This is a genomic window from Micromonospora sp. NPDC051925 (assembly GCF_044548625.1).
Lineage (GTDB): Bacteria > Actinomycetota > Actinomycetes > Mycobacteriales > Micromonosporaceae > Micromonospora.
In genome coordinates, this window is record NZ_JBIUCH010000022.1 from 57,672 (window position 1) to 115,171 (window position 57,500).

The 57,500-nt window shown below is 70.7% G+C and carries 57 protein-coding genes (1 of these 57 only partly in view); 36 read left to right on the top strand and 21 right to left on the bottom strand.

What is annotated here, in order from left to right:
• Positions 1-304, bottom strand: partial view of a hypothetical protein gene (locus tag ACIG87_RS26305; RefSeq protein ID WP_396854050.1) — the beginning only. Its footprint begins 638 nt before the window's first position; only the first 304 of its 942 coding nucleotides appear in the window; its start codon is at positions 302-304; the stop codon falls past the left edge of the window.
• An 826-nt stretch (positions 305-1,130) separates the two neighbouring features.
• On the opposite strand from ACIG87_RS26305, the gene ACIG87_RS26310 reads away from it, so the two are divergent.
• The 29 genes from ACIG87_RS26310 to ACIG87_RS26450 all read left to right on the top strand — a co-directional run bounded on the left by ACIG87_RS26310 (position 1,131) and on the right by ACIG87_RS26450 (position 28,408).
• Positions 1,131-2,018, top strand: a complete 888-nt coding sequence (locus ACIG87_RS26310) for a hypothetical protein (protein ID WP_396854052.1) — start codon at positions 1,131-1,133, stop codon at positions 2,016-2,018.
• Positions 2,019-2,585: 567 nt separating this feature from the next.
• On the top strand, positions 2,586-2,966 hold the full coding sequence (locus tag ACIG87_RS26315; protein ID WP_396854053.1) for a pilin: 381 nt from the start codon (positions 2,586-2,588) through the stop codon (positions 2,964-2,966).
• A gap of 6 nt (positions 2,967-2,972) precedes the next feature.
• The gene (locus ACIG87_RS26320) at positions 2,973-3,887 is read left to right on the top strand and encodes a hypothetical protein (protein WP_396854055.1); all 915 of its coding nucleotides are present in this window, start codon (positions 2,973-2,975) and stop codon (positions 3,885-3,887) included.
• Positions 3,888-3,925: 38 nt separating this feature from the next.
• Positions 3,926-4,861, top strand: a complete 936-nt coding sequence (locus ACIG87_RS26325; RefSeq protein ID WP_396854165.1) for a PrgI family protein — start codon at positions 3,926-3,928, stop codon at positions 4,859-4,861.
• On the top strand, positions 4,858-6,645 hold the full coding sequence (locus ACIG87_RS26330; RefSeq protein WP_396854056.1) for a VirB4 family type IV secretion system protein: 1,788 nt from the start codon (positions 4,858-4,860) through the stop codon (positions 6,643-6,645). Before ACIG87_RS26325 ends, ACIG87_RS26330 begins: the two co-directional genes overlap by 4 nt.
• Before the next feature lie 17 nt (positions 6,646-6,662).
• Complete coding sequence (locus ACIG87_RS26335; protein WP_396854058.1) at positions 6,663-9,161, top strand: type IV secretion system DNA-binding domain-containing protein; 2,499 nt, start codon at positions 6,663-6,665, stop codon at positions 9,159-9,161.
• Between the two features lie 208 nt (positions 9,162-9,369).
• Complete coding sequence (locus ACIG87_RS26340) at positions 9,370-10,245, top strand: replication-relaxation family protein (RefSeq protein WP_396854060.1); 876 nt, start codon at positions 9,370-9,372, stop codon at positions 10,243-10,245.
• Positions 10,246-10,709: 464 nt separating this feature from the next.
• Positions 10,710-11,423 (top strand): hypothetical protein, encoded by a 714-nt coding sequence (locus ACIG87_RS26345; RefSeq protein ID WP_396854061.1) that lies wholly within the window; start codon positions 10,710-10,712, stop codon positions 11,421-11,423.
• 40 nt (positions 11,424-11,463) lie between these two features.
• A complete protein-coding gene (locus tag ACIG87_RS26350) occupies positions 11,464-11,895 on the top strand; it encodes a hypothetical protein (protein WP_396854063.1) in 432 nt (143 codons plus the stop codon).
• A gap of 443 nt (positions 11,896-12,338) precedes the next feature.
• Entirely contained in the window at positions 12,339-13,430 is a 1,092-nt protein-coding gene (locus ACIG87_RS26355; protein ID WP_396854064.1) for a hypothetical protein, read from the top strand.
• Positions 13,427-13,774: a hypothetical protein gene (locus tag ACIG87_RS26360; protein WP_396854065.1), complete on the top strand. Its 348-nt coding sequence runs from the start codon at positions 13,427-13,429 to the stop codon at positions 13,772-13,774. Before ACIG87_RS26355 ends, ACIG87_RS26360 begins: the two co-directional genes overlap by 4 nt.
• A gap of 187 nt (positions 13,775-13,961) precedes the next feature.
• Positions 13,962-14,228 (top strand): hypothetical protein, encoded by a 267-nt coding sequence (locus ACIG87_RS26365; RefSeq protein WP_396854067.1) that lies wholly within the window; start codon positions 13,962-13,964, stop codon positions 14,226-14,228.
• 132 nt (positions 14,229-14,360) lie between these two features.
• Positions 14,361-14,702: an Lsr2 family protein gene (locus ACIG87_RS26370; protein WP_396854068.1), complete on the top strand. Its 342-nt coding sequence runs from the start codon at positions 14,361-14,363 to the stop codon at positions 14,700-14,702.
• Between the two features lie 27 nt (positions 14,703-14,729).
• A complete protein-coding gene (locus ACIG87_RS26375) occupies positions 14,730-15,128 on the top strand; it encodes a hypothetical protein (RefSeq protein WP_396854069.1) in 399 nt (132 codons plus the stop codon).
• A 48-nt stretch (positions 15,129-15,176) separates the two neighbouring features.
• Positions 15,177-15,569 (top strand): hypothetical protein, encoded by a 393-nt coding sequence (locus ACIG87_RS26380; protein ID WP_396854071.1) that lies wholly within the window; start codon positions 15,177-15,179, stop codon positions 15,567-15,569.
• A gap of 156 nt (positions 15,570-15,725) precedes the next feature.
• On the top strand, positions 15,726-16,607 hold the full coding sequence (locus tag ACIG87_RS26385) for a hypothetical protein (RefSeq protein ID WP_396854072.1): 882 nt from the start codon (positions 15,726-15,728) through the stop codon (positions 16,605-16,607).
• A gap of 89 nt (positions 16,608-16,696) precedes the next feature.
• Positions 16,697-17,374 (top strand): GGDEF domain-containing protein, encoded by a 678-nt coding sequence (locus ACIG87_RS26390; protein ID WP_396854074.1) that lies wholly within the window; start codon positions 16,697-16,699, stop codon positions 17,372-17,374.
• Between the two features lie 93 nt (positions 17,375-17,467).
• Positions 17,468-18,043 carry a hypothetical protein gene (locus ACIG87_RS26395; RefSeq protein ID WP_396854075.1) on the top strand — a complete coding sequence of 192 codons (576 nt, stop codon included), beginning with the start codon at positions 17,468-17,470 and terminating at the stop codon, positions 18,041-18,043.
• 216 nt (positions 18,044-18,259) lie between these two features.
• Positions 18,260-18,637 (top strand): hypothetical protein, encoded by a 378-nt coding sequence (locus ACIG87_RS26400; RefSeq protein ID WP_396854076.1) that lies wholly within the window; start codon positions 18,260-18,262, stop codon positions 18,635-18,637.
• A gap of 57 nt (positions 18,638-18,694) precedes the next feature.
• A complete protein-coding gene (locus ACIG87_RS26405; RefSeq protein ID WP_396854078.1) occupies positions 18,695-19,735 on the top strand; it encodes a hypothetical protein in 1,041 nt (346 codons plus the stop codon).
• 389 nt (positions 19,736-20,124) lie between these two features.
• Positions 20,125-21,213, top strand: coding sequence for a M23 family metallopeptidase (locus tag ACIG87_RS26410; RefSeq protein WP_396854080.1), 1,089 nt, complete (start codon positions 20,125-20,127; stop codon positions 21,211-21,213).
• Positions 21,214-21,273: 60 nt separating this feature from the next.
• On the top strand, positions 21,274-22,368 hold the full coding sequence (locus ACIG87_RS26415) for a hypothetical protein (RefSeq protein ID WP_396854082.1): 1,095 nt from the start codon (positions 21,274-21,276) through the stop codon (positions 22,366-22,368).
• A gap of 168 nt (positions 22,369-22,536) precedes the next feature.
• Complete coding sequence (locus ACIG87_RS26420) at positions 22,537-23,415, top strand: hypothetical protein (protein WP_396854084.1); 879 nt, start codon at positions 22,537-22,539, stop codon at positions 23,413-23,415.
• A 91-nt stretch (positions 23,416-23,506) separates the two neighbouring features.
• The gene (locus ACIG87_RS26425; protein ID WP_396854086.1) at positions 23,507-23,644 is read left to right on the top strand and encodes a hypothetical protein; all 138 of its coding nucleotides are present in this window, start codon (positions 23,507-23,509) and stop codon (positions 23,642-23,644) included.
• On the top strand, positions 23,641-24,051 hold the full coding sequence (locus tag ACIG87_RS26430; protein ID WP_396854088.1) for a hypothetical protein: 411 nt from the start codon (positions 23,641-23,643) through the stop codon (positions 24,049-24,051). The genes ACIG87_RS26425 and ACIG87_RS26430 overlap by 4 nt, the downstream gene beginning before the upstream one ends.
• A gap of 384 nt (positions 24,052-24,435) precedes the next feature.
• Positions 24,436-25,536 (top strand): AAA family ATPase, encoded by a 1,101-nt coding sequence (locus ACIG87_RS26435; RefSeq protein WP_396854089.1) that lies wholly within the window; start codon positions 24,436-24,438, stop codon positions 25,534-25,536.
• A gap of 13 nt (positions 25,537-25,549) precedes the next feature.
• Entirely contained in the window at positions 25,550-27,181 is a 1,632-nt protein-coding gene (locus tag ACIG87_RS26440) for a VWA domain-containing protein (protein WP_396854090.1), read from the top strand.
• Between the two features lie 103 nt (positions 27,182-27,284).
• Complete coding sequence (locus tag ACIG87_RS26445; RefSeq protein ID WP_396854092.1) at positions 27,285-27,458, top strand: hypothetical protein; 174 nt, start codon at positions 27,285-27,287, stop codon at positions 27,456-27,458.
• Positions 27,455-28,408 carry an HAD domain-containing protein gene (locus ACIG87_RS26450; RefSeq protein ID WP_396854093.1) on the top strand — a complete coding sequence of 318 codons (954 nt, stop codon included), beginning with the start codon at positions 27,455-27,457 and terminating at the stop codon, positions 28,406-28,408. The genes ACIG87_RS26445 and ACIG87_RS26450 overlap by 4 nt, the downstream gene beginning before the upstream one ends.
• Positions 28,409-28,512: 104 nt before the next feature.
• On the opposite strand, the gene ACIG87_RS26455 is transcribed toward ACIG87_RS26450, so the two are convergent.
• The gene (locus tag ACIG87_RS26455; RefSeq protein WP_396854095.1) at positions 28,513-29,334 is read right to left on the bottom strand and encodes an SAM-dependent methyltransferase; all 822 of its coding nucleotides are present in this window, start codon (positions 29,332-29,334) and stop codon (positions 28,513-28,515) included.
• Between the two features lie 753 nt (positions 29,335-30,087).
• Entirely contained in the window at positions 30,088-31,179 is a 1,092-nt protein-coding gene (locus ACIG87_RS26460; RefSeq protein ID WP_396854097.1) for an IS630 family transposase, read from the bottom strand.
• Between the two features lie 209 nt (positions 31,180-31,388).
• On the opposite strand from ACIG87_RS26460, the gene ACIG87_RS26465 reads away from it, so the two are divergent.
• The gene (locus tag ACIG87_RS26465; protein ID WP_396854098.1) at positions 31,389-33,317 is read left to right on the top strand and encodes a hypothetical protein; all 1,929 of its coding nucleotides are present in this window, start codon (positions 31,389-31,391) and stop codon (positions 33,315-33,317) included.
• A 269-nt stretch (positions 33,318-33,586) separates the two neighbouring features.
• Here the strand turns inward: ACIG87_RS26465 and ACIG87_RS26470 are convergent, their stop codons facing one another.
• The 11 genes from ACIG87_RS26470 to ACIG87_RS26520 form a co-directional block, all read right to left on the bottom strand.
• Positions 33,587-35,089 carry a hypothetical protein gene (locus tag ACIG87_RS26470; RefSeq protein WP_396854100.1) on the bottom strand — a complete coding sequence of 501 codons (1,503 nt, stop codon included), beginning with the start codon at positions 35,087-35,089 and terminating at the stop codon, positions 33,587-33,589.
• Positions 35,086-38,142, bottom strand: a complete 3,057-nt coding sequence (locus ACIG87_RS26475) for a BTAD domain-containing putative transcriptional regulator (protein ID WP_396854102.1) — start codon at positions 38,140-38,142, stop codon at positions 35,086-35,088. The genes ACIG87_RS26470 and ACIG87_RS26475 overlap by 4 nt, the downstream gene beginning before the upstream one ends.
• Before the next feature lie 31 nt (positions 38,143-38,173).
• On the bottom strand, positions 38,174-38,620 hold the full coding sequence (locus ACIG87_RS26480; protein ID WP_396854104.1) for a pilus assembly protein TadG-related protein: 447 nt from the start codon (positions 38,618-38,620) through the stop codon (positions 38,174-38,176).
• A complete protein-coding gene (locus ACIG87_RS26485) occupies positions 38,617-38,997 on the bottom strand; it encodes a hypothetical protein (RefSeq protein ID WP_396854167.1) in 381 nt (126 codons plus the stop codon). Before ACIG87_RS26485 ends, ACIG87_RS26480 begins: the two co-directional genes overlap by 4 nt.
• Positions 38,998-39,086: 89 nt before the next feature.
• Positions 39,087-39,536 (bottom strand): TadE/TadG family type IV pilus assembly protein, encoded by a 450-nt coding sequence (locus ACIG87_RS26490; protein WP_396854106.1) that lies wholly within the window; start codon positions 39,534-39,536, stop codon positions 39,087-39,089.
• A 2-nt stretch (positions 39,537-39,538) separates the two neighbouring features.
• Complete coding sequence (locus ACIG87_RS26495; RefSeq protein ID WP_189041393.1) at positions 39,539-39,739, bottom strand: hypothetical protein; 201 nt, start codon at positions 39,737-39,739, stop codon at positions 39,539-39,541.
• Positions 39,740-39,782: 43 nt separating this feature from the next.
• The gene (locus ACIG87_RS26500; RefSeq protein WP_396854108.1) at positions 39,783-40,655 is read right to left on the bottom strand and encodes a type II secretion system F family protein; all 873 of its coding nucleotides are present in this window, start codon (positions 40,653-40,655) and stop codon (positions 39,783-39,785) included.
• Complete coding sequence (locus ACIG87_RS26505) at positions 40,652-41,491, bottom strand: type II secretion system F family protein (RefSeq protein WP_396854109.1); 840 nt, start codon at positions 41,489-41,491, stop codon at positions 40,652-40,654. The genes ACIG87_RS26500 and ACIG87_RS26505 overlap by 4 nt, the downstream gene beginning before the upstream one ends.
• Before the next feature lie 2 nt (positions 41,492-41,493).
• Positions 41,494-42,801, bottom strand: a complete 1,308-nt coding sequence (locus ACIG87_RS26510) for a CpaF family protein (protein ID WP_396854111.1) — start codon at positions 42,799-42,801, stop codon at positions 41,494-41,496.
• Positions 42,798-43,541 (bottom strand): hypothetical protein, encoded by a 744-nt coding sequence (locus tag ACIG87_RS26515; RefSeq protein ID WP_396854168.1) that lies wholly within the window; start codon positions 43,539-43,541, stop codon positions 42,798-42,800. Before ACIG87_RS26515 ends, ACIG87_RS26510 begins: the two co-directional genes overlap by 4 nt.
• Before the next feature lie 5 nt (positions 43,542-43,546).
• Positions 43,547-44,146: an SAF domain-containing protein gene (locus ACIG87_RS26520; protein WP_396854113.1), complete on the bottom strand. Its 600-nt coding sequence runs from the start codon at positions 44,144-44,146 to the stop codon at positions 43,547-43,549.
• A gap of 60 nt (positions 44,147-44,206) precedes the next feature.
• Between ACIG87_RS26520 and ACIG87_RS26525 the strand changes: the two genes are divergently transcribed.
• Entirely contained in the window at positions 44,207-44,632 is a 426-nt protein-coding gene (locus tag ACIG87_RS26525; RefSeq protein WP_396854114.1) for a hypothetical protein, read from the top strand.
• Between the two features lie 469 nt (positions 44,633-45,101).
• On the opposite strand, the gene ACIG87_RS26530 is transcribed toward ACIG87_RS26525, so the two are convergent.
• Positions 45,102-45,812 (bottom strand): hypothetical protein, encoded by a 711-nt coding sequence (locus ACIG87_RS26530; RefSeq protein ID WP_396854115.1) that lies wholly within the window; start codon positions 45,810-45,812, stop codon positions 45,102-45,104.
• Positions 45,813-46,460: 648 nt separating this feature from the next.
• Between ACIG87_RS26530 and ACIG87_RS26535 the strand changes: the two genes are divergently transcribed.
• The 4 genes from ACIG87_RS26535 (at position 46,461) to ACIG87_RS26550 (ending at position 48,867) form a co-directional block, all read left to right on the top strand.
• On the top strand, positions 46,461-46,811 hold the full coding sequence (locus tag ACIG87_RS26535) for a winged helix-turn-helix transcriptional regulator (RefSeq protein ID WP_396854117.1): 351 nt from the start codon (positions 46,461-46,463) through the stop codon (positions 46,809-46,811).
• 34 nt (positions 46,812-46,845) lie between these two features.
• Positions 46,846-47,583, top strand: coding sequence for a prepilin peptidase (locus ACIG87_RS26540; protein ID WP_396854118.1), 738 nt, complete (start codon positions 46,846-46,848; stop codon positions 47,581-47,583).
• Positions 47,584-48,018: 435 nt separating this feature from the next.
• The gene (locus ACIG87_RS26545) at positions 48,019-48,567 is read left to right on the top strand and encodes an NUDIX hydrolase (protein ID WP_396854119.1); all 549 of its coding nucleotides are present in this window, start codon (positions 48,019-48,021) and stop codon (positions 48,565-48,567) included.
• Between the two features lie 99 nt (positions 48,568-48,666).
• Positions 48,667-48,867 carry a hypothetical protein gene (locus tag ACIG87_RS26550; RefSeq protein ID WP_396854120.1) on the top strand — a complete coding sequence of 67 codons (201 nt, stop codon included), beginning with the start codon at positions 48,667-48,669 and terminating at the stop codon, positions 48,865-48,867.
• A 63-nt stretch (positions 48,868-48,930) separates the two neighbouring features.
• Here the strand turns inward: ACIG87_RS26550 and ACIG87_RS26555 are convergent, their stop codons facing one another.
• A complete protein-coding gene (locus tag ACIG87_RS26555) occupies positions 48,931-49,164 on the bottom strand; it encodes an NUDIX domain-containing protein (RefSeq protein WP_396854169.1) in 234 nt (77 codons plus the stop codon).
• A gap of 195 nt (positions 49,165-49,359) precedes the next feature.
• Between ACIG87_RS26555 and ACIG87_RS26560 the strand changes: the two genes are divergently transcribed.
• Positions 49,360-50,391 (top strand): NAD-dependent epimerase/dehydratase family protein, encoded by a 1,032-nt coding sequence (locus tag ACIG87_RS26560; protein ID WP_396854121.1) that lies wholly within the window; start codon positions 49,360-49,362, stop codon positions 50,389-50,391.
• A gap of 8 nt (positions 50,392-50,399) precedes the next feature.
• Here ACIG87_RS26560 and ACIG87_RS26565 read toward each other — a convergent pair whose 3' ends face one another.
• The 5 genes from ACIG87_RS26565 to ACIG87_RS26585 form a co-directional block, all read right to left on the bottom strand.
• Complete coding sequence (locus tag ACIG87_RS26565) at positions 50,400-51,833, bottom strand: helix-turn-helix domain-containing protein (RefSeq protein WP_396854122.1); 1,434 nt, start codon at positions 51,831-51,833, stop codon at positions 50,400-50,402.
• Between the two features lie 228 nt (positions 51,834-52,061).
• A complete protein-coding gene (locus tag ACIG87_RS26570; RefSeq protein ID WP_396854123.1) occupies positions 52,062-53,384 on the bottom strand; it encodes a hypothetical protein in 1,323 nt (440 codons plus the stop codon).
• 280 nt (positions 53,385-53,664) lie between these two features.
• A complete protein-coding gene (locus ACIG87_RS26575; RefSeq protein ID WP_396854171.1) occupies positions 53,665-55,125 on the bottom strand; it encodes an NF041680 family putative transposase in 1,461 nt (486 codons plus the stop codon).
• A 129-nt stretch (positions 55,126-55,254) separates the two neighbouring features.
• Positions 55,255-55,794, bottom strand: coding sequence for a flavoprotein (locus ACIG87_RS26580; protein WP_396854124.1), 540 nt, complete (start codon positions 55,792-55,794; stop codon positions 55,255-55,257).
• A complete protein-coding gene (locus tag ACIG87_RS26585; protein ID WP_396854126.1) occupies positions 55,794-57,164 on the bottom strand; it encodes a helix-turn-helix domain-containing protein in 1,371 nt (456 codons plus the stop codon). Before ACIG87_RS26585 ends, ACIG87_RS26580 begins: the two co-directional genes overlap by 1 nt.
• Positions 57,165-57,500 lie beyond the last annotated feature (336 nt).

Here is a 57,500-nt window from a genome sequence, read left to right on the forward strand (position 1 = left end):
GCAGGCCGGAGCTGGTGTCGGTGAACCAGGCACGGTGGTGCGCGCGCTCGCCCTTTGCGCAGGTCGCGGTCAGGGCGTGGTCGGTGGTGAGGTCGACGACCGCCTCGCCGGGCCGGCTGTAGGCGGCGACGAGGCGGTAGGCCAGACGGGCGGGCAGGCTGGTGTGGTGTTCGGCGTCGGTGCGGGCCGTGCGCCAGACCGTGATCGGCACGGGCGGGTCGCCGGCGATCAGGTCGATGAGTGTGGGGTCGGCCGGCTCGGTGTGGTCGGCCTGGTTGTTCTGGTGCGGCGTGTGCTCGCTCATGTGCTGTCGGCTCCGCGCCGCGCCGTGAAGCGCTGACACCCCCAAACCGGGGTTTGTGATCCCTGGCGAACACTTGCCGCACTCACCGCCGCTCACAGGCGCTCACCGTGTGGCGGCTCGTCCCGGTTCGGTCGGCTTTTCCTAGCCGGCTTCGCGTGGCGACGACCAGCGGCAGCCACCAAGCTGCCACGGGCGGGCGTGAACTCCACCCCCCTCTGTCAGTTACCGTCCGTTACTGACAGAACAGGCAGGGGATGCCGGTCTCGGTCCGTGGGGACGCCGCGGCGTCGGCGTGGATCACCGCGTTGGCCAGCACTGTGAGAGTGGTGTGAGTGTCACCGGGCCGGCCCGGTTTCACCGGCTCGGTGCCCCTGTCACAGGTTGGCCGTGTCAACGGTGGCAGAGCTTCTGCCGCTGTCGGAGGTGCCGCCGACGAGCTGGCGCGGGCCGGCCGACGGCGACCGGTGACACCAGGACCGGACTGTCACAGGCTCCCGTTTCCGAGGCTGTGAGTGTCGTCGGCGTCGTGTCACGGGGCTGCGAGGTGAGCCGGTGACAGCGTCGTCGCACGCGTGCCTGACGGGCTCTGTCAACCTGTCACAGGGCAGGTCAGCCCGCCTTTGTCAGAAGTTCTATCAGCGATCACATCCAATAAACACCGGCAGGGGTGTGCCTGTGACAGGAGCCGGGCGCTGGGCGGTGATCGGGGGTATGAGCAGCTCTGTCAGAGGCTTGTGAGGCTCGTGTGGCGGAATCGGTGCCACCGGTCGCCGCGACAACGTCGGCGGCGGTCATCGAATCCCTTCGCTGTCACAGGAGTTTTGACATGAGCGTGTCCGACGCTACGGACTGGCCCACTTCCGCCCTTGACGCCGCGGCGACCGCCTTCGCCGCGCTGACGTGCGAACCCGCGCCGCTGGTGCTCGACTGCGCGGCGTTCGGCGCCGACACCGGTCTGCCGCAGCGGGTGATGCCGCTGCCCGCGTTGCGGGACTGGCTGCTGCGCCACCCCCGTGCCTACACGGCGCGTGACGAGGTGTGGCGGGAGCTGATCCGCCGCGCCCGCCTCGACGGGCCGCACTGGGTCGTCGCCGCGGCCGGCATGGCGATGCCGGCCCTGCAGCAGTACGCGGCCCGACTCTGCCAGGGGTACCACGGTGACCCGGCAGATGTGGACGCCGAGATCCTGACCGGCTTCCTGACCGCGCTACGCGATCGGGTGGACCTGACGAAACCGGCGCCGTACGCGGGTCTGTGCCGGGCGGCGTGGCGGGCCGGGCGGGACCTACGCCTGCAGCAGCAGGAGTACCTGCCGGTGGAGGACATCGAGCACGTCGCCGCCGGCCCCCGGACCCCACGGGTGCCGTACGGACATCCGGACCTCCTGGTCCGCCGGGCGGTGACCCTCGGGATCCTCGACCCAGAAGACGAGCAGGCCTACATCGACGTCCGGCTCGGGCACCGCGCTATCGAGCCCATCGCCGCCACCAACGGCATCAGCGTGGACGCCCTGCGCATGCGGCTGTCGCGCATCGACAGCCGCATCGCCGAAGCCCTCGCCGACGGCCTGCTGACCGGGGTCGCCTCGCCGGAAACCGTCGCGGAACTGCGGCGGCAAGCCGAACAACGCGGTCAGCGACGGGCAGGCCGTGCCACGGCTGCCCGCCGCGAATCCGGCCAGGCGCCGGCTGCAGCGGCTGCGGCGGCTGCCTGACAGTTTCCCGCACCACCGAGCGCAGCAGCTGTGGCCCGACGTGCACCACGTCGGGCCACAGCCGTTTCTGCCTCCGCCCTGACAGAAACCGTCGGGCAGCACCCACTGTCGGACAGCCGGAACGCGCGTCGACGGAGAAAAGCCCCCAGCCCGCAGCAGGAACACGGAGAAAGAGCAGTTCAGCAGCCCTGAACTGCGCTGTGAGTCTTCGCCCCGAGGGCTGTGAGCGGCGTGGGAGCGCGGCAAGTGTTCGCCACAGGTCACAAGACCCGGTTTGGGGGTGCGGGACTTCCCCGAGCGGCACCGCTGCTCGTTGGTCCCGCCCGCCGCCGGGCGACACGAGGAAACACGACCTGCGTGCCTCGGGTGCCGCGCCACGTTGATGCGCTGACACCACATTGATGACCGCAACCCACCCCTAAGGGAGGACGAGCTCCTCCCGAGGCTCGCGGTGTCGTTCGTTCCTTCACCTACGCCCGGCGGCGGCCCCTGTGGACCGTTTCGAGCAATCGCCGCGCCCCGGTCACACCGTTCGGCGTCCCGGGGCGCGGCGGGAGGTGAACCGCAATGTCCCGCACTCCCACTCACATCCGTACGACCCGACGGGCCGCTCGTGTCGCGCTTCGCGTGACCGTTGCGCTGTCCGGCACGGGACTGGCCATCACCATCCCGGCCGCCGCGTACGCCGATCCCGGTAGCGCCGTCTACCTGGCGGCGAACTCGCTGCCGGTGGTGATCGCCAACCTTCAGGCCTGGGTCATGGGGATCCTCGCCGCGATCGCCACCCTCTTCCTCGTCCTGGCCGGCGTGTACTGGGCCACCGCCGGTGGTGACCCGTCGCAGGTGGAGAAGGCCAAGCTCGCCCTGCGCAACGCGTTGATCGGCTACGGCTTGGCGGTCCTCGCGCCGATCCTGCTGCAGATCATCCAGGGCATCGTCGGCGGCTGAGACGTCATGGGATGGATCCTCGACCAGGCACTCGACTGGCTTACCACCGCGATCCTGGCCTGCCTCACCGCGATCTTCGACCTGATCACCGGCATCCTGCTCACCACCCCGAAGGTCACCGCGCTGCCGCAGGTGCAGGCCCTGACCGGCCGGTCGGTCTGGATCGTGGACACCGTCTTCGTCCTGGCGTTCGTCGCCGCCGGCGTGCTCGTCATGGTCGCCGGTGGCGGCGAACAATCCCGGTACACCGTCAAGGACCTCCTACCGAGGTTGGTCGTCGGGTTCACCGCCGCGCACTTCTCCCAACTGGCCTGCGCCCAGCTCATCGACGTGGCCAACGCCTTGACCGGGGCTTTCAGCGAGGGCGGCTCCGACAGCGACGGTGCGTTCACCGCCATCCAGACGCACCTCACGGCGGCGAAGGACCACGCCGTTCCGCTGTTGTTCCTGGTCCTGGTCCTTATCATCACCGCGCTGATCGTGACGACCGCGTTCCAGGTGATCGGCCGGTTCGTGGCGTTGCTGGTGATGACGAGCATCGCGCCGCTGGCGCTGGCCTGCCACGCGCTGCCGCAGACCGACGGCTTCGCCCGGCTGTGGTGGCGCGCCTACACCGGATGCCTGGCGATCCCGATCGCCCAGGCGTTCTTCCTCACCGCAGGCGAGCAGGCGCTCCTCGACCCGGCGGCCATGCTGCCGGTGTTCGGCCTGCCCGCCGACCCCGGCGGCACCCTGAATCTCCTGGTTGTTGTGGTTCTGCTCTGGACCACCGTCAAGATCCCCACCCTGATGGCCCGATGGGCGGGCCAGAGCGGACGCGGCACGGCGAACATGCTCGGCGCGGCCGTCCGCGTCGTCGTGGTCCAGCAACTCACCCGCGCCGTCCCCGGCCTGAACACCCTCCGGAGGACCATCCGATGACCCGATCCGAACCCGACAGTGACCTGGCCAGGGCACGGATGCCCGCCGACGTCGACGCCCCCGACAAGGTCGCCTACGGCCTGACGTTCCACCAACTGGCGATCGTCGCCACCGGCACCCTGCTCTTCTACGCCGCGTGGCGCACGCTGCACGATGTCGTGCCGGCACCGGTCCTCATCGGCGCGGGTGTGGTGCTCGGCGGGCTGGTCATCGGCTTGGCGCTCGGCCGCCGCGACGGCCTGTCCATGGACGTGTGGCTACTGCACGCGATCCGCCACACCCGCACCCCCCGCTCGCTGTCCAACGCCAGCGTCACGGCGGATACCGGGGCGCCGGACTGGGTCGACACGCCCACGAGCGGGCGGGTGCCGCTGCCGGCGCCGTTGCGGCTGCCCGCCGACGCCATCGACGACGACGGGCAGATCAGCCTCGGCACAAATGAGGCGGCGATCGTCGGCACCACCACGGTGAACCTCGCCCTGCGCACCGCCGCCGAGCAGGCGGCCCTGATCGAGGGCTGGGGCAGGTGGCTCAACAGCCTGTCGACGCCCACGCAGATCGTCGTGTCCGCGCAGCCGGTCGACCTGGCCTCCCACGGCCGGGCACTCGCCGCGGCCGCGGACGCCCAGCCGCACCCGCAGCTGCGGGCGGCGTGCGCCGACCACGCCGCGTTCCTCGCCGACCTCGCCTCCCGGCGGGATCCGCTGCGCCGCCAGGTTCTGATCGTCCACCGCACGGGCGCCGACGAGCGAACCGGCCACGCGGCCCTGCGCCGTGCCGATGACACGGCACGGGCGCTGTCCGGCCTCGGCGTCAGCCCGCGGGTGCTGGACGGACCGGCGGTCACCGCCGCTCTGGCATCCGCCGCCGACCCCTACCGGCCGCCGCGGCCGGGGGGCTTGGCCGCGCCCGACGCCGTCATCACCGCCGCCCCATCCCCTGCCGCCACGAAGAAGAAGAGGAAGACATCATGATCAGGAACAGAGGGGCCACTGGCGACGGGGTGCAGTCGCAGCCGGCCTCGTTGGCGTCGGCGGTCGCGCCGGCCACGGTCGAGGTCACCCCACGGTGGCTGCGCGTCGGCGACGGGTACGCCGCCACCCTCGTGGTGACCGGCTACCCGGCCGAGGTCGGCGGCGCCTGGCTGGAGCCGCTGCTGTCCTGGCCGGGCCGCCTGGACCTCGCCCTGCACATCGAGCCGCTGCCGGCGCCGATCGCCGCCGCCCGGCTGCGCACCCAGCGGGCCCGCCTGGAGTCGTCGAGGCGGGCCGACTCCGAACGGGGCAAGCTGGCCGACCCGTACGTCGACGCCGCCGCCGAGGACGCCGGTGACCTGGCCGAACGACTCGCCCGCGGTGCGGCGAAGCTGTTCCGGGTCGGCATCTACCTAACCGTGCACGCACGCTCCGAGGCCGAACTGGCGCAGGCATGCGCGCAGGTCCGGGCCGCCGCCGCGTCCACCCTGCTGGACGTGCAGCCGGCGACCTGGCGGCAACTGGCCGGCTGGACCACCACCCTGCCCCTGGCCACCGACGGGCTGCGGATGCTCCGCACCATGGACACGCAGGCCCTCGCCGCCGCGTTCCCGCTGTCGAGCCCGGACCTACCCGCGCCGCTGCCCGGCGACCCGCCGACGACCGGCGGTGTCCTCTACGGGGTCAACCCGGCCAGCGCCGGCATCGTCTGGTGGGACCGATGGGCGCAGGAGAACCACAACTCGATCGTCCTGGCCCGATCGGGGGCGGGGAAGTCGTACTTCGTGAAACTGGAGATCCTGCGCAACCTCTACCAGGGTGTACAGGTCGCCGTGGTGGACCCCGAGGACGAGTACCTGCGCCTGACCGACGCCGTCGGCGGCAGCGTCGTCCGGTTGGGCCTACCCGGCGTGAAGATCAACCCCCTCGACCTGCCCGTCGGCGACCGCCGCCCCGACACACTGACCCGCCGCGGGCTGTTCCTCCACACCCTCATCAGCGTCCTGCTCGGCCACCAGCCGCCACCGGCCGAACGGGCGGCCCTGGACCGGGCCATCCTCGCCGTCTACCGCGCCGCCGGCATCACTGCGGATCCGGCCACCCACCACCGGCCGGCGCCGCTCCTGCGCGACCTCGCGCAGACGCTGCGCGCCGACGACGACCCGGCCGCCGCGACGTTGGCCGCCCGGCTCGCCCCCTGGGTGCAGGGCAGCTTCGCCGACCTATTCGACGCCCCCACCACCCAGACGCCGACCGGACATTTGGTCGTATGGTCGCTGCGGCACCTACCCGATGAGCTGCGCACCGTCGGCACCCTGCTCGCTCTGGACTCGATCTGGCGCACCGTCGACACACCGCGACAGCCGTCGCAGCGGCGGCTCGTCGTGGTCGACGAAGCGTGGCTGCTGATGCGCGACGGCGAAGGCGCCCGCTTCCTCTTCCGCATGTCGAAGGCGGCACGCAAACGCAACGCCGGGCTGACCGTCATCACCCAGGACGCCGCCGACGTGCTCGGCACCGACCTCGGCCAGGCCGTCGTGTCCAACGCCGCCACCCAGGTGCTGCTACGGCAGGCCCCGCAGGCCATCGACGCGGTCGGAGAGGCGTTCGGGCTCACCGGCGGCGAACGGCGTCTGCTGTTGTCAGCCCGCCGGGGCCAGGGCTTGTTGATCTCCGGGGTGAACAGGACAAGTTTCGAGTCGATCTCCTCGGACGCGGAACACGCGCTGTGCACCACGAACCCGGTCGAGCTGGCCGAGGGCGACGAGGAGGACGACGTGTGACACCACCTCTGGACGCCGTGAGATCCGTGCTCCTGTCGCCGCCACCGGTGCCCAGCCCCACGTTCGGGCCGGGTGCCGATCTCGTTCCGCCTCCTACCGGAGGCGGCGCCGTCCTGGTCGACGCCGCCGTGTGGGCCATACAGCGGCCCTGGTTGGCGGCTGTCGCCGCCGGGCTGCTGGTCGTCTGGGTCGGTGCCCGGAACCTGGTCGAGATCCGGCGGCACCGCCACCACGCCCACGGCGCCAGGCTCGTGACGATCGCACCGCCGCCCGAGGTCGACCCGCGCAGCGCGGGCGCGTTGTGGGCGAACCTCGCCGGCGTCCTCACCCCGTCGCGGCGGCGGCGTCTGCTCTACGGCACCTCGCACGTCGTGTGGCAGTACACGTGGTCGGGCCGGCAGTTGCTGATCTCGATCTGGGTGCCCGGCACCGTGCCGCCAGGGGCGGTCGAGGCGGCGGTGCGGGCGGCGTGGCCCAGCTCGGCCACCACCACCGACACCAACCCACCCCCGCCGATCCCCCTGCACGCGTACCCCGCCACCGGTGGGCATCTGCTGCCGGTGTTCGCGGAGTGGCTGCCGTTTGCCGTCGATCACGACGCCGACCCGCTGCGCGCGCTGATGTCAGCCGGCGCGCAACTCAAGCCCGGCGAGTACGCGTGCGTGCAGATCCTCGCCCGCCCGGCCACCCCCCAGCGGGCGGCACGAGCCCGCCGCGCCGCCGGACGGCTACGCGCCGGCAAGACCGCCGTACCGGCGATCAACCCGGCCGCGCCGCTGCTGTGGCTGATCGACGCGTTCCTACCCGGCACCGGCGGGGGCGGCCGGACCACCACGCCCGCCGCCCGTCGGGATCCCACCGTGGAACGGGATGTGCGGGCCATCCTGGACAAGACGGCGCACCCGTTGTGGCAGACCGGTATCCGGTACGCGGTCGCCACCACCAATCAGCGGCCCGGCGCCGACCCGGCCGGCAGGTTGCGGGGCATCGCCGACACCCTCGCCTCCGCGTTCGCCATCCACACCGGCCGCAACCGGCTCACCCACCGGGCCCGGATGCCCGCACCGGTGGCCGTCCTCGCCGCCCGCCGCCTCGGCCCCGGATTCCTCACCTCCGCCCCCGAACTCGCCGCCCTCGCGGCGCTGCCGCAGGACCTCGCCGTGCCCGGCCTGGACCGGGCGCGGGCGGCGTCCATGCCGGCACCGGTCGCCGTTCCCGGCGGCGGGCGTGGCGTGAAGATGCTCGGCGACGCGGAGATCGGTGGCCACGGTGTCGGGCTGTCGGTGGCGGATGCGAGGTATCACATGCATGTGATCGGCTCGACGGGCTCCGGTAAGACCACCCTGCTGGTCAACATGGCCCTCGACGACATCAAGGCCGGCCGGGGCACCGTGGTCATCGACCCGCACGGCGACCTGGTCCTGGACATCCTCGACCGGCTCCCGGCCACTGTCGCCGACCGCGTCGTGCTCTTCGACCCCGACCAGGACAACCCGCCGACGCTGAACCCCCTTGAGGGCGACGACCCTGACCTGGTCGTCGACAACCTCGTGTCGATCTTCGGGACCATCTTCCAGAAGGCGTGGGGGCCGCGGATGGACGACGTCATGCGGGTGGCCTGCCTGACTCTGCTGCGCCACAACAACGTCACCCTGCAGCACATCCCTCCGCTGCTCAACAGCCCCCAGTTCCGGTCGGCGATGACGGTGGACCTGGACGACCCGGCCGGGTTGAGCGGCTTCTGGCAGTGGTACGACGGCCTCAACGACAGCCTCCGATCGCAGGTCATCGGACCGGTTCTGGCCCGGCTGCGATCGTTCCTGCTGCGCGACTTCGTCAAACGCACCATGCGGTATCCGAAGTCGAGCTTCGACATGGGCAAGGTCCTCGACGGTGGGGTGCTGCTCGTCCGGATCCCCAAGGGTGTGCTCGGCGAGGACACCAGCCGGCTCCTCGGCTCCCTGATCCTCGCCCAGGTGTGGCAGGCCGCCACCGCCCGCGCCGCCACAGCATCCGAACGCCGCCGCGACGCGACCCTGATCATCGACGAGGCGCAGAACTTCCTCACCCTGGCCAACTCCCTCGACACGATGCTCGCCGAAGCCCGCAAGTACCGGCTGTCACTCGTGCTCGCCCACCAGGATCTGGCCCAGTTCCCCCGGGATCTGCTCGCCGCCGCGTCCGCCAATGCCCGCAACAAGGTGTACTTCACGGTGGCGCCGGAGGACGCGAAGGTGCTGTCCCGACACACCCTGCCCGAGCTCGGCGAGCACGACCTCGCTCACCTCGACGCGTACACCGCCGCCGCGCGGCTGGTCGTCGACGGCCGGCAGACCCCGGCGTTCACGATGAAGACCCGGCCGCCGAAGCCGGTCGTCGGAGAGGCGACCGCTATTCGCCAGGCCGCCGCCGCGGCGGTACCGGCGCAGGACACCAGCGCTGTCGACGACCTGGTCGAGCGGCTCAGCCGCAAACCCGACGATCGGCGGAACCGTCCGAAGAGCGACCGCACCTGACCACTCTGGGGCAGCGGTGGCGTCGACCGGGTCGCGAACCGGCTCGTCACCGGGATCGCCACCGGTGACCGCCCGGCACCTGCCTCACACCCCTGAGCTGGGCTGTCAGTGCGGCACACACCCCCTGACAGACCCTCCGCGCTGCCCTCTCCCGTTCCAGACACCCCTCCCGATCGGGAGGGAACCCCTTTTCCCCAGGAGAAACACCGTGTATTCCCGTGTTCCGTCCCTCTCCAGCAAACCCGACCCACTGGCGGTCTTCGGTCGTATCGTCCCCCGCGACCACGCCCTGCTGGCCCTGCTCGCCGAGCACTACCTGCTGTCCACCGACCAGATCACCAGCGCGTTCTTCGACAACCGCCGCACCGCGCAGCGGCGGCTCACGATCCTGCACCGCCTCGACGTGCTGCACCGCTTCGGCCGCAGCGGCGCCCACGGCCGCTACGGGTCGCTGCTCTACACCCTCGGGCCCGTCGGCCTGCAACTCCACCCCACCAGCTATCACGACCCGAACAACCCCGGCGGCAAGGCACCGCGCAGCTCCCTGGAACGCGCCAAGCGCATCGCCGGCAGCGGCCAGGTCAACCATCTGCTCGGGGTCAACCAGTTCTTCACCGACCTGATCGCCACCGCCCGCCGCTCCGACACCGTCCGGCTGTCGCGGTGGTGGTCCGAGCAGCACGCCACCACCGTCTACGCCCAGGCCGGTATCCGCCCCGACGGCCACGGCGTGTGGACCGTCGGCGAGACCGCGATCGGGTTCTTCCTGGAGCACGACAACGACACCGAGAACCTCGCCCGGGTCGTGGCCAAGCTGCGCGGCTACGAACGCCTCACCACCTTCGGACCCCGCTACCCCGTCCTGTTCTGGGTGCCCAGCCGACGCCGCGAGACCAGCCTCCTGGGCGTGCTCGCCGGCCTGCGCACCACCAGCCCCATCGCGACCGCCGTGCACGGCCCCGACCCGGCCGGCCGGGTGTGGACCCTCGTCTCGGACCCCACCCACCGCCGGTACCTGCACGAACTGCCCTGCGACCACGGACCCGACACCGTCACCAACCCGCAGCGCTTCGACGACCTGTAGGACTCACACCGCAGGTCAGCGGCGCCGACCGCTCGGCGGTGCAGGTCGACTACTCGCTGCGTCTGTCACCGACCAAGATTTTTGGTGAGAGGCCCGAAGTCTCACAGCGTCGGTGCCGACGACGGCCCAGCGCGGGGCCGGAGCGTCTCACAGTGCAGGTCAACCCCGTTCTTCGGCGGCCGCGTCGCCGCAGCGGCCTGACAGAACAGGCCGCTACTTTTCACGGCACCAACAGCACCCACATATATCTTCACCCCGGTTCGGTCCCACCTCGGAACCACCGCCGCACCCACCGGTGCGCCACGCCCACCCGCCCCAGGGCCGGTCGGCGCCGCGCCGCGCGGCGACCCCAGGTCGCACCGCACCACCCCGCACCACACCTCTCCCCTTCGACCGACCCACGTACCCGGTGGGCCGGTCATCTCCGCGCGCCCTGACGCGCCCACACCCCAGGAGGATCTGCCATGGCCAAGAACCCGGCCCGCAAGGCCACCCCGCCGGCTGCCACGTCGACGCCGACAGTCAGCACCATGATCGTCTGCGTTCCGGACGACCTTCCCCGTGAGTCCCTGACCGCACACCAGCTCGACCGCAACTTCGGTGTGCAAGGCACCCTGTCGCCCCGGTTCTGGGCCAGCGCCATGTTTCTGTGGCAGCGCGGCCAGATGTTCGGACTGCGCAAGGGCCGTCCGGCCTACTGCGCCGGTGGACCGGTACGACTGCTCGACCTGGATGGAATGCGCCACGCCGCCAGCGTGGGAGCGGCCATCCGCCACCAACTGTTCAGCCAGGTCGTGCACGGCACCAGGCCGGCCACCCCGTGGCACGTCTACGAGACCCGCCACCTGGCGGACCCGACCAAGTACCCCTACGACACGGCAGCGGCGGACTTCCACCATCAGCCCCGGGTCAACGCGATCCGGATGCACAACGCCGCCACCTACGGCACTGGGCAGATCGCCCTCCGCGAACTGGAGATGTACCAGGCCGGCTCCATGGCCTACCAGCACCACAGCGCGCTCACCGCGGTCGCGGCCGACGCGCTGATCACCATCGAGGGAGCCAAGCTGGCCCCGGCCAGCGACGCCATGGCCGACCGGGTGACCTACCTCGAACAGGCCCACCGCCTGCTCGCCGGTATCGACCCCGATCAGCGGCTCCTCGCCGTCGCGCTCTGACGTCGGCCGAGACAGGAAGGACACATCCATGGGCCGCGTCATGTTCCTGCTCGACGAGGTCGAGCAACTCGCCGAGGCCTGCCTGCGCGCCCAGCGCCGGAGCACGGCCAACCGCGAGGCACCACCACACCCGGCGCTACCGGCGCTCAGTGTGATGCACGACGAGTTCCACCAGATCTACCTGTCCGGCACCAGCACTTCCGTGGGCTTGAACCACAGCCTGCGGCCCGTCACCTGCAGCCTTCTGGGCTGGCAGGAGACACCGGTGCTAGCCGGCGAGCTCACCGGCAGGCGCTACCGACGGCTGTACCCGGGTCGTCTCGGCGACATCCCGCTACGCGGGCCGGAGAGCGACCTGGTGCACCTCATCCAGTCCGGCGTCGACGCCGGCTGGAGCACCTTCGTCGTCGACTACGTCGACGGCACCGTCATTGCCGGTGTCGGCCGCGGGCGCTTTCGCGCCTCGCACTGACACCCTGCGGAACCGATCGGGCCAGCAGCCGCCATCCCTGTACCCGAAGGATGCGCGCTGCTGCCCGGTCGGCCCCGCCACCACCGCATATCCAGCGGGCTACCGCGATCGCCAAAGGTCCCGGACCAGCGGGTAATTCCTATGGGCGGTGTTCGCCGGGTACCTCGGCCGCAACCCGCCGATCCAGGTTCGGTGCCTCGGACATCAGGCTCCAGTCCTCGTACCTCAGGCGCTTCGCCTGACGTGTGATCCGCCAGCCGCCCCAGGCAGGGGCACCCATTGCGCCACCGGCCGGCGACACGGCCGCCCTTTCCCTCTTCCACGGCCACCACCGGCAGCGACACCCGCGAGCGCCGGTCACCTGCCGCCGGTCACCCCCACCGAAGACGACGGCGACCAGGTCCTGGTCGCCGATATCACCCTGACTGAAAAGACAACACACCATGATCCAACTCCCGATCTGCCCTGTCTGCCACGAGCCGGTGGTAGACCAGCCCGCCGAGAACTGGACCAGCGCCTACCGCAGCGGCGGCACGTGGTGGCACCTCGCGGACAACCGGCCCATCTGCCCAGACGCGGACGGCAACCTCTCCCCGGCGGTCTTCGTCGAGGACCAGCTGCCGATCGACAGCGCAACCAGCGCCTGGATCAACACGATGACCGACCTGTTCGCCCTCAACGGCCCCTCCACCCCCGCCCGACTGGGCAGCGCCATCGCCGCCGCCGAGCACCTGAACCGGTGGCTGCACTTGGCCACCGGGCCCTTCAGCGCGCTGCTGTCCCTGCCCACCGCCGCCGACGTCGCCTCCCTGCTCGGATACCTGCACCGCACCAACCGGCTCCTCGCCCGGGTGCACGCACAGACCGGGTCCTACCTGCTCGACCAGGCCCGGCAGACCCAGTTCACCGGTCTCGACGACAGCGACGAGGCCATCGACGCCGCCGCCGACATCCACGTGTGGCTGCACGACGCCGCCGATTGGTCCGCCCAGTCAGCGCAGGCGACCGGCGTGGCCTGGTCCCGCATCCGTACGCTCGCCACCCTGACCGCAGCAACATCCGGAACGCGAACTGACGAGCAGCGACCCGGCGGGAACAGCGCGAGCCCGGCCGTAGCGCAGGTGCCGCAGGAACTGTCTCCCGAGAATCTGGGTGAACTCGTCGGATCTGCCTTTGGCGACGAGGCCGGCTTCAACCCGGAGCTGACCCGCACCGCCGCGCGGATCCTCGGAACCGCCGCCAGCTACCTGGCGAGTTGCCTCGGCCCGGCCCGGTCCGCCGCTATCCCCAGCCCGCACGACCTCGCCGATCTCGCCACCTCCCTGACCTACCTCACCCACACCCTCATGGGCGGGCTGCGGCACCTCGCCGACAGCCCACGCGGCAGCGAGAGCGACGGCCTCGACGACGCTGACGCCGCCGTGATCCGGGCATCACTCACCGACGCCGTCGTTGCCCTGCGCTTCGCCGCGGGTCACCTCGCCGCCGTCTCCCACACCGCCGCTGGCCCCGAACAGCAAGCGGAGCAGCGGTGACCGGCGGCAGCACACCCGCCGACGATGCCGGCACGACCCCTCACGGCTTGACGGTGGTGGACCGGAGCTTCGGCGAACGCGGGGGAGGCTACGACCTCACCGAGATCCGCCGCACCGGCAGCGGTCACCGACTGCGGGTCCGGATCCACCGCGACCCCTACCCGCGTCAGAGCCACGCCCTCGTCGAGGTACTCACCCCTGCCATGACCTGGACCGTGCTCGCGGACGAATCCCCCTCGGCCTGGCATTCCGCCACGCCGTACCGCAGCACCAGCCCGACACCGCTGGAGAACCTCGCCGAGCGGCTCTTCCAGCGGGCCGTCGCCATCCTTGACCCCGAGTAGGTCAACCCCGCAACAGGCGGCACCAGCTTCAGGAGCGGTGCTCCCGCGATGACCAGGGCGCGACGCGCGGACCTTGGTCCGTTCCCGACATCCCACAGCACGCCAGCTCCGGCCGATGCCCGGCCGAACACGCGCCCGGGCACGGCCATGTGGCCGTGCCCGGGCGCCTTGTCTGAAAGGCCCCGCCGTGGTTTTCATCTCACCCAACGCCGAACAACTCGTCGAGCGGCTGAACGACATCATCCGCCGCCACCGCGACGAACCCGCACTGGACCAACCCGTGCTGATCGACCTCGGCGAACCTGTCCCCATCTCCTACGTCGAACTGGCGGACCTCACCGAGCAGTGCCGCCAGAGCGACTGCCACTGCGCCTACGGCCCGCAGAAACCACCCGCCGGCGCGCCCACGCAGGGCGTCCACCTCGCGGTCGTCATCGGCGGCCACTGGGACTGAACCGCCACGAACGCGGGCAACGCGACCCCGCTTCCGGCACCACCTCACCCTTGCCTACCCCCACCTCACCGTCGCCCCGGCGCCATGCCCGGCGTCTGGGCCTTCGCCGTACCCGATGAAAGGAAACCCCTGATGGCAACCACGATGACCGTCGTCGTCACCGACGACATGGACCACAGCACGGACAACGTCGGCACCTACCGCTTCGCCCTCGACGGCGTCGTCTACGAGATCGACCTCGCCCCGCACAACCTGGCGCGGCTACGCGAGGCGCTCGCCCCGTACATCGCGGCCGGCCGCCGGCTGCCGAAACGCGCCGCGACCCGCAGCAGCGGCGTCCACGACAGCCGCCGCGCCGCCGCCGAGGTCCGCGACTTCTGGGCCGCCCAAGAGCGGCAGTTGGGGCTGCCACCGCACCGCAGCCACGGACCGATTCCCCACACGGTCCGCGCCGCCTACCGCGCCGCCCACTGACCTTCACCGCCGAGGAGACCGAGAGACATGCGCGCTATCGATGCGCTGCCGCGACCGGCAGGCGAGTTCCACACCATCCCCGCGACCGCGACCATCGGCGAGTCCATAGTCGTCACCTGGTATCGGGAGATCGCGACCGACGTCGCCACCTGCGTCGGCCAGCCCTTCGACCACGCCGAGTACCTGCTGCGCCGGCACCCGGGCACCTTCGCCCCGCACCTGCTGTACGGGTGCTTCTCCATCGCCGGCCACACGGTCGCGGTCTCGGTGCTGTGGGACGACCTGTGGCGCGAACCCGGCTACGCCCTGGCCGTCGACGGCCAGCCGGTGCCCCTGGACACCACGAGCACCGCCCGCCCCGCGGCCGTCATCGCCTACGCCGCCTGGCAGGCCATCCTCACCCCCGCGACCCGGCGGAACCACTGATGGGCCGCCGCTGCTTCGACCCGGCCCGGTGGCCGAGGGCGGTGGCCAATGCCCACTGCTGACTACGAGCCGGCCCGGGGCAGCACGGCCGTGTTCTCCGGCCGGTGGCTGCGCTACGAGCCGGTCCCCGGCTTCCACCGCTACCACGAGGGCTACCGGGCCACCGTGCTCGGCTGGTGGAACGGCGCCTGCGAGTTCACCCTCGACCGCGAAGCCGTGACGGCCCTGGCCCAGACGTTCGCCGCGATGGCCAACTACGTAGGCGGGGACTGGCGCACCGTCGACTTCGACGGCCGCATCCTCACCATCGCCCGGCCGGCATCCCTCGGCGGTGGCGTCCACCTCGCCCATCCCACCGGCGGGCGCTACCGCATCGGCTGGGGCCTGCCCTGGCGGCCCGTCGACCCCCGCCGCTGCGACCGCATCTTCGGCCAGCCGTAACCCCACGGACCACCCGCGCAGGCATGAAGGCCCACCGCAAGCGTCGACGGCGTCCCGAGATCCGGTCACCGCACTTGATCACGGGGCGCCGTCGAAGCGTGCATCAGTGCACGCCACACCACCACGGACCGACCAACGACCAACGAGGAGGACACGATGGACAGCGAACCGGAGCAGACCGGCACGCCCAGCGCGCTCGACCGGATCGCCGCCGCTCTGGCCGAACTCGGCCAGGACACCGCGGCCGCGATCGCCCAGCAGGCCGGGGTGGGCTACTCCACGGCCACCAAACGCCTGCGCCTGCTGGAGGAAGCCGGCCAGGCCGAGGCGTTCCGCGCCGACGACGGGCGCACGCTCTGGCGGCAGCCGGCCAACGCGACAGCCAGCGGCGACAGCGACGACCCGCCGCAGGCCACCACGACCGCCATTGACCCAGAACCTGACAACCTGGACGAGTCCCCCGCACCGGAGCAGGACACTGGCACCACGGTGGCGACAGGGCCGGAAGGCGAGCCCACCGGCGACCTGCCCGACGGTGTGCCATCGCCGACACCGCAAGCCGGCCAGGATCACCCGTCAACGCACGATGCGCCACCTCGGCCGGACGACAGCCGCAGCGAACAGGCCACGACCGAGATCGACGGCGACGCCACCTCGGCTCGAGCCGAGGACGGAGCCGCCGAGACCCATGGCCAGGCGGATTCCGGTCAGGACCCCGACCCGGCGGGTAGCGACGACTCCGTCATGGCCAACGGCCCAGAAGATGCCGCGAACGCGCCGACCGGCGGGAAGCCCCGCCGGTCCAAGGGCACCCTGCGCGGGGCCATCCGCGATGTGTTGGAAGCCCACCCCGGCCAGCCGCTGCGGACCAGTCAGCTCTGCAAGGCCATCGACGCGGCCAACGAGGGCAGCGGCACGGCGAAGGCCAGCGCGGGCGCGGTCGTCAACGCCGTGCACAAGCTCGTCGCCGACGGCGTGGCCGTCCAGGTGGTCGAGAGGCCGGCGGCCTTCCAACTCGCCGCGAAGACCGACGACTGATCCCACACCCGTGGTAGCCCGGGGTGGGCGTCGAACTTGGCGGCTCACGCCCACCCCGGTGCTCCTTCAGATCCAAGGAGCGATGCCGAGTGTCTCACCTGTACTTCTACCTGACGGCGGCCGGCGGTGTCCTCGCCGGCCTCGCCGCCGCAGCGGCCCTGCTCATGCGGCAGCGGCGAATCATCCACCACCAGCGACGGGCCCTGGCCGACCGCGATCGGGACCGGTCCTACTGGCATCACCTGGCCACCCACAGCGACACCAGTGACCTGCCGAACCGGCGAGCCCTGCGAAACCTGCTCGAGGCCATGTTCTCGCTCGGGGAACCGCTCGGGCTCGTCCTGATCGACCTCGACCGGTTCAAACAGGTCAACGACACCCACGGCCACGAGGCCGGCAACGACCTGCTGTACGAGGTCGGCCAGCGTCTGGTCACCATCGGGCCACCGGTGGCCCTGGCTGTCCACCTGTCCGGCGACGAGTTCGCCCTCGTCATCCACGGCGACCACGACGACGTCGAGACCGCCGCCCAGGCCGCTCACCGGCGCGTCTCGGACAGCCCGTACAACATCGAAGGCCAGCAGATCGCGATCACCGCCAGCGTCGGCTACGCCGCCGCCGAGCCGCACATGCTGCCCCGCGACCTCCTCCACGCCGCCGACCAGGCCATGTACCTGGCCAAACACACCCGCGGCAGTGCCCACGCCCACGACCCCGGCCACGACCCGACCCCGGACGGCGGCACCCGCTACCGCGACCTGCGGTAACCCGCCCCGCCGACAAGCCCTCTGCAACCCCCTGGAGCCCCGCAGGCCAACTGGCCTGCGGGGCTCACGCACGTCAAGGAGCCGACCACCGTGATGTCCTTCAACGCCGTCCACACCCTCACCGGGTGCCTCCTGGACGTCGAGGCCAACGCCGACCTCCTCGGCTGGGGCCAACCACCTTTGCTGCTGCTCGTCCAGGACCGGCCCGCCCCGTCAGCAGCCAGCGGCACGCGACGCCAGATGCGCGTCGCCCACCTCCCGCTCAACGACACCCGCCTGGGCCGCTACCGGGCCGGTCTCGCGGACTTCCTGCCGGACCTCGCCGCCGCGCTGCGCGCTGACCGGCCGGTCGGCCGGCCCGCCCTGGCGGCCTGCGTCGACATCGGCCTCATCGCCGACCTGCTCGCCGATCCCACCCCCGGAATCCGACTGCTGGCCTGGGCCGTCCGCTACGAGGACGTGCTCGTCGCCCCCGACGAGATCCACGAGGTCCGCCGGATCGACGCCGTCGACGCCGACCGCCGCGGCTACCAGATCACCAGGCAGCGGGATGAGCCGCGTCCCGTGGTCTGCATCGACGAACCCCTCGGCCACGACGACGCCCCGGCCACCCGCCCCGGGCTGACGCGCCTCGTCGAGGCGGCCAGCCGGCCCACCCCGACCTCGTGAAGCACACCAGAGATCAACGCGACCGGCCTCGGTCCCACGCGAGACGACTTGACCTTCATGCAGAGATGAGCGTCGATCGTACCGGTCATCGTCCGAGCCGTTCATCAGGCACGACACCGCCGACCTCGGTCGGACGCTGTCCCCTGTCCGGAACCTGAAGGAAGGTCGCCCGCCATGTCCGACCGGAGCCGAATCCGTCCGTCCCACCGAGCCCTGTTGCCCAGCGATGTCACCGACCGGCTGCTGTGGCGGCTGGCCGTCGACGTCCTCACCGCCCACCAACCCGGGCCCGACGACCGGTGCGTCAACCTGCAGTGCGCCGACCAGAGGCCCGGCCCGTGCACGGCCGCCAAACAGGCACAACGGGCGATGCGGACCGCCCGAGCCGCCGCGCCCCAGCCGGCGCCCCTGCCGCGGCCGGCGGTCAGCAGCCGCGAACACGCGCCGCAGCGGCGTGCACGCGACGTCGGCGGTTTCGTCGGCTGGTTCACCGCCGGACTCGCCGCGACCGCCACGCACCTGCGGTCGCGGATCCCGCAGCGACTACCGCGCCGAGTTCCCGGCGCCGCGCTCACCGCCGCTTACGCCGCGTAGTTCCCGGCCCTGGGACGCAGACAGCCCACGGCCAAGCCACCCGATCAGGAGAACAGCATGACCCTGCGCACCGAGACCACTCTCCCCGGCTACGCGCGAGCCGCCGTCGCGATGAAGACCCGCATGCACGAGTACTGCGCCAGCACCGCCGGCCACGAGTACCACCGGGCCTTCGTCGAGACCCGCTGGGCGGCGCTCTTCCCGACAGACGGCGATGACGCGGCCGACCCGAACCACAAGCTCGTCGACGTGCTCGACCGGGCGAACAGCATGGTGTGGGCCCACGGTGAGGCGTTCGTGATCGCTCCCGCCATGACCGCCGTCGTCGCCGCGGGAGCCGAAGCCCTCGATCTCACCGGCGACCTGCTCACCGCCGACGCTGCCCCCACCGACGGCGGCGTGCTCTTCCTTCCCGAACCCATCTACCACCGCACCCTGGCCGGCCGGGTCAGCGGCATCGCCGCGATCACCTGGACCACCATCGCCTCCCCCCGTGGGCGGTCCTGGCTGATCTGCGGCTGGGCCCACCGCGACGACCCCGACGACCCCCACGCCACCCGCATCCAGGCCTACGCCCGGCAGGACCCCACCCTGCTGTCACGGCTCGGCCCGTACGTGCTCACCGACGTCAACGTGCTCCCCATCGCGCAACCCGTACCCGCCGTCGACCCACCGGACGTCGAGGAACCCGACCGGGACTGGGAAACCGCACCCGACGGCCGGTACGTCATCACCGACGCCACCGCCCGCACGCACGTGTGCGCGGCGATCGCCTACGCGTTCTGGCGCATCCAAGCCCAGCCCATCGCGGTCGCCGCCCCGGCGCCGTTGGACCGGGCCGCCCGCCGCCGCGCCGCACGCGCATCGATCGTCCACGACACCCGCGTGGTGATGCTGCGGCGCACCTCCGCCGTGGCCGAACCCTGCGACGGACCCGCCAGATGGCACTACCGGGTGAGGTTCGTCGTCCGCGGCCACTGGCGCCGCCTCATCGACCGACACGGGCAGGCGTACCGGATCTGGATCCACGCCCACATCAAGGGACCCGACGGAGCACCGCTGCTGCACGGCGAGAAAGTCGCCGTCCTCGCCCGCTGAACCAGCCCTCCGCGCCTACCCGCACACCAGCGACCGCGCGGCCCCGTCGCGGGCCGCGCGGTCGCTGGTGTGCCCACATCCCGCGCTGCCTAACCGATCAAGGAGACACCACCCGTGGGAACCACCTCGCACGCCGGCACCGCCGACCCCGACCCCGTCCAGCCGACGATCACCCGCCACGTCCACGGCGACGGTCGCCCCTCGGCCCTCATCCCGCGATCACGGGACATCCGGGCCGGCACCCCGCGCCGCGACACCGGCGCCCAGGAACCACCCGCCCCGCCCCGCCCCGCGCTCGGTATCGGCCCACCGGAATCCGCGTCTGCCCGCGCCATCCGGGTGCGACCGCGCCGGACCCGCCACCTCACTGCCGGCTGCCGCAGGCCAGGATGAGACTCCGATCCCTGGTGTCGCTGGCCGTGGCGCTCGCCGCCGTGTTCGTTCTCTGCGCCGGAGGCCTCGGCGGAATCGTCCTCGGCGGCAACGCCGCCGCCGGATGCATCCCTGTAGCCGCGTCCTCCGCCGCCCCGCCGTCGACGTCCCCATCCGTGCCGCCGACGGGGTGGACGGCGATCGGTGTCTGGGACAGCGACCAGGTCGGCAACGCCGCCGCGATCGTCACCACCGGCGCCCGCCTCGCCGTACCGGCCAGAGGGTGGGTGATCGCGGTCGCCACCGCGATGCAGGAGAGCACCCTGCGCAACCTGTCCGGCGGTGACCGGGACTCGGTCGGGCTGTTCCAGCAGCGTCCCAGCCAGGGCTGGGGAACCCCTGCCCAGCTCCAGGATCCCGTCTACGCGGCGGAGAAGTTCTTCGGCAAGCTGGTCACGGTCAGCGGCTGGCAGACGATGCCGCTCACCGCCGCCGCCCAGGCCGTGCAGATCAGCGCCTACCCCGATGCCTACGCCAAGTGGGAGGTCCCGGCCACCGACCTCGTCACCGCGATCGCCGACGCCACCGACCTACCCGCTGGTGGCCTGGCCGGGTGCGGGGCCGTCGGCCCGTGGACCCAGCCCGTGCTCGCCCCGGTCGGATCCGGGTTCCGCACCTCGGGCCGCCCCGGCCACGACGGCGTCGACCTCAGCGCACCACGCGGCACCCTCATCCGCGCGGCGTCCGCCGGCACGGTCCGCACCGTGCGCTGCAACGCGGTCTACGCCAGCACGGGCGCGGAGTGGGGCTGCGACCGCGACGGTGACCCCGACCTGACCAGGGGTTGCGGCTGGTACGTCGACATCGACCACGCCGCCGGCCTGCTCACCCGCTACTGCCACATGGACCAGCCGCCGATGGTGACGGTCGGGCAACAGGTCGCTGTCGGCCAGCCGATCGGCGTCGTCGGCTCCACCGGCCACAGTTCCGGCCCGCACCTGCACTACGAGGTGCACCACCACGGCGACCCGAGCCCGGAGGGCGCGGTCGACCCCGTGCCGTTCATGGCCGCGCAGGGCGCCCCGCTCGGCACGCCGCCCGCCTGAGCGGCCCGTCACCATCCCCGATCCCCGCTCGACCCCGAGCGGCCCGAAGAAGGAGAAGCCGTGCCTGATCAGAACAACCCCGCGCCGGGCTGCCCCAGCGCGCCCGAACTCCATACCGCAGGGGGTGACCACCTTGCCGCCGCCCACATCATGATCGGCGACGTCGGGGTCTTCGCCGGGGAGTGGAGCGCCTACGAACACCACGGCCGGAACCGCCACCGCACCGGTTTCGTCGGCCGCCTCGACGCCCAGCGCGGACGCAACGGCCGCTACGCGGTGTTCTCGTGCGACCGTGACATCGCCGAGGAGATCGTCGCCGAACAGGAACGCCTCCGCGACGAGACCCGGCAGCGACTGCGCGCCGCAGGCCTGCGAGGGCCCGACCTCGACGCCGAGCTGGACCTGGCGTACGCGCCGATGCGTTTCGACGGCGACGACATCGTCCTGGACGAGCGGGGCGTCCACGGCAACGCCGAAGGGCTGTCCCGGATCTGCCCGGACGCCGAGGGCCGCTACGTGATCTGCGGCTGGCGGTGGGAGTGGCAGGCGGTCGATCCGGCTGACTGCGACCGCGTCGCCGGCACCCCTCCCGCGGCGTCGGCGCAGCCGGCCCGGATCCCGCTCGTGCACAGCCGGCTGCACGTGCCCCACCACCGGCTCGCCGTCACCAGCCTCACCGAGAGCACCACCCACGACGGGGTGTTCACCGCCACGCTCTGCCTCGACGGCGCACCGGTCGGCGTGATCGACAACTACCTCGGCGAGGGACAGACCCGGCTTCGGCACCACGACCCGGTCAGGTTCAGCGCAGGCGACCTGCGCGACTTCGTCGCCGGTTGCCGATTCCAGCGCCAGCCGACTGACACGGAGACGGTGCTGGACCGTCTGGTCGCGGAGTACGAGCTGGCCACCCAGATCGCGACGCTGCCGGCGAACGGGATCCTGGCCCGGACGGTCGACGCCGACGGCGACTTCTGCGGCACCATCGTCGCCCTCGAGTCTCTCACCGGCCTCGACCAGTTCGACCAACCCGCCAAGTGGGCCGGCCTCGCCGTCTACCTCATGACCTTCGACACCGGCTCGTGCTGCGCCGGCTGGCAGGTGTGGCTGGGCGACACGTGGCACCCGGTGCCCGCCCTGATCGCGATCACCTAACTGCAGCGGGGGTGCTACGGCGCTGCGTGTCGTAGCGCCGAGGTGATTCCCAAGGCCGCCCCTACCCGGGGCAAAACATCTCCACAGGATTCGACATCGCGCACCGTTGGGGCGGGCCAGTAACCAGGCCCGCCCCACCAGCACATTCCTGAGAGGAAGAAACAACAGATGAGTGACTCCACGCGATCACACACCGGCCCTGCGGACGGCGAGGACACGAACTGGTCCACGCTCGGCCGCCGGTTCCAGGAGATCCAGGCCACGATGATCCACGGCGACGGCGAGGCGGCCCTCGGCGGAGACGACTTCTACGGCGAGGCGCTACGACGCCTGCTCACCCGTGGCGACTCGGGCTGGATCACCCGGGCCGACCACGACCGGTTCATCCAGGCGCACCACGTCTTCAGCGGATCGGCGGTGGAGGCCGCGCGGCGGCAGGCACGCCAGGCGCGCACCCGCTACGCCGTCTCCGCCCGGGGGATCCGCGGCGAGCTGGCCGCCTGGCTGCGCGAGGCGGGATCCAACGAGCGGGTCGTGTCGAGCCGGTACCGGCGCGACGGGGTGCTCCTCGCCGCTGACTGGATCGACCCGGCCACCCCGGCGTGGCCCTACACGCGGCCCGAGCGCAGCCAGGAGTCCACGCCGCCGCCCCCGGCCGTGGACCATCGGTGGCCGCGGGTGCTGGAGGCGCTGCACGCGGCGGGCGAGCAGAACGGTGAGCAGGCCGCCGCCTGGTGGGCGCAGTACACCGTCGGCGGGCGCGACCGGGGCGACGTCACGGCTGCCGCCCGCGCTGTGTTGGCCGGTATCGACGCCGGCGACCCCGCCGTCCTGGACGGGTTGCCCGCCTTCGACCTCGCCGGCTACGACGCCGACCGGTACCGCAGCCAGGCACCCGACGACGCACCCGACTGGGACGACCTGTCCGACGCCGAGCAGGCCGCCGCGATCGACGCCGCCCGCGACGGCTTCACCACCGCCGTGCAGGACGGCGTCGCTGCCTCCTGCGCGGCCCTGCTCGGCGACGGCATCGACACCACCGGGTAGCCCTGTCACCCGCCCGACGCGGCGGGCATCCGACCCCTCGCCCTCGGCCGACCGGCCTGAGGGCCTTTCTGTTCACGAGAGGGAGCAACACGTGAGGAAGCCCTGGTACGACCAGCGCGAGCCCACCGGACCCGCCGAGGAGGCAGCCGACGGCCCCCGGGCCAGCCCGGCGACCAGGCCACCCGAACCGTGGCTCGTCGACGGGGGTGGGGAGGTGGCACGGCGGTGATCGATGACGACTACGTCCCCGGCGAGGGTGACGTCATGCCCGCCCTCTGGTGGCGCCTGCCGGATCACGTCGGCCTCAGGAAGCGGTGGCGCAGCAGCGAGGTTCCCGGCCATCCGCTGATCGCGTTCGCCGACGAGTTCACCTCGACGCTGCGCACCGCCGGCCCCCTCTACATCGACCTGCACCGGTACACGGCCTGGGACACCACCTCGTCGACGGACTCCGTCGAGCGGCAGTTCTTCGAGGCCCTCACCGGCGGGTTCCCCGGCATGTTCAGCGTCGTCGTCGATGCCGGCCGCCCCACGGTGTGGCTGGCGCTGCGCCTGACGCGCCTCACCAACCCGATAGCCACCGCGATCATCGACCACCACGACCGCTACTGGGCCCACCGCCGCACGTCGGCGTAGCGGCCACCAGCCCGCCGTAGGCCGCCCGGCGCCCGGTCTCTGGGCCGGCCTACGGCAGACGCCCGACCTGAACACCCGCTCCACGTAGCCGAGAACGGCTACCTGCGCTCTTCCCGCCCGCTGTGGCCCACCCTGCCGCCGCGCGCCCCGGGAAGGGGCGCGCGGCGGCTTCATCCGCCAAGGAGCAACCCCTATGTCCCCTCTGACCCGTATCTTGATCCGCCTGCCTCTGGCCAGCCCAAGGCCCGCGCCTGCGCTGCGCGGACACGACTTGATCACCTCCGACAGCGCGGGTATCCGTTGCACGCCGACCGCGACCATCGTCGGAGGTGCCCGGTGACCTCGCCCGCTCGACCCGCCACGGCCAAGGCCAAGCCCCGACCCATGTTCGGACCCGTCCTGGCCCTGCTCGCGGCCGAACCGCACCGCGCCTTCTCCATCGGCGACGTGGGCAAGCACCTGCCCGGCCGGTCGTCCGGGGCGATCGGCTCCGCGCTGAACCGCCTCGCCGACCGCGGCTGGGCGACGATGTCCACAGGGTCGCCGCGCCGGTACACGATCACCGCCGAGGGCATCGACGCGTTCACCGCCGGAGCCGGCGCCAGCCGCGCCCCCTCGACCACCGCCCCCACGCCCGCAGCGCCCGCCACCCCGGCGCCTGCCCCGACGGGCCCGGTTCCGCCGCGTCCCGGAGCGGTCCTGCGCCCCAACGGCGTCTGGTACCTGCCCCGCCGCCTTGGCGAGAGCACCGACGTCGAGGTGCTGCGCCGGCTGCGCCGCGACAGCATTCCGGTCCTGCTCTACGGCCCGCCCGGCACCGGAAAGACCAGCCTCATCGAGGCCGCCTACACCGATGCGATCACCGTCGCCGGCCACGGCGACACCACCGTCGAGGACCTCGTCGGCAACTACGTGCCGCTGCCCGACGGCGGCTTCGAGTTCTCCTACGGGCCCCTCGTCACGGCCATGCGTCAGGGACGCGCCCTGTTCATCGACGACGCCACCCTCATCCCACCCCGCGTCCTGGCCGCCCTCTACCCGGCGATGGACGGCCGCGCCACCATCACCATCGCCGCCCACCACAACGAAATCGTCACCGCCACCGACGGGTTCTTCGTCTGCGCCGGCCACAACCCCGGTGTGCACGGGGCCATCCTCACCGAAGCCCTCGCCTCCCGGTTCTCGGTGCACGTCGAGGTCACCACCGACTTCGACCTCGCCCGCTCCCTCGGCGTACCCACCGGTGCCATCGACGCCGCGGTCGCGCTCAATGCCCGGATGCGCAAGCACGAGATCGACTGGGCTCCGCAACTGCGCGAGCTGCTGGCATTCAAGCGCGTCGCCGCCAGCCTCGGACTGCCCGCCGCCGTGGCGAACCTCGCCGCCGTCGCCCCCGAAGCCGACCGCCAAGCGGTCGTCGAGGCCCTCCAACGGGCCTACCGCGGCACCCCCGTCACCCCGCTCACCCTCGGCAAGCAGAAGTGAGGTCGACCCGACCATGACCAGCGTTTCCGCGCACCTGAGCACCTCCAGCCCCGCCATTACGGCACTGGTCCCGGCTGCATCGACCTGGAGTCGGTGGTCGGCGGCCTGGACGAAGCAGGCCGCCCAGATCACCAGCCGAGCCGACGCCACCGTCACCGTCATCCCGGCTGACGGCGGCCCACCCGGCTTCAGCTACCCCGCCACCGCACAGATCCACATCGACGCCGACCTCATCGCCGACCCGAGCATCGCCGACCCCCGCCGCCCCGCCCACCGGTCGAAGGTCCCCGTCGCCTACGGGGTCCTGCTGCACGAATGCGCCCACGTCATCCACTCCACATGGAACCCGCCGCCCGGCGTGCCCCCGGTTGTCCGGGAAGCCGCGCTCCTGCTCGAGGAATCACGCGTCGAAAGCCGCTACCGCGACACCCGACCCCGCGACCGGCGGTGGCTACGCCGCGCCATCACCCACATCATCGACCCCGCCGACACCCCCACCGACACCCTCTGGAGCGCCGCCTACGCCGCCGGACTGCTCCTCGCCCGCGTCGACGCGAAGATCCTCTACCCCGCCGACGTCCGCACACCGAGACGCATGATCACGAAGATCCTCGGCGGCAAGCTACTCAAAGGACTGCGCGGCATCTGGCGGGAAGCCCAGACCGTCGGCGACACCGACACCACGCGGATGATCGACCTCGGCGAACGCTGGTGCCGCCTGCTGGGCATCGACCCCACCACCAGCCCGGACCTACCCGCCGACGACGCGGTCACCAACACGATCGCGGCGGCCATCGCTGCCGCCCTCGACGTCATCCTGCACAACCCGGCCGACACGCCGGAACCCGGACGCGGCGGACCCCGGACCGACGTGCCCGGCATCCGCATCGACACCGACGTGCCGATCACCTGGGCCGAACGCGCCCCCGGCGACGCCGAACGCCACGCCGCCAATCGGCTCACCGCCCTGCTGCGCCGCGCCCGGCACCGCGAGCCCACCCGCACCCGAGAACCCAGCAGCACACCGCCCGGACGGCTGCGCACCCGCGCCGCGGTCACCCTCGCCGCCCAACGCGCCAGCGGCGCCATCCCCACCGCCCAGCCGTGGCAGCGCACCGTACGCCGCCCGGTCCCCGACCCCGAACTGACCGTCGGCATCCTCATCGACGCCTCCGGCTCGATGACCGCGTTCGCGAAACCCATGTCCTCGGCGGCGTGGATCGTCGCCCAAGCCGCCACCCGCGCCGGAGCCACCACCGCGACCCTCGCCTACGGCGACCGCGTCACCGTGCTCATCCCACCCGGGCGCCGACCCACCACCGTCCGTGACATGCGCGCCGACGCCGGCACCGAACGGTTCGTCGAAGCCTGCGCCGAAGCCGACCGCCTCCTGCACCTGTCCACCCCCGGCACCGCGCGGCTGCTCGTCGTCGTCTCAGACGGCCACTACGTCAACCCCGACGAAAGCCAGGCCACCATCACCCGGCTTCATCACACCGGCTGCGCCGTGCTGTGGCTCGCACCCGCCAACAAAAGCTGGCCGGCCCGCACGTACGAGCACACCACCACCATCACCGTCGACGACCCCACCACCTGCGTCAACCTCATCGGCCACGCCGCCATCGACGCCCTGAACAGGGCCTGAACCCGGCGGGGATCGGCTTCCGACGTGTGGTCGGGAGCCGATCCCCGCCGGCCCACCTGGTCCGCCGCAAATTCCCCTCGCACGCCTCGGAACGGAGAGCAGCATGCCTGACAGCACCACGACCCTTCCCGATGTGGATTTCCGCAACCGCGACAACCTCGTCGGCTTCTTCACCGACCGACAGGTCACTGCGATGTGGCACCCTTCACCGTCGAAACCCCACATCCAGCGGGCGGTCCTGCCGACGGACCGAGCCGCCGGAATCGAGGCCCGATGAACTCGACGCGCATCGCAGCCGACCAGGCGCGGCCGGTGGTCGCCATCGACGTCGACGGCGTCCTCAACCCCGACCACCCACCCACCGCCCGCCACCTCGGCTACCAGCGACACCACTACGACGGCCCCGACCCCACCGGCCGGCATATCCGCGGCGAGGTGTGGCTGCACCCCGACCACGGCCTGTGGCTCACCGAACTCGCCCGCCACACCGACCTCGTCTGGTGCACCAGCTGGGGCACCATCGCCGCCACCTGGATCGCACCCCGCCTCGGCCTCCCCACCGACCTGCCCGTCATCGACACCGGGCCGGGCGGCGTGCGCTTCGGCCGCCAACTCAAACTCGCCGCCCTGTACCGCACCATCGGGGACCGGCCCGTAGCCGTGCTCGACGACGAATTCGGCGGCCGGGACCACGTCGAGGCCACCGAACGCACCGCCCGCGGTAGCACCACCCTGCTGGTCCCCGTCAACAGCGTCACCGGCCTGCAACGCGAGCACATCGACCAGATCCTCCGCTGGCTGGATCAGAGGGCCGCCGACGGTGGGCTGCCCTCAACTCCGGGCGACACCGTGCTCGGGCGGACCGCACCTGATGGAGACGACACCCCACCGGACGAGGGCTGCGACCTCAGCGTCGGCGACCCGGTGCTACGCAAGTCCCGACTGCTGTCCCGGCAGTGCCCCACGTGCATCTTCCGCCCCGGCAACCCGATGCACCTGACCGAAGGCCGCCTCCGCGATCTGGTGGCCGAGGCGCGGCAGAACGAGTCGTTCGTCGTATGCCACGACACCCTTCCCTACCATCGGGATGCAGGTGTCAAGCCCGCCATCTGCCGAGGATTCGCCGACCGCTACTCCACCCAGGCCCTCCAGGTGATCGAACGACTCTTCGGATTCATCGAGGTTGACCCACCCGGCGAGAACAGCGACCGGTCCGACGACCGGTGATTCTGACGGTCGCGCCGCGAGCACAGCTTGCTCCGCATGCCCAGATCACCTCGCCCGCTCCGAGTCCGACGGCGGACGTTCGGAGACCCCACTCACGACCAGATTCAGGCCTTACGCGCGACCGCCCCGTACATGGCGATGTCCTTGTCTTCGACACCTGGAGTCTCGGCCCCGTCCGGACGCCACTTGTGGACCTGGACCAGCCCTGGCTCCACCAACTCCAAACCGTCGAAGAACCCGAGCGCCGTGGCACGGTCGCGGAAGACGAGGGTCTCACCGAGCCTGTTGTACTGCCGCTGGACCTCGGCCAGCGGGACCGGGTCGAACTCGTCGGTCGCGATGGACATCGCCAGGTAGCTGCCCGCCGGCAGCACGTCCAGGACCTGCCGTACGACCCGCAGTGCTTCCGCGTCGTCCTCGATGAAGTGCACGATCGCGATCAGCAGTAACCCGACCGGCTGGCTCGGGTCGAGGGTCTGCCGGAACTCCGGCGCGGTGATGATCGTCTGGGGGTCGCGCATGTCCGCCGCCACGTAGGCCGTGCGTCCCTGCACTGTCCCGACCATCAGCGCACGCGCGTGCGCGAGCACCAGCGGATCGTTGTCGGTGTAGACCACCCGTGCGGTCGGGTCAACCGACTGCACGATCTCGTGGAGATTCGGTGATGTCGGCAGCCCGGTGCCGATGTCGAGGAACTGCCGGATCCCGCACTCGGCGGCCAGGAAACGCGCCACCCGGTGCATGAAGGACCGATTGGCCTCCATGTGGACCCGCAACGCGGGCCAGATCCGCAACGAACTCTCGCCAGCCTCGCGGTCGGCGGCGAAGTTGTCCTTGCCGCCCAGGATGTAGTCGTAGATTCGTGCGCCGTGCGCCCGGTCCGTTCGCAGATCGACCCCGCGAGGATCCCCGCCACGACGTTCCACCACTGCCTCCATAGAACAATGCCGCCACTCGTGCAGGCGACCCTACACCGGCCACACGCCGTCACTCGCTCCTCTATAGACCACTGGGCTGTTCGGTGGGCGCGGGCTGCAAGCCGGACGCAACCAGGGTGGCAATCGGTGGCACATGTGGAGCGAAGCTGCGCGAACGTCTGGGCCCGATACCCGGCCTGCCCCGAGAACACGTCCTCCTCACTGACTGACGCCATGGGGCTCGCGGTCCAGATGCCACACGGAGCGTCACTGCTCGTGGTGCCCGGACCTGCCACGATCCGCCTCCCGCTACCGCACCGACGATCGTCGCAGTAGCGGGGCGATCACCGGGTGGCGGCTCAGGCCGTCACGCCTGCGCTCCGGCGATCTCCGGAGACCAGCTCGCGCCATCCGAGTGGGGCCGGCCGCGCGAGACCGTCAGAATCGGCCCGGCGACTGTCCATGACAGCGCCGCCGAGGCCACGCCCAGCTCGACGAGGTAGATCGGCGGCGTCCGGGGTGGGCTGAGCGGGTAGACGCTCAGCCCACCCTCGGGCCTTGAGTATGAAACCGGTCCCTTTTGCGTTTGTCGGGCCGGTGTCGGTGTACGAGTTCCAGTGCACAGCCAGGTACGCCAGAAGCACAGGCTGGGATGTCTGCCGCTTCGGCACCGTCGGCGACTGCGAACGCAGCGGCCTCCCATGCTGCTCACACTGGGTACCAGCAGGGCCGGTCGGCGCCCGGATCGCGGCTAGTGCCTCGTCATGCGGCCTTGAACGGGTAATCCGGGTGGCGGATCTTGGACTTGGTCGCGTATCCCGTTTTCGGACGGGCCCGCTGGTTGCGCCAGCGGATGTAGTCACCGATCGCGGCGTCCTGCTCGGCGTGGGTGCGGTGGTCGGTGCCGTTGAGGGCGAAGTAGCGCAAAGCGGCGAACTCGGCTTCGATCCAGTTCAGCCAGGAGCTGTAGGTCGGCAGGAAAACCAGCTCAACGTCGTTGGCCTGGCACCAGGCCCGGACGGTGGGGTGCTTGTGCGGGGAGAAGTTGTCCAGGACCAGATGCAGCGTCTGCCCTGGCCAGCGGCGCCGCAGGCTCTTGAGGAAGTCGAGGAACTCGCTCGATCGTTTCCGGTCCCGGATCCGGTAGTGGATTCTTCCGGTGGCCAGGTCGAGGCTGGCGATCATGTGCCGGACACCGTGGTCACGGTGGTATGTCGCCCGGAGTCGGACCGGTCTGCCCTGCGGTTTCCAGGCTTTGCCCGGCCGGGCCTGCAGGTTCAGCGGCCCGAACTCGTCGACGCAGATGACCCGGCCGCCGGCCGGTGGATGGTCGTAGAGGTCGAGGACCCGACGCATCTTGGCGGTGAAGTCCGGGTCGTTGCTGGCCTTCCACGTCTTCGACGTCTGCCAGGTGACGCCGCGTTCGTGCAGGATCCGCCGGACGGTCTCGATGCTGATCGTGTCCACCTGGCCGGTGGCGATCAGGTAGTCACGCAGCTTGGACAGCGACCAGGTCGAGAACGGCTGGCCGAGGAAGCGGGGGTCACACCGGGCAATCACGCAGATCCAGTCGCGGGTCTGCTCATTGATCTTGTTCGGTGTGCCCCCTCTCCATTTTGGGTCCAGCGCGTCGAACCCCCGCTCGTTGAACGCGTGGATCACGTCGCGGACGTAGTCCTCGGTGGCCTTGAGCAGGTACGCGATGTCGGGCGCCGGCTGGCCCTGGCCAGACATCAGAACGACGATCGCCCGGCGCAGCTTGACCGGGTTCTTCGCGGTCCGCGTGATCTTCTGCAGCCGCTGGCCTTCGGCCATCGACAGCGCCCGCACGAACACCCCCGGGCGTCGTCCCACCCGGCATCACCTCCCACACCAACAGCGAGAGGGACAGCCTGCCCGAAACAGCCTCCGAACCGACGGATTACACGGCCAACGTTCAAAGATGAGGCACTAGATCAGTGCGCGTCAAACTCGATCTCGACTTGGGGTGGTGGCTACCGTGGCGACCACAGCTACGACAGCCGTGTCATCGTCGTCGCAACACCCCTGTGATCGGAACGCCCATGATGATCGATTATAACGTCAGCGACCATTGGTCCGATGCCGATCCCGATTGGCTGAAGTCCCTCGTCTCCTCGCTCGACCGCCGTCACGGCCTCAGCAGCGTTCTGCCGCTCACGGTCATCGTCAAGGAGATCGCCGAGTGGGTCGAGCTTGCTAGCGGCACCGACGCGTGGAGGAAGCCAGCTAACCGCTCCTCTCTCCGGCTAGACCTCGACGAGTCGGTAGGCGCGGTTGGCGCAACCCTCAGCAATCACATCGCAGGGAAGCTCGCCGCATTTCAAGCAGCCCTATTGCAGCTCTCCACGAGCCCCTCGGCGGTGCTCACCCAGCCGCCCGGCACTCGTACTGACGCGGCCTGGACAATCCTGCTCTCCACTGCGCGCGAGCTTCTCGAAGAGCTCGAATCGGACGATGCGGTACGCGCCAGTTGGGACGATCTGGTGGCGACCGCGCAGGATCGGACCCTGGCGCGGCGAGAGTATCGACCTATCGCTGAGCTTCTGTTCGAACAGCTGCAGCGGCGGGGTCTCAGCGCCGAGACAACCTTCCGCGATCTCGTGTCGATCGTGGGCTTCGGCCGCGACCCTAACGATATTCCTATCGGCGAGAAGGACGTGCCCCTCGATCAGCGGCTGACGAACGCGCGCACCTACGTCGGCACACCCGCCCAGGTCGAACCGATCGTTGTCTGGTTGGGCTACCAAGGAAGTATTCATCTTCACCTCTCTGCCGGGCGGGTGTCCTTCCTTGACGCGCACTGGGCCGTTCCGAACGCTGACCCTGGCGGGCAGGACTTCGCCCACAAGGCGGAGCTCTCGGAGGTGGTCCGGGACGGCCTAATATTCAAGGTTGCGAAGATGGTCGATGAGGAGTCCGACGTCGACATCCTTGTGCGCGTCGACCTCGGTAACAGGACAGCTGCTGGTGCAGTCTCGCGCGCCGTCGACATCGTGGACACCATCCTCAATGTGTCGATCCACAGCGCTGGCGGGATCCGTCCGCGGCTGGCTCAGCACGCCGTCATTCGCTCAGGAAAACCTGGCTCCTTTGGCATCTTGGCCGTTTGGCGTGAGACTGGTTTTCCCGACGACTACTACGGGGCTGGGATTACCGCTGACGCGATCGAACAACACGGACCGCGGATCGCCGAGGCACTTGCCCGATCAGAACTCCCCAGGTTCCTGGCTGCGGCCATCGAAGTGCAGACGACAGCCGATCACCCTTTCAGTCGCGATATGGCGCTGCGAAAACCGTCGGAAGCCGACATCAGCAGCGTAATCCCACTCTCGGACCGAGTGGTGCAGCACATCGCTGCGCACGCGGCCATGGACCCGAACGCTCTTTTCGCACTGCTCGGAGAACGCTGGCCGCATGCCCGATGGCTCACGGATCTTCAGCGCGCAGCGGGCATGTGCCTACTCGGCGGCGGTCGGCGCGATGAGCTGCTCACCGAGCTCACGCGTGAATGGCTTTCAAGCCGACCGAAGCAGCCGTGGATTCTGCTTCTTGCCGATCGAGCCAATGACTTCCTGTCGCTGTGCCGCCTTGAACATGAGCGCGCCTGGATCGCGCGAATGTTCACGAGCGTTGCCGACCACGCCACCTATAGCACGCTCATCCATGAATACGCTGCCGAGGGCGAAGTGCTCGAAGCGCGCCGCCGCCGCGTTCGCAACGCGTTGGTCCACGGAAACCCCGCGAGCTTCGCGGTGGTGCAGTCCGTCCGTGAGTATGCCGACTTCCTAAGCGGCAGCGCACTCAACCGTGGGCTCGAGTCTTTCGTCGAAGGCACACTACCCGCCGCAGCTCTGGCGATCAGGACCGACGAGTTCGTCGCAATGCAGCACGGCCAGGATGCCGCAAGCTTCTGGCGTGCACGGATAGCCGCACAGAATTCTTCAAGCGTGGCGGATGGCACCGAACCGTGATCTCTTCCACTCAGCGGGTCTCGCGTCATTCCAGAAAACCTGGTGATCGCAGAGTTTCGATGAACAGAAACGCTCTCATCGGCTCCGCACGTCGAGTACCAGATGACCCAGCGACACCGTCACCGCAATGTCAAGGATCTGGATCACCGAGGAGTTGGGGGCATTCGCCGTAGGTAGGTCGAGATCGGTGCGTGTGCCTTTGCAGCCGTACCTGACTCTGTAATCGGACCTGGACGCCGACAGACCGGCCGTCGTGACGGCCGTTGACGTCACTCGCTCTGGCCGTTCTGTTGTGGGTGGCCGGGGCGTCGCCGTGTCCGTTCCCTGGCGATTCCCGGCCGCCGGGGGTAGTCCGGTGGCAGGTAGCGGTAGACCGAGCGCAGCGACTTTCCGATCTTCTCGGCGAGTCGTTCAGGCTCGATGTTCGGTTCTCGGCGTAGCCAGTAGGCCACTGCCTGAGCGGTTGCCGTGGGCACCTCCGAGTCCCTGTCGTCGTCCTCGTCGTCGAGAGGAGCGTCCTGATCGTCGTCTGTCTCGTCGTCGCTGGTGCCGTCGGTGGCGTTGTCGGTTCGGCCGGTGCCGGTGAACTCCTCCGGCGGAAGTTCGCCCGTCGGTGGGCCAGCGTCGTCCTGGCTCTGCGCACCGTGACCGTCGTGAGGGGCGGGCTCGGGGTTCCGAACGGGCGCTGGCTGGGGTTCTCGCGGGGGGATGGCTGGCGGGTGTGGCGGTGGCTGGGCCGATGTTGGGTGGGGCGTCGGGATCGCGGCGGCGGGGGCTTCTCGTCGGGGCCAGCGGCGGCGGCGGTGGCCGGCTGCGGCAGCGGCGGTGATCTTTTCTGGGGCGAGGTCGGCGGCGAGGAGGGCGGTCAGTGCGTGGTAGTCGGCGGTGGCGGCGAGGCGGGTCGCGATCTCGTTGAGGTCGTAGACGCGTACGGCGATGTCGGCGGTGGTGGGGTCCACGGCGGCGCGGATCTTGCGGTGCAGGACGGTGGCGATGGCGGCGTCGCGGCGTTCCCGGGCGATCGCGGCGCGGGCGGCTGTCATGGATTCGTACAGGTCGAGGCCGTTGGCCTTGGCGATCGTCCGGGACCGTGAGGTGATGACGGGGTGGCGGATCCAGTGGCCGAACACCTCGTAGGCGGGCGGAGTGGGTGGCAGGTCGCCGGTCGCGCGGAGCCGGTCGCGGCGTTGGTTGCCGGCGTGCATGAGCCAGACGAGGTAGCCGAGGGCGGACATACCGGCGTAGAAGCCGCCGACGAGGTGGTCGGGGTGGACGATCCAGTTGAAGGCCACGGCGCCGGCGGCGATCGCGGCGGACAGGATCCGGGCGGCGATCGCCCGCTCGCCGAGGCGGCGGCGTACGTCGGCGTTGGCCATCACCACCACGCCGCCGAGTTCGAGAGCGGCGACGGCCGGGACCGCGACGATCACCGAGATGCCGAGTGTCTGGACGGCACCGGTGACCTGCCCGACGAGGGCGACCAGCAGCACCAGGACGTAGAAGGCCATCCGCATCTGGGCGGTGCGCCGTACGGCGTTGACGAGGTCGGCGTCGAGCGCGTCGCGGGTCATCGGGGTCGTGGTGCGGCTGCCCGGCGCCGGCTGCCCGCCGGGTCGCGGCGGGGTGGGGCTGGTGGTGGGCGCGGCTGTCGGCGGTGCGGTGCCGTTGCGGCGGCCGTTCGCCGCGTACGGGCCGTCGCCGCTGGTGTGGGCGGGGTCGTCGGATGGCCGGTGGTGGGTCGCCTCGGGCGCCGCCGCAGGGTGCGGTGTCACGGGTGTCGTCCGGTGTCGCGGGGGTGGGGCTGCCCGGCGGGGCGCTGCCGTAGGCCGGCGATGAGCCGTTCGGCGAGTGCGACGGTGTCGTCGCTGGGTTCGGCGTCGATCTCTTCGAGCCGGTGGGTGAGGGTGCGGCGCAGGGCGCGGATCTCGTCGAGGTGTCCCAGCGCGGCGTGGGCGCGCATCGCCTGCTGGTAGACGGGTTCGGCGTACGGGTCGTGGCGGATCGCGGCGTGCAGGACCGTGAGGGCTTCGGTGAGGTCGTCGGTCGCGGCGGCGAGGGCGAGGTGCGCGTCGAGGGCTTGGCGGCGGATGCCCTCGCGGTGGGCTTCGATCCATTCGTAGTCGAAGCCTTCGGCGAGTGCGCCGCCGTAGGCGTCGACGGCGCGGCGCAGCGCGGCGATCCGGTCGGCGTCGTCGCGAGCACGTTCGGCGTCGCGTAGGGCGTCGCGCATCCGCCACAGGTCGGTGTCGAACGCGTCCCGGGTGAGGGCGTAGCGGCGTGACGGGTGGGTGAGGTAGGTGGCGGGTCCGCCGGTGCGGGCGAGGGTCTTGCGCAGCGCGGACACGTAGGTGTGCAGGCGGTGTGGTGCTTTCGCCGCCGGGGCCTCGGGGAGCAGGTCGTCGAGGATGCTGTCCTGTGCGGCGTCGCCGTCGTGGACGGCGAGGTAGACCAGCAGTTCGAGCGCTTTGGCCCGCAGCGGCACGGTCGTGTCCATCTCCACGATGCGGGCGCCGCCGAGTACGCGCACCTCGACCCGTCCTCCGGTGAGGGCTGGCTGCTCTTCGCCTTGTTCGGCCGAGGTGTCGCCTGCGGGAGTTGTGTGCGGGTCGGCGCGGGGCGCTACGGCGAGGGCCGAGACCCCGGCGGTGGCTGGCACCGGGGTGTCGGCACCGGCCGCTGCCTGACCCGGCTCGGCCTGGCCCGGCTCGTCAATACCCGGCGTACCGGCTGACGCTGGTCGTGGGCCGTGACCGGTAGTGGGCGGCGGGGGCACGGTCGGTGCGGAGGGCCGGTGTTCGCCGGTGTGTGCTTCGGCGAGCGTGGCGAGCAGGTCGATCGTTTCCGCCGGGGTGAGAACGGCCAGCCGGCCGATGTCTGCCGGGTGCGCGCCGTGGCGGGTTTCCCCGTCGGCGGGTGTCGTGGTGCCGTCGGTGTCGACAACGACGGTATCCCCGTCGGGCCAGGGACCGAGTAGGACTCCGTGGATGTCGAGGCGTTGTCCCTGGGCCAGGAGCGCGGCGATCCTGGCGCGTTCGTGGCTGGCCGTCGCGTCGGCGATGAGCAGGATCGGTGGTTGCGGTTCCTCGTAAGGGTCGGCGTGGCGCAGCTCGGCGATGGTGTCGACCTCGTGCTGGTAGACCAGGCGGGTGCGGTGCAGCGTCTGCGTTTCGAGGATGTCCAGGGCGTCGTCGAGGCCTCCGGTGACGGTCAGGCGGGGTGTCTCGGGCAGGGCTACGGCGGCGGCGCCCAGCAGCGTGGCGGCGGTCGCCGAGCCGATGACCACCCAGCTGCGGGCGTCGGGGTTGTCGATGCCGCCGGTGGCGAGGGCGGCGGTGAGGAAGCCTCGGCCGGCTGCCTCCGCGCCGGGTCCGGTCAGTCCGAGGCCGGCTGGTGGCCACACGGAGACCAGCGGGTTGTCCAGTGCCGGCACGACCGGCACCGGGGTGGCGGACCGCTGGTCACCGGACGGTTCGGAGTCGGCCTGGCCTTCATCGTCGTCGAGGAGATGGTGATCGTGCGCGGTGGCGGTGCTGGCAGTCGTGGTGTCGGGGATGTCTGCCTGGTTGTCGTCCTCGGCTGCGTCGGCGCGCAGGCTGCGGCGGATCCGTGCGACGACGTCGGGCATGCGGTCGAGGTCGGCATCGTCGGTGCGGGTGTGGGCGCTGGGAGGTCGCGGCTGGTAGCGGCGGCGGCGGTGGGCCCACACCAGCGCGGCGGCTGCCGCGATCGCGACGGCGAGGCCGAGGTCGATCCAGCTTCCGGTGAGCAGCGCGATGCCGCTCGGACGCTCCGGTTGGGCCGACGGGCTGGTAGAGGCGGGCGCGTCGGCGGAGGGGCCGCCGGGGGTGCCGACCGGTGTGGCCGGGGCGGGGGTGGGCGGGGTGGCGGGGGTGGGTTCGGTGACGCCGTCGTCGGCGGGTCGGCTGACGGTGGGGCTCGGCTGTGGCGGCGTGGTCGTGGGGTTGGCCGGCTCGCTCGCCGACGGGGCAGGCGCCGGAACCTCTGGGGCCGCCGGTATTCCGGGTGCTTCCTCGGCCGCGGGCGGCGGCGGGGGCGCGGGGGTTGCGGGGCGGGCGGCGGCGGGTGGGACGGCGTCGTCCGGTAGTTCGAGGGTCCAGCCGGGGTGGATGAGGTGAGGGCTGGTGAACGTGCCGCCGACGGTGTCGAAGTGGGTGCCCCGGTTCAACGCCCAGATCTCCGGCCAGCGGTTGGCGTCGCCGAGCCACTCCTCGGCGATCTCCGACAGGGTGTCCCCGCGCTGCACGGTGCAGGTGTAGTCCTGGCCGGCGGCGACGAGGGTGATCTGGCCGGCGGCCAGCCGCAGGGCAGGAGCTGCGGCGGCGGGCGCCTGTGTCGGGGCGGGTGCGGCAGGCACGGCCACCGCCGTCTCGGGGCCGATGTGGGACGCGGGGGCGCGGTGTCCGGTCGCGTTGGCGGGCTCGGTGAGGGCCGGTGCCGCCTGGGCGGCGGTGGCGAGGACACCGCCGGCGACGGCGGCGACCAGGAGCGCGGCGAGTCCTCGGGCGGGGGCGATGGCTTTGGGCTGTGGCAGGCGGATGCCCGCCACGGTTTCGGCGATCTCGGCGATCAGCGACCAGATGAACGCCGCCCACGCGATCCAGAGCAGGCACACGACGGCGTTGCCGAGCATGCTGTCGGTCAACGGTGAGGTGAGGGCGACGCCGACGTCCGACCAGGTGGGAACCTGGCGGGGCAGCGGCCAGCCGACGTAGCGCACGAGCGCGTACGGCACGCCGGCGGTGAGCAGCGCCAGGAACCCGAGTCCGGCCAGCCGGCGGGCGGTGGCGGCGAGGAATGCGAACACTGGGTCTCCCGGTGGTGCGAGGCGGCTCTGGTCAGGAGGGTGCGGTGACGCCGGTCAGCGGGGTGGCGGTCGCGGTCGCGGACACCGGCAGACCGGTGATCCCGACGATGGTCAGGAGTTGTGTCTTCCGTGTGGCGGTGATGGCGACGGTGACGGTGGTGGTGGACGCGGACACCGTGACCTGCCCGTCGGCGGTGGCCTGCTGGGCGAAGGCCCGCGCCGCGGCGGCGGCCTGGGCGGGCTGGAGTTGGATGGCGCCTGTGGTGCGGTAGGTGGCGAGGTCGATCTCGCGGGCGCCGGCCCGGGCGGCGGCCTGCGCGACGTCGAGCAGCCGGACCTTGTCCGACATGCCCAGGCCGAGGTCGAGGACCAGGCCGGCGAGGACCAGGACGATGACGACGCCGACGATGGTCCACGGGGTGACCTGGCCGCGGTCGTCCCGCCGGGCCCGCTCCAGGCGGGTGCGTAGGCGGTTCACGGGGTCGACCCGATGTACCGGTCGACGGGTTGCGACGAGGTGGCCGACAGGGTCACCGTCCCGGGCAGTCCCAGGCCGAACAGGTCTTCCAGGTGCACGGTGCACACCACGGTGGCCGAGACCACGCCGCCCGGGATCATCGCGCCGGTGCTGATCGATGTCGTGTGCGGTTGGCAGGTCAGGTTCCGTCCCTGCAGGGTCGCCGCGGCGGCGTCCCTGCCGTCGGCGATGGCTGCGGCGGGGGTGCGGGCCAGGGATGCCTGGCGGGCCGCCGCCGCGGCGGCGGCGTTCACGTCGCTGTCGGCGGAGGCCAGCCGCAGGCAGGCGACGACCGCGAGGGCGGCGAGGACCATCAGCGGCACGTAGGTCAGGGCGATCTCGGTGCTTACCGAACCCTCGTCGCCGCGCAACGCGGCCAGGCGCTGGCCGTAGGGCCGGACGGTGTCGGCGGGCGCCGTGCGCGCCTTCACCGGCGGCCTCCGCCGGCTGCGGCGAGGCCGAGGGTGTCGAGGTCCGGGCGGAACCGTTCGACGGGTGCGGACACCGTCGTCGACACGGACAGGGACAGGAACGGCACGACCTGGGGTGCGGTGGCCGTGATCTGGACGGTGGCGGTGTCGGCGGTGCGGGTAACCGCGATCCGCCGGTCGCTGACGAGGCTGCCGGCGACCTGGGTAAGCACGGTGTCGGCGTCCGCGCGGCCGGCCGTGATCGTGCCGCCCTCGATCCGGGTGGTCTGCAGCGCGTGGTTCGCCGCGTGCTGCACGGCGAGCTGGGCTATCCCCCAGGTCGCGAACTGCACCCCCAGCAGGACGAGCAGCATCAGCAGCGGGGCGTAGAGCACCACCTCGGTGGTGACCGACCCGCGGTCACCACCGAGCCGGCGGCAGCGTCTGGTGCGGCGTCCGGTGCTCATGGCTACAGGGTGATGCCGGTGATCTTCGTGATGATCTTCGATTGGAAGATCGCGTACACGGCGGCGACGAGCAGGACCAGGAACGCGATCCATAGCACCTTCTCCGTGGTCTCGGAACCGCGGTCCTTCGACTCGCGTAGGCGGTGGATCCGGTCGGTGAGGGTGAGGTGGACAAGGGTCAGGAGGGCGAGTGCTCTGGGCACGAGGGGTGCTCCTTCGGTGCGATTCTGTTCGATCTGTGCAGTTTTAGAAGGTGTCGATGGCGGCGACCGCCGGGTAGAGGAGGAAGATCATGTAGCCGATCGCGAGGAGCATCACCGGCATGCTCATGCGTTCGGTGGCGGAGTTGGCCTTGGCCTCAAGGGCGTTGGCCTGGTGGGCGCGCATGGTGGCGGCGCGGATACCCAGCGAGGTGCGGATCCGGGCCCCTTCGGCGCCGGCGAGGCTCATCGTGGCCGCGAGTTCCTGCAGCTCGACGACACCGGTGTCTTCGCCGAGTTGACCGAGGGACTGCCAGGGCGGCACCCGCAGCAGCCGGGAGGTCGCCACCGCCCGGTTCAGCCGGGCGGCGGCCCAGCCGTTGGTGTCGGCGCAGGCGTCGTCGAGGGCCTGCTCCAGGCCGGCGCCGCCGGCCAGGGAGATGACGACCAGGTCGAGGACGGCTGACAGGGCGTAGCGGAGTTCGTCGCGGCGCCGCTGCGCCTCGGCGTGCACGGTGGTCTCGGCCAGCCACCACCCCCCGACGCCGCCGGCCAGGGACGCCCACAGCGGAATCTGGGCGCCGAAGGTCGTGCCGCCGGAGGCGAGCAGCGCCATCACGACGGGCGGGAGCAGCAGCCCGGCCAGGACCGCGAGGGTCTGGTCCGCCAGGTGCACGGCCACTGGCCGTTCCAGGACCGCCAGGTCCGCCCGGGTGCGGGGCCGTGGCAGCCCGAAGGCCCGCCACGGGGTGGACAGGACCCGGGTACGCCACGGCAGCGGATCGGCGGCCGGCGCGGGCGGGCGACGCAGGGCATCGAGTGCCCGCGCGAGCGACGGGCGGGCCGGCCGCAGGCCGGTGGCGATCAGCAGCAACCCGAACCCGGCGACCGCGCCCGCGGTCAGGACACTGCCGGTCATGCCGACGTCCGTGGCGCGCTGAGGATGCGGGGCGGCTGGGGAATCCGCGAGGCACGGGCCAGCCACCAGAACCCGCCGGCGAAGACGCCACCGACCGCCAGCAGGACCATCTGCCCGGTGAGCGTGCCGTAGGGGGCGAGAAAACCGCGGTTGAGCAGGATCAGGCCGGCGACCATCACCACACAGGTGCCGGTGATGACCCGCGCCGCCGTGCGGGTCGTGGCCCGCGTGGTCGCGACCCGCATCCGGATCTGCGCCTGCTCCCGGGCGGTCGCGGCCAGACTCGTCAGGCTCTCGGTCAGCTGCCCGCCGTGGTAGCCGGCGGCCTGCTGCAACGCCCGCACCACCAGGTCGGCGGTCGGGTCGGTCAGCTCGTCGGCGAGCGCCCTCAACGCGACGGGCAGCCGCACCCCGGTGCGGACGGCGTCGGCCAGGCGCTGCACCTGCGCGCGGATCGGCGCCGGGGTGACCGGGGCAGTCACGGTGATCGCCTGCTCCAGCCCGGCCGCCGAGGACAGGGTGTCGCGCAGCAGTTCGGCCCACGTCGCGACCGCCTCGATCCGCGCCAGGGACCGGTGGTGGTCCCGGTCCGGGCCGAGCACACGGGGCAGCGTCCAGACCGCGACGGCGGTGAGCAGCGCGGCCACCGGCCAGCGGGTCAGCACGGCGGCGGCGAACCCGCCGACGACGGCGGCGACCGCACGGGTACGGTCCGCCGACGTCCACACCCGGCGGGCTAGCCGCGACGGCGTCGGACCGGCGGGGCGGCGGCGCAGCCCGTCGATGATCAGGATCAGGCCTGCGGCGCAGGCCAGGCCGAGCAGAATCGGACGCACCGCTACCACCGGTCCTTCGCCAGGAGGTCCGGGTCCAGGCCGGCGGCTACCAGTTCGTCGAGGGTGTCGGCGCGCATCGGCGCCGCCGGCACCGCCCGGCCGTCGCGGGCCGGCCGGTAGATCTCGTTGCTGGGCACCTGGGTGCCGTCGGTTTCCAGGACCTGCCGGATCGAGGACACCACCCGGGTGCCGTCGGTCGCGGTCGCCAGGTGGATCACGAAGTCGACGGCCTGGCCGATGAGCATGTTCGCCGCGTCGAACGGGTACCGCTCCGGGGCCTGCATGACGTAGGTCGCCAGCCGGGTCAACGCCTGCTTGCTGGACGAAGCGTGCAGGGTGCACATGGAGCCGTCGTTGCCCTGCGACATCGCCATCAGCATCGGCACCGCCTCGGCGCCGCGGGACTCCCCGACGATCACCCGGTCCGGGCGCATCCGCAGCCCCCACCGCACCATCGTGGCCATGTCGATCCCACCGACACCTTCGAGGTTCGGCTCCCGCTGCTGCAACGCGGTCGTGTTGGGATGCTGGTCGGCGTCCTCGTCCAACCCCAGCTCGTAGGCGTCCTCGACCGTGACGATCCGCTCCAACGGGCTCATCGCCCCTGCGGCGGCGCGCAGCAGCGTGGTCTTGCCCGCTCCGGTGCCGCCACTGATGACCAGGTTCTTGCGAGCCCGGACCAGGGCGGCGATCAGCTCCCGCAGACCCAGGGTCAGCTCGCCGCGCCGCACAAGGTCATCGAGAGTGACCCTGCGCAGCACGTTGCGGCGGATCGACAGGCTCGGCCTCTTGCTGACCGCCATGACCGCGAACAACCGCTGCCCACCCGGCAACCGCAGCGACAACCCCGGCGAGCCCCGGTCGAAGCGCCGCTCCTCCTGACCGCTGCGCGCGGCAGCGACCCGCACCAACCCGATCAGGTCCTCATCGGAGGCGGCCACCGCGGCCACCCGCTCCACCCGGCCGCCCGTGGTCCGGATCCACACGTTGTCGCAGCCGTTGACGAAGATGTCCTCGACGTCCGGGTCGTCGACCAACCGCTGCAACCCGCCCAACCCCGTGAAGCTGTCCCGCAGCGCCCGGGCGACCGCCGCCTCGACCTGCGGCGTCAGCGGTGTCCGGCCCGCCGCGATGTCCGCCTGCGCGTTGCCGGCCAACTCCTCGGCGATGTACCCGGCGATCAGCGCGCTGCGCTGCGCCTCGGCCAGTACCGCACCCCGCTGGGCGAGACGGTCGCTGACCCGCCCCCGCAGCCGGGCCACGACATCCGGCGGCGCGGCGATCCCACCGGCAGGACTCGGCACCGTCATCGGGACACCACCTCCACACCCGCCGCGTCACGGGCGTTCGGCACCCGCTGCCGCACCGTCCCGGCCAGGTCCCGCAACGCCCGCACCAGCGGCGTGCGATGCCAGGTCCGGCCGGTCAACCTGCCGCCGAGCACTCCCGCGCCGCGCGGGTCGCGGGGCAACTCCGCCCACACTGGAACCCCGAGCCTGCCCTCGATCTCCGCCGCCGGGTACACGCCCTTACCGACGAGCACCAGCCCGACCCGGTCGGCACTCACCACGTCCCGCAGGCCGGCCAGGCGGGAGTCGAGGTGGTCCAGGTACTCCGTCGTCGGCGCCACCACCAGCACCACGGCGTCCGCCGCCGCCAGGAGGTCCACTGCCGGGCTGGCCGGGTAGAGCCGACCCGCGTCCACGACCACCGTCGGCGCGAGACCCCGCAGCACGGTGCCCGCATGGCGGGCGAGCACACCGACCGACCCGGCCGTCACGTCAGCAGATCCCGGCGCCACCACCACGTCGACCCCCAGCGGGAGCCGCTGCACATGTTCGCCGAGCATTCCCGCGCCCCCGTGCCGGGCTGCCGCCGCCAACGATGCCAGCCCCGGCTGCTGCGCGAGCCCGAACCGGGCCGCGAGAACCCCACCCGACGGGTCCGACTCCACCAGCAGCGTCTCGGGCTGCGCCCATCCCGCCGCCAAACCCACCGCGACCGTCGACACTCCCGGCGACCCGGACGCCGACGCGCACACCACCAACATCTGGCTCACCCCTGCGGCCCGAGCTGCACCAACGACACGTCGCCTGACGCCGACGCGACCGCCTCGGCGGTGTCCGCCGCCAACAACAGGGTCACCAGTTGGCTGCCGACCTGGTCGGCGCCGACCTCGACCGACACCACCGTGGCCACGCCACGGTGCACCCCGGCCACCGAGTTCGGTCCCGTACTGCTGCCCGGTTGCGGCACCGGCTGCCCTGCGGTCACCGCCGGCACCACGAGCACCACCACCCGCGCTCCCGCCGCGAGCCCGGCCGGGGCACGGCCCGGCTTCACCGGCAACGCGATCACCGCCTGCCCGGCCGGCGGCCACGCCACCGGCCCCACCTGCTCCGCCGTCAGCAGGCTGCCCGCCGCGAGAGGCACCGCCGCACTGCGACCCACCCATTGACTGCGCTCACCGGCCGGCAGCAACGCCAGACCGGAGGCGTTCGCGACCCGCACCACCCTCAGGTCCGCGTCCGCGATCACCTGCCCGGCCGACACCGGCCGCGCCACCGCCAGGTACGACTGGTCCGCGTTGACCCGCAGTTCCACCTGCCAGAACACCACTACCGTGGCCAGGACCAACAAGGCTCCCAGAACCACCCGACGGCTGCTGCGACGTCCCGGCCGCGACGGCACCGCCGCACCGGCCTGCCGCGTCACATGCTGCCCCGCTCGGGGACGCTCAACGGTGGCAGTCACCGCTACCCCGCCACAATCGCCTGGGACTGCGCCACCGGCAACGCCACCGACGACGATGTCGTCAACGGCGGCACCGTGCCGCTCTGCCCACCACCAGCCCAGCTCACCAACCAGGTCACCGTCGCCCGCAGCGTGAACACGGCACCCGGCGCACCCGCGGAACTCACCCGATACGTGTGCCCACACGACGACACCGCCTGCGGATCCGTACCCGCGCGCCACGGCAACCCCGGCCCTTGGCACACCACCTCAGCGGTCCCGTCGCCCGGGCTCCACACCACCCGCACCGGCGTCGCGGTCGCCGTCACCGACATCCCCGGCACCGACGCCGTCGCCCGACGCACACCCCACGTCGGCCCATCCACCCACAGCCACACCGGCACCTGAACCAGCACCCCACTCGCCGCCTCAGGATTCGTCCGGATCCCCGGCGCCAGAAGCCGCAACCGCGACACCGCCACCTGACCCAACGCCTGCGGATCAGCCACCTGCCCCGCCGCCAGCCACATCGCCTGGCTCACCGAAACCCCACCCTGGTCAAGCTGGCAAATCTGCTGGTACCACGCGCCTCCACCGGCACCAGAGGGAGCCGGAGCCTGCGGCTCGAGACGCTCGTACCTGCACTTCGACTCCTCACCGCCGCCGGAGTCAGAACCGCCACCACCGTTGTCGCCACCACCGTTACCGTTTCCCGTGCCGCCCGGAGTGCCGACGGACACGGTGCATTCCTGAGCGTGAGGAAACTGCGAGCAGTCGATACCGCCAATGCCATCACCAGCGTGCGCAGTAGGAGTCAGGAGGATGAGGCTTAAAAAGCCAACCGCAATGATTAGCAGGGATCTGCTTTTCCATCTCGTCAACTGCATGTGCCCACCGCCTGTATGCCGAGGCCGGTTACTTTCCAGCCTTCGCCGGTACCGAGATTCGTGGCCGTAGCTTTCGTGAGTCTGCGTCCACCCGACTCGTCATCGACCAGGTCACCGGACGACGTGTAAGTGAGGAACTTCTCGGTGTTGAGGCAGTCAGCGATGCTCACGGTCGCGGGCTGATTCGACAGGTTGACCTCGGTCACCTGGGGGGTTGCGCCGAGTTCACCCTTGATGACGTGTCCGTCCCGCCTGGCGTTGGAGAGCCCTTCGCGGAGAGTCGCAAGCGCCGTCCCGCTCGCGTGCTTGGCGAGATCCGGCTCGTCTGGGTTCGCCGTCAAGCCTGCCTTGGCATAAGCGCTCCACATGCCGCGGTAGGCGTTCAACGCGAGTTCCTCTGCGCTTCCGCGTGCGTCCTGCGGAGGCGCAGACATGGCGGGAGTCGTCGGCCCGGCCTCGGTTTCCGGGCTACCGCCGCCAGTGCATCCGGTGAGCAATCCCACCGCGATCGCGACGCCTAGAACCGCAACCGGTCGGGCGAAACGCGAGGAAGCAAGAAAGCTCTGGCAACTTCGCAAGCCCTCTTGGCATTGCCGCTCACTGATAGTTACTGAACTCCCGGCGCCATGCAGTTGCCGGGCCTCGATCGACCCCACCATGAATCCCCCGTGGAAGTTCCACATCTCAATGTCTGCGATCACCTCTACACCCTTCACCCACGGTTACCGCAACGTGATTACCTGTCGGTAGTTACCTTTTAGTAAGCCCCCCGGCCCGCGACATATGAGGAAGAATCGGGACGAAAATTATCCCGGATGTCAGGTTAGCGACACTATGACCGAACGGAATGGAAGCCGTAGAATCTTTTAACCGTTGCGAAGGGGTCGCCGCATGAGCGCCGTTTCCGGGAGCCCTGCACCGCATGAGCTCGCCGCCGAGTTGGGTAGGCGCCCCCACGCCGTCCTAGCTCTTGTCACGTTGAGCAATCACGGCGAAGGCACCATCGAGCAACTCGGACTCGACCGGGCCTGCCGCGCGCGAAAGCACCTCGGCGAGGACCTGAGCTGGCTCGCCGCCGTCGGCCTCGTGCGGCGAGACTCGCCAGCGGGAACATGGGACATCCCCGACCCGGGAGCCGTCTACCGCCTGTCCGCGCTCGGCGCAGCGCTCGCCGACTCCCTCGCGGCCCTCGCCCACGCGTGCGGGACCACACCCACCCATCGCCAGATAGATCCAAGAACCTCTATTAATGATGGGCTTCTACCTGGCTTCTGACGAAATCCGCTATTCCCGAAGCGCGCCGCGCCCCCTACACTTCCCCGGATACTCGACCGGACGGGGGAAGGTGCATGCAGGAGTTCGAGACCTTCTACGCCGCTGTCAAACTCTGTGGACACCGTTGGACCCTTGAGATCCTGACGTCGCTGCAGCAACAGCCGATGCGCTTCACCGACCTGCTCCAAACCATCCGGCCCACGCCGAGCGCGAAGTCCCTGAACGAGGCACTCCGCCGGATGCAGGACCGGGACCTGATCGGTCGCAGCAGCAACGACGAGGGCCTCCTGTACCAGCTGACGCCCGCCGGGCGGCAGCTCATCCCGCTGCTCCTAGGGTTCATGCAGGAGATCCAACAGTGGGCCGAGCGGTACCACGACAGCGCCGCCCCCGTGACCAGCACCCGGCCAACCAGCAGGCCGTGACCGCGCCACCCGGCCACCGGCAAGGCACGGGCTGATGCGCCAGGCGGTCATACTCGCTGCTGGCATCCTCGGCGCAGGTGCCGGCACGCTGATTCCGCGACCGACCTACCGGTTGTCCGTCCCGACCGACTCGCCACCGCGTGCCGTCTGCCATCACTGCCAACTGGCCTTCCAGCCCGGGGTGCGGGGTTGGGTCGTCGTCGGCAACCGCTGCGCAAACTGCGCACGAAACCTCGGCCCCGCGTGGCCGCTGCTCAGCGGCATCCTCACCGTCACCTCGACCGCCTTGGCCTGGCGGCTGGACCCCACAACCACAGAAGCCCTGGTGCTGTTGGCAGCGTGGCTCCTGGTAGCCAGTGCCGGCCTCCTGCTGGCGTGCGTAGACGTGGTAGTACGACGGCTACCCACCCCAATCGTGCTCGCCACCGCAGCCACCCTGGTCGGAATGGCCAGTGTCGCTGCCACCGTCGCCCGCCAGCCCTGGATCCTCGTCAACTCCATCACGGCCGGCGGACTGCTCGCTGGGGTCTACCTGCTACTCGCGCTACTCGGCGGCGGAATGGGGATGGGCGACGTCCGACTCGCCGGAATGCTCGGCCTGGCCCTCGGGACTACCAGCTGGACTGCCGTGCTCCTCGGGGCGATACTGCCCTACCTCCTCGCCGCACCCCGCGCCGTCGCCCTTGGCGTAGCCGCGCGCGGACACAGCCACCTCGCGTTCGGGCCGTACCTGGTCAGCGGAGCGGTGTTCGCGGTCCTCGCAGCCGGATAGCCAGATCCCGGTGCCTACTGGCCGACCTTCCATGGGGCATGCGGGGGCGAAGTCGTCGGGGCCGCCTGCATAGGCGGCCCCGACGAGGAAGGCTGTGGTCTCTGGCGTGGGTGGCCGCAGTAGCGACCAGAGCACGTTCCAGGACCCGGAGCGGGGAACTGCCGCTCGGCGTGACCCGTAGGTCAGAGGCCGATCTCGGAATCAGCTGAGCATCCTGCTCCGCCCTACCGGAGGCATGGCCCCCATTCGGGTACGTCATCGACGTTAGCTTCCGCGTCGCGCGGATTCAACCGAGCAAGCGGAGCATGACGGGACGCACGCGGCGTGGCACGCGCTCGCGACCCAGGCTCCCATGTAGAGTGCGAGTCCCTCTTCTCGTACGCCATTCGGCTGAAGCTTTCTGCGCATCTGGGCTCAAAGGCTGGGGGCCGACTCGTGTCGATCAGTGATTCGGACATCTCGAGTGCGCTTTCGGCCTATCTTGCACGCTATCCCGACGATGCCGTGTCGCTGTCCGAGCCGCTGCGGTTGCTGGCTGAAGGGGCGGGTTTCGCCTCGCGACGAAACTTCTCGATGCACGTAACTGTGGGTGCGCTCCTGGTCTGCGGCACGGATGTGCTGCTTGTCGATCACCTCGCCTACGGAATACCCTTGCAGCCTGGAGGGCATCTTGAGGCGGCTGATTCCACGCTGATCAGCGCCGCCGCGCGTGAGCTGGTGGAAGAGACCGGTGTTGACCCCAGCGGACTCTTCCCTGCGTCGGAGGTCCCGGTCTACGTCGAGTACGGGAAGGTTCCGGCACGGCCCGCAAAGGACGAGCCGGAACACTTCCAACTCGACTTCGGCTACTCGTTCGTGACGGCGCGGGCGGAAGTAGGGCATATCCAGGAGACGGAGGTCCGGAGTGCCGCGTGGTACCCGCTCTCCACGGCGCAGCGGCTTGTCGGACGGCGCATTGCGCGGGCGGTGACCACGCCAGCGTGAGGCGGTTGACCGGCCCGGCAGATCTCGCCCTTCAGGCGGGCGCCGTTGCCCCCCGGGCCACAGCCAGATCTTGGCGTTGCTGTTTCGATGTTGGCCCCGATGTCGTTCATCCACTCGTTCGAAGAGCGATCTGCGGTCCGGCTTCCACTCGAGCGCGAACAGAACGCGACGATGATCCGGTCATATCAGAGCCGTCTGGCGGCTTTGTCGCTGGGCGCACGTGTGGTCACTCATGCCTACGTCGGCGGCTCCCAGACGACGATCATCGTCGGGATGGGCAGCCCCGGCGTCTCAGTCTGAAGCTGGGGCAGCGGTACCCAGTCCACGCCCCCCATCGCCGGGCAGTCACAGGGCAGGCGGTCATCACCGAGTCTCGGTTCGCCGTCGGCGACCTGCACCGCGAAGCAGGAGGTCAGACCCGGACGGGTACGGCACGTCGAGCAGATACCGCACGGCCACGGGCCGAAGACCGACTTCCTCGACAACCTCGCGACGGACGGCGTCCTCGGCTGTCTCGCCGACGCCGATGCCACCACCGGGCAGTGTCCAGTACCTCTGGCCGTCGTGGCGACCGGAAGGACCGCGCTCCCGCACCATCAACACCCGGCCGTCGCGTGCGTTCACCGCCGCCGCTGTGTCACTGCGAACTCGCCTCTCCGCTGAACGTTTGCGTACCCGTTCCGCGCTGGCCTTGTCGCGACGACAACGCGCTCTGTGGGGTTGCGAGTGGGGCCTCCTCCGCGAGACGCGCTGGGTGTGCCGGTCGCTTGACCATAGGCAATGATGGCGGGCATGCGGCTGCTCATACTCGGTGGAACCTGGTTCCTCGGGCGCACTCTCGGTGAACTCGCACTGGCCTCAGGATGGTCGGTGACGACCTTCAACCGCGGCGTCTCCGCCGCCGACCTGCCCGGCGTTCAGGCCGTCCACGGCGACCGGGAACGCCCCGAGGATTGGGCGAGACTGGCCGAACACGGCCCGTGGGACGCCGTCATCGACACGATCGGCTACGTCCCCCACCAGGTCCTCGCCGCCGCGAACGCCCTCGCGCCGGTCGTCGGCCGCTACGTGTTCGTGTCCTCGGTCAACGTGTACACCGGCTGGCCGAACGAGCCCTTGCACGACGACTCACCGGTCTTCGACTGCCCGCCGGACGCCGACGCGACCTTCGGCGCCGACCTCGGCTACGCCGGCCAGTACGGGGCGCTGAAAGCAGGCTGCGAGAACGCTGTCGTCCACGCTGTCGGGCAACAGCGGGCCGTGGTGCTGCGGCCCGGGGTGATCCTCGGGCCTCGCGAGTATGTAGGTCGGCTGACCTGGTGGCTGGCACGCGCTGCCCGGGGCGGTCAACTGCTGGTGCCGGGGCCCGCAGAGCGGCCCATCCAACCGGTCGACGTGCGCGACACCGCCGCGTTCGCGTTGGCCCTTGCGGCAGGACGGGAGCATGGCTCGTTCAACGTCACCGCACCGGTCGGCCACGCGACGTTCTCCGAGCTGGTCGACGCCTGCGTCGCCGTGACGGACGCCGGCACCCGGCCGGTGTGGACCGACCCGGACTGGCTGATCCAGCAGGGTGTGCAGCAGTGGACGGAGCTGCCGCTCTGGCGCACCCACCCCGGCGTGTGGGCCGTCGACAGTTCCCGCGCCGCCGCAGCAGGACTAACCTGCAGGCCCCTACGAGACACCGTCAACGAAACCTGGTCGTGGATGACCGCAGGCGGCAGCGCCATCACCGGCGAGGGCGAAGCAGGCCGAGCCGCCGACCACGGCATCCCCGCCGAGCGGGAACGCGAGCTACTGCAGGCCTGGCACCAGCGCGGCTGACCCGGAACTCATAGCGACGGCAGCGCGGGAGGAGCGGGCCGGGCCGTGGCGAAGGAACTCGCCAGCTCGGCGAGCTGACGCGCCTCGGGCACCTGACGCCACCGCAGCGTCGACAGCGCCTCCTGCACTCTGCCCAAGCGTCCGAGCAGACCGGTGCGCCGCCACTCGGGCGGTATCGACCACAGCGGTGCCAGCGTCTCCTGCGCGGCGTCGAGCCGTCCGCCGGCGAGGTGGCAGGTGGCCAGGTCGACTCGGGCCTCGCCCTCAACGGTCGACCACGGGGCGGCGTCCTGCGTCGCGGCCAACCGCAGCGCGGCGGTTGCCGCCTTCGTGGCCTCGTCCAGGTCGTCGACCTGCAACCAGGCGGTGCTCGCGCATCGCGCCTGCTGGGACGCGGTGAAGCCGAACTCCCCGCCGATAGCGTCGTGCAGGACGTCGTCACCATCGACAGCACGGGCGTCGTCGGCTGCGGCGAGTGCCTCGCGGACCTGGTCGACCGCACCCCGATGCGCCCAGGCCCTGGCCAACACGCACTGGGCACGCACCTGAGCGATCCCGGACGGGGCGCTGTCCACCGCTGCCATCGCGTACCGCACGGCTTCCTCGTGGCGGCCGGTCCAGTACGCGATGGTGGCCTGCATCCCCCGCGCGTATGCGCGCACACCAGGGTGGCCGATGATCTCACCGTAGGTGTCGGCCGCCCGGGCGTACCGCATCGCCGACGTCCACAGACCCAGATCCGCGCTCGCGCTGGCCAGCAACGCCGCCGCCTGCGCGGTGATCAGGTACAACTCGTGCTGCTGACTGGGCCGGTGCGTGCGCCCCAGAGCCTCGACGGCGAGTGCCCGCACCCGCAAGGTCTCGGTGATCGCCACCGCCGGCGTCAACTGCCCGTAACTCTGGGCCATTCGGATCGCGTCGTCGCGTAGCTGCTCGACGGTGAGGTCTGACACGGCCCTCGCCCCCGCGTTCATCGCGTGTTCGCTGGTCTCCCGCGCGGCGACCCTGATCGCCTGCTGCACCCCAACGTACGCCCCGTCCGCAGCCCCCACAAACGCCGCCTCCGCCGCCACGGCATCGACCCGGGGCAGGAACGACGTGTCGTGATGCTGCGCCGCCTCGGCGATCACCTGATGATCCAGCACCGCCCCCCAGCGGGCATGACGGGCCGCCTCGGCCTTCTCCTGCTGGTGTCGAACCTCAAGGGACCGGTACTCGTCATACCCGTTGATCAACTCGCCGTCAGCATGAAGAAGTGACTCGCACTGCGCCCAGAAGACGCGGTCCACCACCTGCCGGCCGCTCTCGACGTTGGCGACCGTGCTCCGGGTGCTGTGCACCCGCCGCGCGACATCGTCCTGAGTCAGCCCACGCGTCCTACGCCACCTGCCGAGCCTTCGACCCAGCGCCCGTTTCACGTCACTAAGCTGCTGCGGATCCACGAGGACGTCCCTCCATCACCGCCAGAGGGGCTGTCACCGCTCGCTACGCATCCCTCACGGCACGCTGACAGTAGCCGATGCCAGCAGCGACGGTCATCCCCCACAACGGCTTCCGACGCCCCCGACCACATCCGGCACGCCTCCCGCAGAGCGACCGGCGCTGGCCAATTCCGGTCGCACCCGACGTCGCCACCGCATTGTTCGCCCAGCGAGTCCGGCGCACGGCCGTCACTCGCCTTTGAGAAACGCTGTCTCAAACAGGTCCGCGGCGTCGATGAGCTCGGCCGCGGTGACTTTAAACTCACCCCTGGCGACCGCGTCGCTACCGTCCTCTGTCAGGACCCACGTCACGGACACCGATCCCGCTTGCGAGTCCCGCGCGAGGATCACGTAGTCGTCCTGGTCGCTGGTCCATGCCACGTTCGGTCGGAACGAGTCCGGCGTGAGCACGACCTCGGCGTCGTCGCCTCGGTTGGTCCACACGACGGGGTAGCCGCGCGGCGTGATCCGAAGTTCGCTGGGGCCGAATGCCGGCCGGAGCAGGTCGTGCCGTGGGAGGACGGGCTCGACTACCTTGTTGTAGTCGGCTTCGTCAGCCTCGCGGTAGTCGAAGACTTCGCATCCATGGAAGGTCACGATGAGATGGGGCTTCGCGACGAACCGGTCGCGGCTGACGACCCTGATTCCTATGCCAGGCAGACCGACACCGAGGAAGTGCTCTCGCCCCTGCGCGACATGGGCGGGCTTCTCGCTCCGCCACGCGTCCAGACACTCCGCTCGCTCCTCTGCCGTCTGCGGCGGTCTGCCTCCGAGGACGCTTGATGCCAGGAGCATCGATGTGGACGCGAAAGTGCTCTTGTCCGGCTGGTGCCGCTTACTGAACGCTTCTTCTTCGAAGTCGTACAGGCGCTCCAGAACCTCGTCAACGCGGTCAACGCGCCCGATCGAGCCGAGGATCTCCACGTGGAGGTCGATCGGCGCTCTGCCGCCTCCGCGAGCCCGCTCGACGAGAGCAAGCACCTCGCCGGCCCGGGCCGGGCGGGTGTTGCTGGTTCCCCGCACGTAGACCGCGCCGTCCTCGAGGTTGTCGCGCCGGTCCTCTCCCTGGAAGCCCTTGTGGCACGGGAAGATCGGCTGACCATCCTGCGGTGGCTGTGCGATGACGAACAGCACCTCGCGATCGTCGCCGTCGCCGACGCCAATCCTCCCGAATTCGAACGCGGGGAACTGCGGCCCGAGATAGGGACGAAGCCGGTCCTCCAGTTCGTGAGCCTCGACCCCACGGGGGACGCCCGGCGTGCTGCCCTTCTGCGCGCCGATGACGAGCACCGCGTAGCCGTGAAAGTGCGTTGCCGCCTCGCGCGGACGTCGGTTGGCCGCTCCCAGCAGGAACTTGGCCACCTTCGCCACACCGACCTTGCTGCTGAGATCGAGGCTGCTCTTGACCTCGAGGTAGGTCGTCTCGGCCTCGTCGCCGATGGCGATCACGTGGTCGAGGATGCTGCGCTGAGCGCGCTCACCGAGAGGGATGACGTCGGTCGCAAGCGTCACGGGCTTCGACTCAGGCCGCGTAGCCGCAGCGGGATCAGCAGGCACAGGTCGATTGTCCCACCCACCGCCGACACCACGGTACGTCGGCCGGGCCCCGAACGCCCTGTCTCACCGCCAGCCGCTCTGCGGCGTCAACCCGAAACGCTAACAACTACGACAACGGAGTCGGCCAGAATCGCTGAACGCGAAAGTCCTGACAGCTCGGCGCAGCATAGGCCGGGCGAGGGTCGCTCATCTTACAGTCCCTGACCAGATTATGAAACAGGCCTTAGCTTGATCTTTAACCTGTTCGGCGTGGCCTTGGGGTCGTCGACTTCTTTGGTTTCTTCGGGCTGTCTTTCGGTTCTGTGCTGGTGACGATGTGGACGTCATGGCGGGTTGCGGGGTGGTGGTTGGGTAGTCCGGGTGGTCGGCCGGGTCCTGGTCGGGAGGGTTTCGGTGCGCTGGCGGGTGTGCCGGCTTTGCCGTGCAGGTGCCGAAACCCTCGCCGGACTCGGGCGGGTGTGAGTCGTTCGGGTGGCGCGGGGCGTTCCCATGGGCGGCGGAGATCGGCGACGGCTCCTCGGGCGAGGCGCAGTTGGGTGTAGGTGGCCAATACGAGCCAGGTCCAGCGGTCGGCGGCGTGCGGGTCGCGGAGCTTCGGGCTGGTCCAGCCGAGGGTCTGCTTGAGCATGCGGAAGGTGTGTTCGATGTCGAAGCGGCGCAGGAACGCCTGCCAGAGCAGGTTGGTCTCGGCGGTGGTGGCTTGCGGGTGTGACCACCAGAGCCAGACCGGTTTCGCGATAGCGCCCGAGGGCAGCCGGTCGACCCGGAGCAGGATGACGGTGCCCTCGATGATCGGCAGTGTCCCGGTGTGGCTTGTCCAGGCGGTGCGGTGGGTCAACCGAGGGTGCAGTTGGTTCCATGCTCGGGCGGTCGCGGTGCCGTAGAGGCGGGTCACCGTGGTGCTCTCGGCGTCCGGGGTGCCCCAACTGGTCGGATCGCCGAAGATGAACTCGCCTCCGTGCCGTGGTGGGCGGCCGTTGCCGGTACGTGCCAGCGGTGCGCGTCTGCGCAGGACTCGGTCCGAGCGCATCCGTACCAGCAGGCGCACGGGTAGGTCAGCCAGGAGGAACGCCAGCCGGGGACCGTCGTAGCCGGCGACGGCGACAATCCAGATGTCCGGATCGCCTGGGCGCCACTGCCCGGCCGCGATCAGCCGCGCCACCACCTCCCGCACCTGCCCGGCGGTGACTGAGGCGGCGTCGTCGCCCGGTGCCAACCGGCGGGCGTCCAACGGCGCGGTCCACGAACCGCGCCCGGTCTCCAATGCCGTGACCAGAGAGTACGGCCAACCCGGAATCATGATGTGGGTGTCCTTGCCGCGTCCGTAGGTGTGACACAGCACCCGCTGTGGTGAGGTGTGCGCCTCCGGACGCAGCCAGCACGTCACGTCCACCGCCAGGACGATCCGCCCGTCAGCGGCGCGCGGCACCGGCACAGCGGCCAGGGCGGTCCGCAACCGGTCGACGTCGACGCGGCCACGGTTCAACGCCGCGTACAGCGAGCCGTGGCCCCGCCGATGTTCACCGACCAGCGACAACTCCACCAGCGATCGCACCGGGCCATCGCCGCACAGCAAGGCATCCGCGAGCTCGAACAACGCGTCACCACGAGCGGTCAGGCAGCGGTGGAACTCACGACGGAACACCGTCAGCCGCCCGAGCACACCCATCGGGTCGGCATCATGCACACTGATCACCAGACAGCCCTTGATCCTGATCTTCTTCCCTCGACAAGAAGAATGATCGATCAAGGGCTGCCTTCATGATCAACCGGGGTCCACAACACCCAACCGCAGGTTAAAGATCAAGTTAGTTGTCGGCGCCTGTTATTGCTGCGGAATGGGCAGCGCGTGAAGTTCGTTGAGGATGACTTGCCAGCGGAGGGGCTCATCATCCTGTGAAGGGCGTAGGGCTTGGGTGGAGGTGAGCCGTACGCCGTGGTCGGCGAGTAGTCGCAGGTGGGCGTTGAACGCGGGGTGGCGGGCCAGGGTGGGTTTGACGTAGGGGGAGGCGATGATCGGTAGGCCCGTACCGAGGGATTCGTTGAGGATGCCGAGGGCCAGGCTGTCGTTGATGCCGGTGGCCCACTTGTTGATGGTGTTGAAGGTTGCCGGGACGACGGCGATGGCGTCGGCGCGTGGCAGGTCGCTGGGTTCGTCGGGGTGCCGCTGCCGGTAGTTGACGGGGTGCCCGGTCGCCGCAGCCAACTGTTCGGTGGGGAGCCAGGTGTAGGCGGTTTCGGTCGCGATGATGTGCACGTCCCAGCCGTCGCGTTGTGTCGCTTCCACCAGTTCGGTGATGTGCCGGGCTGGCGGAGCGGCGCAGGTAACCAGGTAGAGCAGCCGTGTCTTCACAGGTTCGGGCATCACGCGGTGATCTCGGCTCGTTCGGCGAGTGCTCGCAGGCCGGGGGTGACGGCACGGCGTTCACGGGCGAGTAGGTCACCGATCAGGTGGCGTGTTCTGGCGTGCACATGCACCGTCTGGGGGGCGATGCGTTCGGCTTCGAGCAGGTGCAGCACGGCTGCGGGATCGCTGTCGGCTGAGGTGGCGTAGGCCGCTGCGAGGTCGAGGTGAACCTGGGCGCGGCGGCTCATCAGCGCTTTCGGCAGCGATGAGGTGTCGAGTTGTTCGCCGAGATGGACGGCTAGCTGTGGTCGGTCTGTTCGGGCGGCGATGTTGATGCGGTGAATCATGACGTTCGTTGGTCCGAAGCCGGTCCAGAGGTCGTTGCGGTCAGCGCCGATCCGTTGGGCTAGCGCATACGCCTCGTCCAGGTGCCGCTCGGCGGCGTCGGGCCGGGCCTGGCGGGCGGCGACCAAGGCTGCGAGCAGGGTCAGTGCTCCCTGAATCGATAGTGTCCGCGACTCGTGTGGATGTGGGTTCCCTGTGACATGGTCAAGGGCCGACAGCACCACCGCCTCAGCGCTGTCGGTGCGGTTTGGCATGGCCAGCAGCGCGGTTCCCACGGAGAACGCCGCTGCGCCGACGAGGGCGGTGTCCTCGGCTTGGTCGGTGGCGATGCGAGCGGCTCGGTCGGCAGCTATCCAGGCGAGGCTGGGGTCGCCGAGTTTGACGGCGACCTTGGAAGCGGCGAGGTTCGCCGCCGCGAGAACGGCAGCGGCTCGGATGCGATGGTTGTCGGCGCAGACGCGGGTCAGGAAGTCCGCCTGCTCGATCGTGTTGGGCAGCTCCCGGATCATCTCAGCGTAGTTGCCACGCTGGTAGAGGCTGTGGATGTACGCGACCCGTTGACGGACCTCCGCGAGCATGGTCGGGTCGATCGCCTGTTCCGGTTGATGGGGTGCGAGCAAATGGTGGCGAAGGTGGGCCAGGAGGCGGGCCGCCGAACGGTTGCCGTCTTCCTCGCGACGGCCGGCGTCAGCGACTGACGGCTGCCGGCGCTGCGCCGCCTCGGCGATCACGCGGCGATCCAGGACCGCTCCCCAGCGGGCATGACGGGCCGCCTCGGCCTTCTCCTGCTGGTGTCGAACCTCAAGGGACCGGTACTCGTCATAACCGCTGATCAACTCGCCGCCGGCCTGGAGAAGCGACTCGCACTGCGCCCAGAAGACCCGGTCCACCACCTGCCGGCCGCTCTCGACGTTGGCGACCGTGCTCCGGGTGCTGTGCACCCGCCGCGCGACATCGTCCTGAGTCAGCCCACGCGTCCTACGCCACCTGCCGAGCCTTCGACCCAGCGCCCGCTTCACATCACTGAGCTGCTGCGGATCCACGAGGACGCCCCTCCTCCATCACCGCCGAAGGGGCTGTCACCGCTCGCTACGCTTCCCTCACGGCACGCTGACAGTAGCCGATGCCGGCGGCGACGGTCATCCCATACCAGGGCTTCCGACGCCACCAACCGCATCCGGCACACCTCCCGTCGAGCGACGGGCCTAGCCAACCCGTCCGATCAGCAGGGCCAGTCGAGTTGCGCCTCGGGCACGCCGACGTCGCGGGCGTAGGTGATCGCTTCCTGTCGCCCAGTGTCGTCACCACCCTGGCCGAGTTCATCAGCACGATCATCGTGGCCAACACCAGAGGGCTTAGCCGCCGGTCGCGCCCGCGAC

Bases quoted from the DNA above. Each gene is read 5' to 3' on its own strand.
- ACIG87_RS26310 (WP_396854052.1), top strand. From the start codon at position 1,131: ATGAGCGTGTCCGACGCTACGGACTGGCCCACTTCCGCCCTTGACGCC.
- ACIG87_RS26315 (WP_396854053.1), top strand. From the start codon at position 2,586: ATGTCCCGCACTCCCACTCACATCCGTACGACCCGACGGGCCGCTCGT.
- ACIG87_RS26320 (WP_396854055.1), top strand. From the start codon at position 2,973: ATGGGATGGATCCTCGACCAGGCACTCGACTGGCTTACCACCGCGATC.
- ACIG87_RS26325 (WP_396854165.1), top strand. From the start codon at position 3,926: ATGCCCGCCGACGTCGACGCCCCCGACAAGGTCGCCTACGGCCTGACG.
- ACIG87_RS26330 (WP_396854056.1), top strand. From the start codon at position 4,858: ATGATCAGGAACAGAGGGGCCACTGGCGACGGGGTGCAGTCGCAGCCG.
- ACIG87_RS26345 (WP_396854061.1), top strand. From the start codon at position 10,710: ATGGCCAAGAACCCGGCCCGCAAGGCCACCCCGCCGGCTGCCACGTCG.
- ACIG87_RS26350 (WP_396854063.1), top strand. From the start codon at position 11,464: ATGTTCCTGCTCGACGAGGTCGAGCAACTCGCCGAGGCCTGCCTGCGC.
- ACIG87_RS26355 (WP_396854064.1), top strand. From the start codon at position 12,339: ATGATCCAACTCCCGATCTGCCCTGTCTGCCACGAGCCGGTGGTAGAC.
- ACIG87_RS26370 (WP_396854068.1), top strand. From the start codon at position 14,361: ATGGCAACCACGATGACCGTCGTCGTCACCGACGACATGGACCACAGC.
- ACIG87_RS26375 (WP_396854069.1), top strand. From the start codon at position 14,730: ATGCGCGCTATCGATGCGCTGCCGCGACCGGCAGGCGAGTTCCACACC.
- ACIG87_RS26380 (WP_396854071.1), top strand. From the start codon at position 15,177: ATGCCCACTGCTGACTACGAGCCGGCCCGGGGCAGCACGGCCGTGTTC.
- ACIG87_RS26385 (WP_396854072.1), top strand. From the start codon at position 15,726: ATGGACAGCGAACCGGAGCAGACCGGCACGCCCAGCGCGCTCGACCGG.
- ACIG87_RS26395 (WP_396854075.1), top strand. From the start codon at position 17,468: ATGTCCTTCAACGCCGTCCACACCCTCACCGGGTGCCTCCTGGACGTC.
- ACIG87_RS26405 (WP_396854078.1), top strand. From the start codon at position 18,695: ATGACCCTGCGCACCGAGACCACTCTCCCCGGCTACGCGCGAGCCGCC.
- ACIG87_RS26410 (WP_396854080.1), top strand. From the start codon at position 20,125: ATGAGACTCCGATCCCTGGTGTCGCTGGCCGTGGCGCTCGCCGCCGTG.
- ACIG87_RS26420 (WP_396854084.1), top strand. From the start codon at position 22,537: ATGAGTGACTCCACGCGATCACACACCGGCCCTGCGGACGGCGAGGAC.
- ACIG87_RS26435 (WP_396854089.1), top strand. From the start codon at position 24,436: ATGTTCGGACCCGTCCTGGCCCTGCTCGCGGCCGAACCGCACCGCGCC.
- ACIG87_RS26440 (WP_396854090.1), top strand. From the start codon at position 25,550: ATGACCAGCGTTTCCGCGCACCTGAGCACCTCCAGCCCCGCCATTACG.
- ACIG87_RS26445 (WP_396854092.1), top strand. From the start codon at position 27,285: ATGCCTGACAGCACCACGACCCTTCCCGATGTGGATTTCCGCAACCGC.
- ACIG87_RS26450 (WP_396854093.1), top strand. From the start codon at position 27,455: ATGAACTCGACGCGCATCGCAGCCGACCAGGCGCGGCCGGTGGTCGCC.
- ACIG87_RS26465 (WP_396854098.1), top strand. From the start codon at position 31,389: ATGATGATCGATTATAACGTCAGCGACCATTGGTCCGATGCCGATCCC.
- ACIG87_RS26490 (WP_396854106.1), bottom strand. From the start codon at position 39,536: ATGAGCACCGGACGCCGCACCAGACGCTGCCGCCGGCTCGGTGGTGAC.
- ACIG87_RS26500 (WP_396854108.1), bottom strand. From the start codon at position 40,655: ATGACCGGCAGTGTCCTGACCGCGGGCGCGGTCGCCGGGTTCGGGTTG.
- ACIG87_RS26510 (WP_396854111.1), bottom strand. From the start codon at position 42,801: ATGACGGTGCCGAGTCCTGCCGGTGGGATCGCCGCGCCGCCGGATGTC.
- ACIG87_RS26515 (WP_396854168.1), bottom strand. From the start codon at position 43,541: ATGTTGGTGGTGTGCGCGTCGGCGTCCGGGTCGCCGGGAGTGTCGACG.
- ACIG87_RS26525 (WP_396854114.1), top strand. From the start codon at position 44,207: ATGCTGCCCCGCTCGGGGACGCTCAACGGTGGCAGTCACCGCTACCCC.
- ACIG87_RS26535 (WP_396854117.1), top strand. From the start codon at position 46,461: ATGCAGGAGTTCGAGACCTTCTACGCCGCTGTCAAACTCTGTGGACAC.
- ACIG87_RS26540 (WP_396854118.1), top strand. From the start codon at position 46,846: ATGCGCCAGGCGGTCATACTCGCTGCTGGCATCCTCGGCGCAGGTGCC.
- ACIG87_RS26550 (WP_396854120.1), top strand. From the start codon at position 48,667: ATGTCGTTCATCCACTCGTTCGAAGAGCGATCTGCGGTCCGGCTTCCA.
- ACIG87_RS26555 (WP_396854169.1), bottom strand. From the start codon at position 49,164: ATGGTGCGGGAGCGCGGTCCTTCCGGTCGCCACGACGGCCAGAGGTAC.
- ACIG87_RS26560 (WP_396854121.1), top strand. From the start codon at position 49,360: ATGCGGCTGCTCATACTCGGTGGAACCTGGTTCCTCGGGCGCACTCTC.
- ACIG87_RS26580 (WP_396854124.1), bottom strand. From the start codon at position 55,794: ATGCCCGAACCTGTGAAGACACGGCTGCTCTACCTGGTTACCTGCGCC.